Raw genomic sequence first — 55,639 nt, forward strand, 5'->3', positions numbered from 1 at the left:
CGTTTTCCATGCCCGCGCCATATACTCCGGGATACGGGCGGCATCATCGATCTGCGCCACCCATTTCGCCATCTGGCCGAACATGCGGCGATAGTCGATCTCCTGAAAGGCCTCCCGGTCGACCATCTCGCGCCCCACCTGCCCGATCAGCAGGATCATCGGGGTGGAATCCTGAAATGCGGTGTGCACGCCGTTCGACGCGTTGGTCGCCCCCGGCCCTCGTGTCACGGCGCAGATGCCCGGCTTGCCTGTCAGCTTGCCATAGGCGTCGGCCATATTAGAGGCACCGGATTCGTGCCGGCAGGTGACGACGTTGATCGCCTCCTGATGGGCGTGAAGCCCGTCCAGCAACTCCAGGTAACTTTCCCCGGGTACACAATAAATCGTGTCTGCCCCTAGAATGCGCAACTGATCCGCAAGAATTCTGCCCCCGCTGCGACGCGGCGGTGTGGTGGATGGTGCTGATACGCTGGACATCTGTTGGTCTTCCTCTCCTGATCGCCGAGATCATATCCATTGCAAAGGCTGCGCCTAGACCCGGTGAGGGGGAATTCGGCAGATTTACGAGCAAGCTGTCAAATTGACGCCAGCCGGGTGGCCGCGCCGACAAAGCCACCGTCAAAGGCTGTGGAAAACGCCAGCCAAAACTGTGGATAAATTCGGGATTTCCACGTGGGTTCAAGCGGTTTCTCCCAGGTCATCATGTGGGTATCGCCCCCTCTCGGCATGCGCTGCGATCCCCATGACCCGCCTCAATCACCGATCTTCAATGGACCCCGTCGTTTTGCGCAGGCGAGCACGCAGCTCCGCCAAATCTCATCTTTAGTCGCCGGATAGGCGTTTGAACCAGAAACAGCAGAAATGTACGCTAAAGACAATTTTAGGGAAATTTTCCGGAGTATGTGGCAGAGAATATCAGATAAGGACAACGCATTTTGGGGCCACCCCACGTCGAAAACTCCGCCATTGCACTCGAACGCCGCCACGGTCAAGACAGATCGCGCGGGCTGCGCGCGATCCGCACTGTCATGCCCCCGGACAATTGAGCGGCTAAAGTCCTCGAAGATATTGCATCACTGCCGGGCGCACAGTCTGATCGCCCCGATGGCGCGCATCAGAGATGATCTTGCGCAACTCGCCCAGATCCACCCGCATCAGCAGCGATTTGACCGGACCGATGGAGGCCGGGCGCATCGACAGGGTACGGATGCCCATGGCCGCAAGACAGACCGCCTCGATCGGGCGCCCCGCATCCTCGCCACAGAAACTCAGCGGCGTGCCGGAAATGTCGCAGCGCTCCACGATGCGCTCGATAAAGCTCAGGAAGCTCACATTTAGCGTATCGTAGCGTTTGCGCACCCGTTCATTTTCACGATCCGCCGCAAAGAAGAACTGCTTCAGATCGTTGCCGCCAATCGACAGGAAATCCACTTCTTCAAAGAACTTGAGCGGCGCAAAACCAAGCGATGGCGTCTCCAGCATCGCCCCGACCTCCAGACTGGAGGGCAGGATATGACCCAGACGTTTTTCGCGTTCGATGGTCTTGTTCACCTCTTCTCGTGCCAGCCGGTACTCCTCGAACTGGGCGACGAAGGGGAACATGACCGTCAGCGGGCCGCCATTGGCCGCGCGGATCAACGCCTGCAGCTGCATCCGCATCACGCCGGGTTTATCAAGCCCCACGCGGATCGCTCGCCAGCCAAGCGCCGGATTGGGTTCATCCTGCGGCTTCATATAGGGCAGCACCTTGTCGGAGCCGATATCGAGCGTGCGAAACACCACGCGTTTGCCATGCGCGGCTTCCAGAACCCGCTGGTAGAGCGCCACCAGCTCGGACCGCTTGGGCATCTTGTTGCGGACCAGAAACTGCAATTCGGTCCGGAACAGGCCAACGCCTTCTGCACCGGAGTTGTCCAGCGACGGAAGATCCGCCATCAGACCGGCATTCATCACCAGATTTATTCTTTGACCATCGGTCGTTATGGCAGGTTTGTCACGTATCGACGCGTAGCGCTCCTGCGCCTGTGCCTGCATCGCGATCTTGTCGCGAAAGGCGCTGACGACGGGATCGTCGGGGCGCAGATGCACCACGCCCTGATCGCCATCGACCAGCACATGATCACCGTTCAGCCCCTCCGTCGTGATGCGCGCCGCGCGCACCACCAGCGGAATCGCCAACGCCCGCGCCACAATCGCCGCATGAGAGCCAACGGAGCCTTCCTCAAGGACGATCCCCTTCAGCTTGCGGCCATACTCCAGCAATTCCGCCGGGCCGATATTGCGGGCCACCAGAATGGGGTTGTCCGGCAACTCGGCGCCAGTGTCCTTGCCCTGCCCAGTCAGAATGCGCAGCAAGCGGTTCGAGAGATCATCCAGATCGCTCAGACGTTCGCGCAAATAGGCATCCTGCACCTGCGCCATACGGCCACGGGCGAGGGATTGCTCTTTTTCCACCGCGGCTTCGGCGCTGAGGCCACGCGCGATGTCTTCTTCCATGCGCCGCATCCAGCCCTTGGAATTGGCAAACATCCGATAGGTTTCCAGAACCTGCGCCTGTTCCTTGTCCGCGCCGGAGACCTGAAGCATCTTGTCGACGCCCACGCGCAGCTCGTCCACCGCCTCTTGCAGGCGCTCCAGTTCGCGGTGGGGATCATCGGCGATGGGGTTGGTGACCACCACGCGGGGTTCGTGCAGCCAGATGTTGCCCTCGGCGGCCCCCTCCTGGGCGGTGATCCCCTTCAGGATCACGGACTGCTGGTGCAGCGGCGACATCGCCGAGCCCTCACCCACAAAGGCACCCAGCTCGGTCATCTCGGCAATGACCATGGCCACCACCTCAAGCGCATAAACCGCGTCGGAGGAATATTCACGGGTCTCCTTGGACTGCACCACCAGGACGCCCATCATCTCGCCCAGACGTTGGATCGGAATCCCGAGGAAAGAGGAAAACCGCTCTTCTCCCGTCTCGGGCATGTAGCGGAAGCCGCGCGCGCTGGGGGCATCGGGGGTGTTGATGACCTTGCCGGTGCGGGCCACGCGCCCCACCAGCCCCTCGCCCACGCGCATGCGGGTTTGGTGCACGGATTCGCGGTTCAGACCTTCGGTGGCGCAGAGCTCCAGCGTTTCTTCGTCGCGAAACAGATAGATGGAGCACACTTCGGTGCCCATGCTGTCGGCAATCAGCTGAGTGATCTTATCAAGGCGGGCCTGCCCGGCATCATCTCCTGCCATGGCCTCGCGCAGACGACCCAGAAGCTTTCTGCTCTCGGATTCCGTGTTCTCAACCATGTTCGCCCTTTCCCGGGTTTTTCATTTGACGCCACGGATGCCCTGTCACCCACCCGTTCACGATCCGGCGTTCCGAATATCAGATGACGCTCATGCGCATCAACTCTCTTCGCACCGGACGCGAGGTCACAGGCAATGTGTCGACTGGCCGGGGCGCTGGCAAGAGGTTTTGCAGCAAATACCCGTCTGCGCCGCCCCTCTGCTGGCAGCATGTGTGCTGCCCCGACCGGCTTGCCTGCCGCACGCTCGAAAAAAGCGAATGCGCAAAAACAAACGCGCCGGAGGAAACCTCCGGCGCGCATTCAATCAACGGCAACGCGTATCAGCTTGCCTTGTCGAGCTCGAACGCATCATGCAAGGCCTGCACCGCGAGCTCCATGTATTTGCGATCCACCAGCACGGAGATCTTGATCTCGGAGGTGGTGATGACCTTGATGTTGATGCCCTCATCCGACAGCACCTTGAACATCTTGGCGGCAACGCCGGACTGCGACCGCATGCCGATCCCGACGACGGAAATCTTTGCCACACCGGTATCCGCCACCAGTTCGGCATAGTTCAGCTCGCCCTTGTCCTTGTAGGCGTTGAGCGCAACCTCGGCGCGCTGCACCTGATCGGTGGGGCAGGAAAAGGTCATATCGGTGCGCCCATCTTCAGAGATGTTCTGCACGATCATATCGACGTTCACACCCGCATCAGAGAGGCAGCCAAAGATGGTCGCCGCAATGCCGGGACGGTCCGCGACCGAAAGACAGGTCAGCTTGGCCTCGTCGCGAGAGTAGGCAACGCCGTTAACAACATTGGATTCCATGATTTCCTCCTCGTCGCAGACCAGCGTGCCGGCCTCGTCGGATTGTTCTTCAAAGCTGGAGAGCACGCGCAGTTTGACCTTGTAGCGCATGGCCAGTTCCACAGAGCGGGTTTGCAGCACTTTTGCGCCCAAGGATGCCAGTTCCAGCATTTCCTCAAAGGCGATCTTGTCGAGCTTGCGCGCCTTTTCACAGATGCGCGGATCGGTGGTGTAGACGCCGTCCACATCGGTATAGATGTCACAACGCTCGGCCCCAAAGGCCGCCGCAAAGGCCACCGCCGTGGTATCGGATCCACCGCGCCCCAGCGTGGTGATACGGCCCTCGGGCGAAATCCCCTGAAAACCCGCAACCACGGCCACTTTCATGCCCTCGCCGAACTTGGCGTTGATATTGTCGGTGCCGATGTCCTCGATCCGGGCCTGACTATGGGCGGAGTTGGTCTTGAGTGGCACTTGCCAGCCCTGCCAGCTGCGCGCGGGCACGTCCATTTCCTGAAGCGTCAGCGCCATCAGCCCGGCGGTCACGTTCTCGCCAGAGGACACGACCGCATCATATTCCCGCGCATCATACAGCGGCGAGGTCTCGCCCACCCAGCCGACCAGCTCGTTGGTCTTGCCGGACATGGCGGAGACGATGACGATCACGTCATAGCCCTTGGCGACTTCAACGCCAACACGTTTGGCAGCGCGGCGAATGCGATCCAGATTGGCGACAGATGTGCCGCCGAATTTCATCACAAGTAGGGGCATGAGGTGTGGTTTCCCTCCGCTTGCGGGGTTAAGGGTTCGCGCGTTCTTAGGCGAGCGACCGGCCAAGGGCAAGACGGACCTGCCCTTTATTTCAAGGCCAAGGGCGTTTTGCGCAAGCATCAGCCCCAAGCGGAACTAGCTGCGCCAGAAACGAACCGTCAGGATCGCATAGACCGCCATCAACTCCAGCCGCCCGATCAGCATGGCAATGGCCAGGATCCACTTGGCGGTGTCGTTGAGGGGCGCAAAGTTGCCTGCAGGCCCAATGATATCGCCCAGACCCGGGCCGATATTGGCCACTGCGGTTGCGGCACCCGAAATCGCGGTGATGAAATCCAGCCCCGTCAGCGCCAGCGCCCAGGCCACAATACCCAGCGTGATGACAAAGAACATGAAGAAGGAGATCACCGAGCTCAGCACATCCGGCGTCACCGGCCGCCCCTCGTAGCGGGGCACAAACACCCCGTTGGGCGAGCGGATCCGCTGCACCTGCACCCGGATCGAGGCAAAGAGCAGCTGGTAGCGGAAGATCTTCACCGAACAGGCCGTCGAGCCCGCACAGCCCCCGATCAGGCCGATGAAGAAGAAGATCATGATCAGAAACGCACCCCATTGCATGTAGTCCACGCTGGCATAGCCGGTGCCCGACATGATGGAGATGATGTTGAACAAGGCCTCGCGCACGGCTTGTTCGGGATGATGCGGGAAGATGGACACAAGGACCGCTGCCGAAACAAGAACCAATACGGCAATGGTGGCCAGGAAGGTCTGGATCTGACTGTCCCGGAACAAGGGCGTCATCTGGCCATTCACCATCTGCACATAGCGCACGAAGGGCAGCGCCGCCGCCACCATGAAGAACGAGGCCGCATATTCCGCCGGGCCGGAGAAGGTCCCGAAGGATGCATCGTAGTTGGAAAACCCGCCGGTGGACATGGTGGTCATCGCATGCACCAACGCATCAAACGGCCCCATGCCCAAGACGGTGTAAACCAGTGCACAGACCATGGTCAGCACCAGATAGATGACCGAGATCTGCTTGGCGATCTCCTGCGCGCGCGGCAGGATTTTCCCCATGGTGTCAAAGGCTTCGGACTTGAAGATCTGCATGCCGCCGACCCGCAGCTCGGGCAGGAACACCATGGCCACCACAATGATGCCGATGCCTCCCAGCCATTGCAGGATTCCGCGCCACAGCAACAGCCCGCGCGGCAGATCGTCCAGACCGGAGATCACGGTGGAGCCGGTGGTGGTCAGCCCCGACATCGCCTCAAAGAACGCATCGGTGAAACTCAGCTCCGTCGCGCCCAGCATCAACGGGATCGCTCCAAAGAACGGCAACGCCACCCACACCAGCGTGGTCAGCAGGAAGGTCTGGCGGATCGACAGTCCCCGCCCGATGCCATTGGCGCAGGTCAGGGCCAGGCACCCCCCTGCCAGCAGGCAGATCACGGCGCTTTCCAAAAACACCGGCCACTCCCCCTTGCCATCATAGAGGTCAAGGAGAAGTGGAAAGACCATCATCCCGCCCAGAATAGTGACGAGCAGGCCGATGACATATCCGACGGGGCGCAGATCCAACATGAGGCGCAGCGTTGGCAACCCCTGCTCAGACTGTCAAGACAAAGCGATCACGACTCGCGCTTTGTCCCATCTTTGCCGGTTTTCGGCCCGGGCATCTCCGGCGGTGTCGAGGGTGTGCGCGGACGCCGGCGCGGCGCAGCTTTGCTTTGCTCCGGGGTCGCGGGGCGTGCCTCCTGAACCGGCTGAGCGGTCTTTGTTTTTGCCGGCGCAGTGGCCTGCGGGCCTGTCGATTTGGTCGCGGGCTTTGCCGCCTCCGGTGCGCCAGCGCTGACACGTGCCGCTTGCGCGGGACGTGCAGGTTGCGAGGTTTTGGCGGGTGACGCGGCCTTGCGCGCCGGTGTTGCTTGTGTCGCCGGTGTCGCCTGTGCCGTCGGGGTCTTGGCGGGTGCTTTCTGAACCACTGCCTTGGCGGGGGAGGGTTTTGGCGCCGCCTTTCGCGTGGCGGGTTTGCGGGCCGCCGGCTTGCGCGGGGTGGTGGCCGTCTTGGCCGCGGCGGTGGCATGCGCGCCCGCGGCCCCGTCAGCCGCAGCAGCAGGGCCATGCATCCCGCTGATCCACTCCTGTTGCGCCTTCAGCATTGCCTGCGCCATATGCAACTGGTGCTGCGGCGCCTCGGCCGCCCATGTCGCCATGGCGCGCATCATCTTTACCTGCCGCCCCAAGGCATAGCCTGCCCAAGCCTGCGGCGTTGTGGGAATGTCTTTGAAACCTTCAAACCGGATCATGTGAGCTCCTCAAGGTCGGTCATTGTCGCATTCAAACAGGCCAGGCGCCCGCTTGACTGACGCAAGCGCCCCCTCACGACTCACGCTAACATGATTTTCCTTCGCAACAGCAGAAAAATGCCGCAACGCGGCAAAAACCGGCACCCGACCTCCGATAAAGGGGCCTTGTCTTCATCTTTTCATAAATATCTCGGGGAGCGCGAGGGGCAGCGCCCCTCGCATTGATCGCGTCAACCGCGATGGATCAGGGTCGAAAACAGCTGCGGGTCAAGGCTCGGTGCGGCGAACATCGTCCCCTGTGTCAGCACCGAGACCGCATCATGGCTGTGCAGGCTTTCCTGATGGCTCGCCACCACCCGGAAATCGCCCACGCGCGCGTCGCCTTGCAGCGCCTCACAGAACAGCCGTGCCGCATCTTCAACAAAGATCGGATTGGCCGCATTCAGCTCCGCAAAGGCCTGCTCGTCCTCGCGTTTGACCATCACCTGCGTCTCTGTCGGCACTGCACGACGACAATGGTCGATCAGGTCCTCGAACCACAGACAGCCGCCATCCTGTTCCATTTGCACGGAAATCCGCGCAACCGAGCGCTGCGAGTGCGGTGTCGCCAACTGTCCGCGTGCCTGGCGTGCATGCTCTGAGAGTTCGAGCGAACAGGGACAGGTGGAGGAATACACGTAATCCAGATGCACGATGCGATGGCGTTGCCCGGCGATCTGCACCAGCTCCAGCGCCACGTCATAATACTGATAGCCCGACAGACCCGAACGCAGGCTCTCCACTTTCACCGGGAAGGAAAACCGCATCTGAAGCCGCGCATCGCCGCTGTCAAGATCGCTGAGGTAATCCTCAAGTGCCGCCTCCATCACATCGAAGGAGAACACTTTCTCCGCATGTTTGTAGAAGCTGCGCATGATGCGGGACATGTTGATGCCCTTTTTCTCGGCATCAAGGCTCACGGTGCCGGTCACGCTGGTTTCCAGCGTCAGATCGCCGTTGTCGCGGGTATGAAAGCGGATCGGCAGGCGGAAATTGGAAATGCCGACATGCTGGATCTGCTCTTTGGCGCCCCGGATCAGGCTGGACGGGCCGTTCTGCAGATCCGGCAGCGTGGCGCGATAGGTCTCGGATGCGTCGAATTCTTCCGGGTATTGGCGCTTCAGATCCGGGTAGTTTTGTACTTCCCGGTTCGGCAGCAACCGCGCGATCGCCGGGTCGAGCTGCGCCACTTCGGTCTCGCTGGCACCACCGGCCCAGCGCCGCAGCACCGCCAATGCCTCCTCGGCCTCCGACCGATCCGGCGTATCGTTCACATCACGAGAATGGATATTCATAAACCCGTACTCCTGTCCCAGCAGCAAAGCGCCTGCCCGCAATTATCTAGGGTAGTACGGCAGGAAACACAAAACAGATCACCTAAAAACGCCACTAAAGGTCTCTGATCTGACCTTTTGCACCGTGCTTTCCCGCCCCGCGATGGGTCCGCAGCAGAGCGCTCAGGTTCTGCTGCGGCGGATGCAAGGCAAGTCAGCTGATCGCCGCAAGCGCCTGATTTACATCCGCGATCAGGTCGTCCGCATCCTCAAGACCCACCGAGAAGCGTACCAGCCCGTCGGTGATCCCAAGTTCGGCGCGCTGATCTTCGGACAGGCGCTGGTGGGTGGTGGTCGCCGGATGGGTGGCAATGGATTTCGCATCGCCCAGATTGTTGGAAATCACCGGGATCGTCAGCGCATTGAGAAAGGCAAAGGCCGCGTCCTTGCCGCCCTTGATATCCAGCGACAGCACCGTGCCGCCCTTGCCGCCCAATTGCCGCTGCACCAGGTCGTTCTGCGCATGGGTCTTCAGACCCGGATAGATGGTGCGCGCCAGGGCCGGATGACCGTCCAGCGCCTCGGCAATCTGCAGCGCGCTCGCGGCCTGTGCATTGACCCGCAGATCAATGGTTTCCAGTCCTTTGACGAACATCCAGGCATGAAACGGGCTGAGCGAGCCACCGGTGTGTTTCATGTAAGGCTCCAGCGTGCCGCGGATGTAATCCTTGCTGCCCAGCACCACGCCCCCCAGCGCGCGCCCCTGCCCGTCGATATGTTTGGTGGCCGAATAAACCACCACATCCGCGCCCTGTTTGATGGCGTTGGAAAACACCGGCGTGGAGAACACATTGTCGACCACAACAGTCGCGCCGACCGCATGGGCGATCTCGGCGACGCCTTTGATGTCGATCACCTCAAGCGTCGGGTTCGACATGCTCTCAAAGAACACCGCCTTGGTATCCGCGCGCACGGCCGCACGCCATGCCTCCAGATCGGTGCCATCAACAAATGTCACCTCAACCCCATAGCGGGTCAGGATGCTCTCGAGAATATAGAGACAGGACCCAAACAGCGCCTTGGCAGACACCACATGATCGCCCGCCTTCAGGATCGAGGTCAGCGCGCCATTAACTGCGGCCATGCCGGATGCGGTGGCAAAAGCGTCCTCGGCCCCTTCGAGCAGCGCGATACGTTCTTCAAACATCGCAACGGTGGGGTTGCCATAGCGGGCATAGATAAACTCATCCGGGCCGGTTTCGATAAACCGCGCCTCTGCCTGCTCTGCACTGTCGTAGACAAACCCCTGGGTCAGGAAAATCGCCTCGCTGACCTCGTTGTACTGGCTGCGCCGGGTGCCGCCGTGAACCAGTTTGGTGCGTTTGTTCCAGGTCTCAGTCATCGTATCGCCTCCGCCGGTCACCGCCGCTCTCTTGCGGGCCGCGCATAAAAAAAACTCCCGTTCGGCCAAGCGAAAGGGAGTCCCGTCGTCCTGACCTCTTTAGCGGCTTTTTAACGTGGCCCGCAATCCGGTAAACAAATCGCCACGATGCAACGGCGCGCAGATCCCGCGCAACGTTGCGGCATGTGGTACTCCCGAGCGTCCCTGACGTCAAGTCCAGCCTTTTTGCAAACGGTCACGGCAATCCTCTTTGCACCGTCGGCCTATTCCAAGACAAGACGCACTGCCTGCATGGGCTGAATGTTTCAACCAGCTGCCCCAAAGCGTCCGCCCAACGCCAAGCTCCCCGGCAGGCGCTCGCCCAGATCGACCGGGTCCGCCGCGACGTGGTATGTGACCTCTGGGCCGCAGCTCATAGCCGTCACCTCATCGTTACCCAGCCGTCACCTTCCCGTCACCGCAAGCCGCTACCGGATAGGAAAAATCATGGCTTTGGGGGCCTGTGATGGCAGTGATCCGTATTAATGCAGTGGGTGAGACGCCGGTGCTTCATGCCCGGCTCAGGTCGTTTGACGATGGTATCGCGCGATTGGCAGATGTGCCGGGGCCGGTGGTGATCATGGTGCATGGTTATAAATACCAGCCAGGCAATCCGAACCACTGCCCGCATCGCCACATCCTGTCGCTTGATCCACAGCATATGCCCTGGCGTGCGCCCTCCTGGCCACGTCAGCTCGGCTTTGGCCTTGGCCGCAGGGACGAGGGGCTCGCGGTGGCGTTCGGCTGGGACGCCCGGGGCACGCTGGCCTCGGCGCAGGCACGCGCCTTGTCGGCAGGACGGGCCTTGGCACAGGTGGTGCGCAACCTGCACGCGCAAGCCCCGGCCCGAGACATCCATATCATCGGGCATTCTCTGGGGTCCGAGGTGGCACTGGAAGCCCTTCATTGGCTGCCCGCCGGTGCCGTGGGACGGGTGATCTCCTTGACCGGCGCCAGCTATCAGAGCCGAGCGGCCACGGCGCTGGCGACACCGGCCGGTCGCCGGGCAGAGTTTTTCAACGTCACCAGCCGCGAAAACGATGCGTTTGATTTTATGTTCGAGACCCTGACCCGGTCGCCCGAACGCGGCGATCGCGCCATTGGTCAGGGGTTTGAGGCGACAAATGCGGTGACCCTGCAGCTTGATTGCCTCGACACGCTGGAGCATCTGGCACAGATGGGCCATTCCATCGGCCTGCCGGAGCGGCGAGTGTGCCACTGGTCGTCCTACATGCGTCCCGGCGCGCTGCGTCTGTACAAGCGCCTCTTGCGCCAGCCGGAGCGCACGCCCCTGCCCTTGATGCAGCAAGTGCTGCCAGAGGTGCCCGCACGGCGGTGGTCACGTCTGCTGACCCTGCGACCGCAGCCAAGCCCGATGCCGATCTGGCAGCGGATCTGATCCTTCCCGGGATGGCTCCTGTTCCTGCAAAGCGGGTGTCCTCCCGCCCCTTTTCGCGACAGCCAAAGGCTGCACCAAAAGCGTTGGGCCGGGCGTGAGCCGCGCCTGAAAGGCGCGGCTCACGCCCCCCCGGCGATGCGCAAAGCGCAGCGCAAACCCTCAAACCGGGTCGCGTTTCTGCTGAAATCAAGCCCGGCGTCCGCGCTTACTCAGCCTCACTTTCCTCTTCGATACCGTAAGTCTGAAACAGCTTCGCCTGCGTCATGAAGAACAGGAACATGGCCGCCGTGAGGCCAAAGGTCTTGAAATAAACCCAGGTCTCGGTGCTCATCATCCGCCAGATGACCTCGTTGGCCACCGCGAGCCCAAAGAAGAACGCACACAGGCGGCGGGTGAGGATCATCCATCCTTCGTCCTGAAGCGGCATCATTTCCTCCATGACCACCCGCAGGTAGCTCTGCCCCCGCAACAGCCCCACGCCCAGCATGCCGCCAAACAGCAGGTAGATCATCGTCGGCTTCATCTTGAAGAACCGCTCGTCGTTGAACCAGACCGACAGCCCGCCAAACACCACGATCAGCACCAACGTCATCACCTGCATCTTCGACAGCTTGCCGGTCAGCTTCCACAGGATCAGTGTCGACAGCACCATCAGCGGCACAAAACCGGCGGTGACGACGATGAACCCCTCATAAGAGGTGCCGCCAATCTCAAACACCTGATCCTTGAGCCGCAGATAGGCGACAAAGAACAGCACCACCGGGCCGAACTCCAGCAGGTTCTTCACCAAGGGGCTGATCTTGCGCGCCTCACCGGTGGATGCATCGCTTGTCTGTTCGCTCATAGATGGCCTCTCATGTCCCAGTTCATTCCTGTCAGATGGCACCCTCAGCCCCCCATTTCAACAATCACCGCACCGGCCGCAATCAGCGCCATCAGCGCGATGCGGCGGGGGCCGACGGTTTCCTTCAGCACCAGCCAGCCGATGATTGCGGCAAAGACCGTCGATGTCTCGCGCAGGACCGCTGCCTCGCCCACCTTGTCAAGCCGTGTGGCCAGCATCACCGACCCGAAGGAGGCAAAGGCCACCAGCCCGCCGAAGAACCCGCGCACCATCAAAGGGCCCACCGTGGGCCGCTCCGCGCCCATCCGATGCCAGCGCCAATAGGCATAGATCGGCATGGTGATCCCATCGATCATGAAGAACCACGCCAGAAAGGTGAAGGGATCGGCGGTCGCCCGAATACCATAGGCGTCGTAGGTCGTGTAAAGCGCCACAAACAGCCCTGTCGCCACCGCAAGCAGCAGCGCAATCCCAAGGGTTTCGCGCGCCGTCACAAGAAAGATGAAGTTATAAACCGCAAGGCCAAAGATCCCCGCGAGCAGCACGCCCACACCAAGCCACTGCACCAGCGTGAAGGTCTCGCCAAACAGCCAATAGGCCCCAATCACCGCAAACAGCGGCCCGGTGCCACGGACCACCGGGTAGACCACCGTGTAGGCGCCTTTGGTATAGGCCATCGCCTGCAACACTTTATAGATCACGTGGATCACCCAAACGCCGAGGAAAATCAGCCACATATGCGGCTCCGGCCAGGGCACCACAAACAATGCAAACGGTGCGGCCATCACCGCATAAGAGGCATCAATCGCCCCGCGCGACAGCCATGGATCATGCCGCCCCTTTTGCAGCGCGCCAAAGACCGCATGCAAAAAGGCCGCCGACACCGCCAGGATCAGTGCCGCCTGATGGCCTGCCTCGGTGCCTTCCAGGGAAATCAGCCAGTCGCTCAGCATATGCGGTCCTTTTCAATACAAGGTCTCAAATGAGGGAATGAAGAAAATCGGGAACCCTGCCGCACGGCGCACGTTGACTGCCCATCACAGACAATCGGGGCAGCATGTTCGACACCGCCATCCAGCAGATCACCAGTGAATTCACCAGCACCTTTTCCGTGGTGCCCGCGCCGGTGGCGCTGGCCCGGCTGCTCGCGGCCAGTGCATTGGCGGCGCTGGTGGGGTTGGAGCGAGAGATGCTCGACAAACCCGCAGGGCTCAGAACCCATATTCTGGTCGCCGTCGCGGCCTGCCTCTTTGTGGTGCTCGGGCGCGAGATTGCCGCGCTGGATTTTGGCGCGGAGGCCCAGCGCAACGATCCCCTGCGCATGATCGAGGCGGTGACTGCCGGGGTGGCCTTTCTTGCAGCGGGTCTGATCTTCACCGCCGGGGACCGGGTGCGCAATGTCACAACCGGGGCCTCGCTCTGGCTTGCAGGCGCGATTGGCTTGGGCTGCGGCGCGGGTCAGATGCCGCTGGCGGCGATGGCCACCGCAATTGTCCTGACGGTGCTGTTTGCGCTGCGCCATGTGGAGAGATGGATGACCCGGCATTGAGCTCCGATCCTCAGGTCCCGTTTTCAAGCCCCGTCTTCAAACCCGTCTTCAAACCCCGTCTTCGAGCCCGGTGAGCGCGGCGGCGAACTCCTCGGGATCAAAGGGCGAAAGATCGTCAATTTGCTCGCCCACGCCAATGGCATGGATTGGCAGACCGAATTTATCCGCAAGCGCCACCAGAACGCCGCCCTTGGCGGTGCCGTCGAGCTTGGTCATCACCAGCCCCGACACATCCGCAAGCTGGCGGAAGGTCTCCACCTGCGACAGCGCGTTTTGCCCGGTGGTGGCATCCAGCACCAAGAGGGTGTTGTGCGGGGCTTCGGGATCTTTTTTGCGAATGACACGCACGATCTTTGCCAGCTCTTCCATCAGGTCAGCGCGGTTTTGCAGACGTCCAGCGGTGTCGATCATCAAGAGATCCGCACCATCGGCCTCGGCCTTGGTCATCGCGTCAAAGGCAAGGCTCGCCGGATCTGACCCTTCGGGCGCGGTCAGCACCGGCACACCGGCGCGGTCGCCCCAGACTTGCAGCTGCTCGACGGCGGCAGCGCGGAAGGTATCGCCTGCCGCAATCACCACGGATTTCCCTGCCGCGCGGAACTGGCTGGCGAGCTTGCCGATGGTGGTGGTCTTACCAGAACCATTGACGCCGACCACCAGCACCACCTGCGGTTTGGACGGATATAGCGGCATCGGACGTGCCACAGGCTCCATCACGCGGGCGATTTCCTGCGCCAGAAGCTCTCGGATCTCACGACCCGACACCCGGCGGCCCATGCGGCCTTCGGCTATATTGGCGGTCACCCGCAGCGCTGTATCGACCCCCATATCGGAGGCAATCAGCATCTCCTCAAGGCTTTCCAGCATATCGTCATCCAGCACCCGACGCGGCTCGGACGCTTTGCCGCGCCCCATGAGCCGCCCCAATAGGCCGGGTCTGGATGCCTCCGCTTGCGGTGCAGGGGCGGGCGGAACGATGGGGGCAGGTGCAGCGGTGGACGCCCCTGCCGCCGGTGTGTCGGCGGGGGCTGCATCGGCCGGAGCTGGCGTCGTCTCTGCCGGAGGCTGCGTCTTTTCAACAGGCGCGGGGTCCGGTGTGGTCTCCGCTGCGGGGTCCGGGGTCACGGCCCCCTCTTCCACAATCGCATCCACCTCCTTGCCGAGGCGGGATGAGGATTTCAGCAACCGTTCCTTGAGCTTTGAAAAAAGCGCCATCTGGGTCTCCGCAGGGTCGTTTGACCTTCACCTAATGCGCTTTGACGCGGGATGCAAAGCGCAATGAGATGTTTCACAAGAGAAGTACCGCGAAAAACAGCGCCTGCGCTCCCCAGTAGAGCACCCAGACCGTTGGTGCGGTCAGGCGGCGTGCGCGGTGCGCGGGTGGCAGCACAAAGGTCTCCACCGCCAGAACCATATCGGACAGCATGAACATCACCGCCGCGCTCCAGATCAGCGGCTGGGGTAAGGTGAACCCCGCCAGCGCCATCGCAACGATCACTGGCACATACAGAAGCACCGCCACACGCATCTCGCCCGCATGACGCGCCAGCAGCCGCGCCATCCCGAGGGCGATCAGAAACAGCAACAACACGGCCCAGAGCATGGGCGCGGTTGTCAGCCGCTCAGGGTCTGACCCCGGCAGCGACAAAAACAGCCAGACATAGGCCAGATGTCCCGCGGCGAAACTGGCAACACCTGCCAGAAACGCGCGCTCTCCCGGGCGCGACAGGGCCAGATCGCCCAAGGCACAGAGCCCCAGCGCCACGGCCAGCAGTGGCATCTTGAGGGCAGCCATCAGCGCCAAAATCAAAACCGCACCGGTTTTTAACACAGACCGCCCCCAGCTTTCTCGGGCATGTACCAGGCGGAGATACCCCAGAGCAAAGCCCCCTGCCCCGAAAAGCCCAAACATGTCTGCGGTCATATGTTGCCTCCCCTGCAATCTGACGGCAGGTTGCGCCGGGCGTTGTGGAAGGTCAAAACTGACCTTGCGCCACCTTGCCACGCAGTGCCCTCTTGGCCGGGCGCTGAAACTGCGCCATGGTGAGGACATGTTTGTTTCACCCTCACGGATCGCAGTTGCCCTCGCATTGGGCATGTCCCTCAGCTCTGGCACTCCGCTGAGCGCGGCCGATACCGCGCGTTTTGACAGCTACACACAGGGCCGCACCATTCATTTTGACTGGCAAGGTCAACCCTATGGGGCGGAGCGCTACCTGCCGGGGCAGCGCGTGATCTGGTCCTTTCTCGATGGGCGCTGCATCGAGGGCGAATGGTATATGCAGGCGGGCGATATCTGCTTTATCTATGAGGATCGCCCCGATGCGCAGTGCTGGAGCTATCAGATCGACGACACCGGCCTGAGCGTCACCATTGAACGCGACGCTGGTCCGGCGCTGACGCTCACCGAACAGAAACGCCCCCGTGACGAGATGGTCTGCCTCGGCCCGGAGGTCGGGGTTTGAGGCCCTGAGGGATGCGAGGCTCTGCCTCGCGCTCCGGGATATTTTGAGTAAGAAGAGATGGGACGTCAGAACAGCGAGCCCTGCTCTCCCGGTGTTTTGGGCGGCTTGGGCGCGGCTGGTTTGGGTGCGGTTTTCTTTGGTGCAGCTGCGCTGGCGCCGATCTCCACCGTGCCATCCGCAAATTCGATCGAGAGCGCAGCTGCTGTGCGCGCGTCGGCCGTATTGGTGACCAGCGCATCCCCATCCCGCACCACCGCATAGCCACGGCTGAGGGTGGCCTTGTAGCTCAGGATCTCCAATTGGCGTGCGGTGGCCGACAGGCGATCCGCGTGACGCTCGATCCGGCTGGTTTGCGCGGCGTTGAGGCGCTTGCTGATCCGGTCGAGCGCGTCGCGTTTACGCGCTGTGTCCTGCTGGATCGGGCGAAGCGTGAGGCGTGACGACAGGTTCTTCAGACGGTCCTTGCGTGCCTCAACAAGGCTGCGCAGAGTGGCAGGCCGCAGAGAGGCTGCGCGCTCGCTGAGCGTAAGTTTGCGCCGCTGCACGCCCGAAATCAGCGCATTGGGCAGACGGTCAGACACCCGGTCCAGCCGCTGGCGCGGGGTTTCCAGCAGCGTATCCGGGCGCGGCAATGCGCGGGCCACGTCGCCCAGCCGTTGGCGGCGCAGCTGCACCGCGCGGCTGGTGGCATTGGCCATACGCGCGCCCTGGTTTTCGACCCACCCCAAGAGCTCAAGCCGCACCGGAACCGCATGCTCCGCCGCCGCCGTCGGCGTCGGCGCACGCAGGTCAGAGACATAGTCAATCAGCGTCGTGTCTGTCTCGTGCCCGACGGCAGAGATCAGCGGGATCTGACTGGCGGCAACCGCACGGGCGACGATTTCCTCGTTAAAGCCCCACAGATCCTCGATCGAGCCACCCCCACGGGCCACAATAATCAGATCGGGCCGGGGCAAGGCACCGCCGGGGCTAAGGCTGTTGAAGCCGTCGATAGCGCGGGCCACCTCGGGCGCGCAATTGCTGCCCTGAACCGCCACGGGCCAGACCAGAACCTTGCGCGGAAACCGGTCCCGCAGCCGATGCAGAATATCGCGGATCACCGCCCCCGAAGGCGAGGTCACCACCCCGATGATCTGCGGCAGATACGGCAGCGGTTTTTTGCGCTCCGGTGCAAACAGCCCCTCGGCTGCCAGCTGCGCCTTGCGTTTTTCCAGGAGCGCCATCAGCGCGCCCTGCCCCGCGACTGCGACCTCGTCGACGTTCATATTGTATTTGGATTGCCCGCCAAAGGCCGTCAGACGCCCGGTGACAACCACCTCCAGCCCCTCTTCGGGCACCACGGAAAGGCCCGAAATCTGACCTTTCCACGTGGTGCAGGCCAGCACCGAGCGGTCATCCTTGATGTCGTAGTAAAGATGCCCGGAGCGTGCCTTGAACACCCGCCCAACCTCGCCGCGCACCCGGATGCGGCCAAAGCTGCCTTCCAGCGTGCGTTTGATCTCGCCGGAGATCTCGGAGACAGAAAACTCTGGCGCGTTCTGGCCCGGAGAGGGATCATCAAGGAGGTCGGACATAGGAATTTCAGGCTCCGGTTTGATCTGTGATTGGATCTGGCTGCTCTGACACCTGCCACCGGAGGGAAACCCCGGCAAGGGCGTTCTTGTTTATACGTCGCACACAGCATAGAACGCGCATCAACCAAGGCCAAGCAGATCGGAGAATGGCTCATGAATATCCTCATCCTCGGCAGCGGCGGGCGGGAACATGCACTTGCCTGGGCGGTGATGCAGAACCCGAAATGCGACCGGCTTATCGTGGCGCCGGGCAATGCGGGCATCGCCAAGATCGCGGACTGCGCCAGCCTCAACGCCGAGGATGGCGGCGCGGTTGTGACCTTTGCCGAGGAAAACGCCATTGATTTCGTGATCGTAGGACCAGAGGCCCCGCTGGCTGCTGGTGTGGCGGACCGCCTGCGCGATGCAGGTATTCTGGTCTTTGGCCCCTCTGAGGCCGCCGCCCGGCTGGAGGCCTCCAAGAGCTTTACCAAGGAGATCTGCGACGCAGCCAATGCCCCCACTGCGGGGTATGGCCATTTCACCGATGCCGAGGCCGCCAAGGCGCATGTCCGTGCAAATGGCGCGCCCATTGTGGTCAAGGCCGATGGTCTGGCCGCTGGCAAGGGCGTGATCGTGGCGATGGACGAGCAGACCGCGCTCGATGCCATCGACGATATGTTCGGCGGTGCCTTTGGTGGGGCGGGCGCAGAGGTCGTCATCGAGGAATTCATGGAAGGCGAAGAGGCATCGCTCTTTGTGCTCTGTGATGGCGAGGAGATCCTGTCCATCGGCACCGCACAGGACCACAAGCGCGTGGGCGAAGGCGACACTGGCCTCAATACCGGCGGCATGGGGGCCTATTCACCCGCCCCAATCCTGAGCGCCGAGGTTGAGGCGCGCGCGATGGAAGAGATCGTCAAACCCACCATGCGGGTGATGGCCGAGCGCGGCATGCCCTATCAGGGCGTGCTTTATGCCGGTCTGATGATCAAGGACGGTCAGCCGCGTCTGGTGGAGTATAACGTCCGCTTTGGTGATCCCGAATGCCAGGTGCTGATGATGCGCCTTGGCGCGCAGGCGCTGGACCTGATGCAGGCCGCCGCCGAGGGCCGCCTTGCGGACGCTCGCGTCAACTGGGCGGATGACCACGCGATCACCGTGGTGATGGCCGCCAATGGCTACCCCGGCGACTACCAGAAGGGCAGCGAGATCAAAGGCCTCGCCGCTCTGCCCGAGGACAGCATAAACATGGTGTTTCACGCAGGCACCAAGGCCGAGGGCGACAAGATCCTCGCCAATGGTGGTCGGGTACTCAATGTGACGGCACGCGGCGACAGCCTCACGGAGGCCCGCGACCGCGCCTATGCGATGGTGGATCAGATCGACTGGCCCGAAGGCTTTGTGCGGCGCGACATCGGCTGGCGCGCGCTCTGATCCGGCCATGACTGTCACGCCGGTTCAGATCCCCCCGGACAGCCCGCACATGCAGGAGGTTCTGGACCTGATCCGGCGCAGCTTTGCCTATATGGACGGGCGGATCGATCCGCCCTCCTCCATGCACCACCTCACGTTGGAAGCGCTTGCCGCACAAGCCAAGGCAGGCGAGGTCTGGGCAATTGGCACGCCCGTGATTGCCTCGGTGGTGCTGACACCGCGCGCCGATGTGCTGTATCTCGGCAAGCTCGCGGTATCCGAGGATCTGCGCGGTCAGGGGCTTGCACGCCATCTGATCGAACATGCCGTGAGGCGCGCGCGGGCCTTGGGCCTCAGTGCGGTGGACTTGCAGACGCGGGTCGAACTGGTCGAGAACCACGCAGCCTTTGCCCGACTGGGGTTCAGGCAGGTGGCGACCACTGCGCATGCCGGGTTTGATCGCCCCACCTCCCTGACGATGCGCCGCACGGTCTGAGCCACGCCGGGTCGCAGTCCGGACCTGATCCGGCGCGCGGCGACGCGTCCATCGGTGCGGGATCTGCTTTGCTGTCGACATCCCAAGGAGACCTGCCATGATCGTTCGTCACAAACCCGGCTTTCTGGAACTGCTGGTGGCCACACACGGGTCGGTGCTGCCGCGTATCCTGCCCCGCATCGCGGCGCTGACGGCCATGGCCGCGCTGCTGGTCTGGCTTGACGGCAGCCTGCTGGCCCTGCCCCACACCAATGCCGCGGTCTTTGGCGTGGCGCTGTCGCTGTTCCTCGGCTTTCGCAACAACGCCGCATAAGATCTCTGGCGGGAGTGGCGCTGGCTTTGGGGGCAACTTACGGCCAAGATGCGGGCGCACGGACGCGAGTTGGTGAAATTCCAACCCGACGGCTAACAGCGCCAGCCCCTGCGGCTGGCGTCTGACGGCGCTATGATCTTGCGGGCCGGTGATGCAGAAATCATCCTGCGACCAAACGGTGACATTGATTTGAACGGCGCCAAAATCACTCTAAACTGGGATACGATATGGTTGAATTGATAGCATTTTCTGTTGGAGTGTTGATGCTAGTTTCGTCTGCGCATGCAGATGAAAAGCAATCTGGATTTGATGGTGAGGCCTACCTGTGTGATAGCAGACAAACACATCTAGCGAGTTATCTCGATGTGATCGCATTCAATGAATTTATGAAGGATGTGCGCTTTAGCACTGTTGCCCCTGACGTGCGCAACTGTGCAAGCGGTCGCTGGCAGGCTCTGAACTTGATTTCCGAAGCCAGCGAACCCGAAGTTGGCTCCATGAGGACTGCATTTGTGTTTTCTTGGGTTAGTAGATCTCGTGAGATGCAAAGCTTTGAGGCACGATACGCCAACGATGCCGAGATGTTGCTGCAACTGGCTTTGGCCTGCGAAACTGCAGCTTCAGGGCGTGGCGTCTGCATGAGTGAAACTCTCGAAACTATGCCAGAAGCGTTTTTTGCGGATAGTCCGGTATTTTGCTCGCTTGTCGAAGAATCCGAACGAGTACCGGAAGCATTTGGTCCCGCCCCTGCAGTCGCTATAAGGCGTGAACTACCGTTTTTGTGCAGTTCGCTTTTAGGAGCGGAGGGTCAAAACCAAGACGCTTGGTGGCAGAGCGTAGACAGTTCCTTGTTCCCAGCAACGCTACAGGAGTGAGGGGAAGGCATGGGCATTGAAGATGGTCTAGCAGGCTGCTGATGAAGCTGCTGCACGGAACGGTTTCCCTCTATACGGGTGCTAGGTGGGTCCGGATCGTGCTGAGGCAACCCTGGCGGCGGCTTCGCTGATCAGGCAGCAATCAGTTTCGGCAGCCTCGCCAGATTGCAGACGGCCATTGTCAGCGTGAAGCGGGCGCGCACCCGCTCGATCTCGCGGTAGAGGGTCTGTGCCATGCCACCGACTGTGTTGGCCCAACCGAAAGGCTATTCGATCCTTTTCCTGCGGCGCTGTGAACGTATCGCCGCGACGCCCCTGCCGTTTGTCTACACGCTGCTGGTGTTCCGCACGACCTACCTCTATTGCCTGCTGTTCCCCTTTGCCCTGCTGGAGGGCGCGGGCTGGATGACGTCACTGTTCGTGGCCATCGTCGCCTATGTCTTCTTTGGCCTGGCCGAGGTAACGGAGGAATTTTCCAACCCCTTTGGCGAGACCGTGAACGGCCTGCCGCTGGATGGCATGTGCCGCACCATCGAGATCTCGCTGCTGACACAGTTGGGTGAGGAGGCTCCGGCGCCGCTGAAACCGGTCGGCTACTACCTGAGCTAGGGCAGCTGGCAGTCCAGCGCGGGACCAAGCCGGCTCCGCGCATCAAAGGGGCCGAGATCACGGCGGCTGATGCTGCCATCCGAGCTAAGGCGCGAGGCGATAATGCGCGACCAATCGGCATCGACGGTCACGATCTCCGCCCCCTGCCCGCAGTCGCGCAGGCCGGAGGTGATGACACCCTCACCGATCAGATGGTTCGTCAGGTCGGGCGCGGCGGCGACCTCCACCAGCTTGCCATAGTGAAAGCGCCAGATGCGCAGGGTCTTGGCCAGATGGGGCCGGTCGATATAGGCCACCTCGATATGGCCGTCGCCATCCAGATCCGCTGCACCGACAGGCGCCAGCCAGCGGTTTGTCTGGCCGATATGGGGCGTGGCGGCGATCTTGTCGCCCGTGCTGTTGTAGACCGCCAACTGCGCGCCCTGCGCCACATCCGTCTCGACCACCACAACCTCGGGCAACCCGTCGCCGGTGATGTCCCAGAGGCGCGGTGCAAGATCCTCAAAGACATGATCCACCGGCAGGTCGACCTCAAAGACATTTCGCCGCAGCACAGCCGAGGTTCGCAATGAGCTGCCACCCGCATTCTGTTCCACATGAATGCGCAGCTGGCTGTATTCGACGTCATCTCCCAGAACCGCGTGGCCATAGCGGGTCGTGGGCGCATCAAACTCCGCCCCCGTGGCCCGCCAGGCTTCCTGCGCGTTCAGCAGGGTCGCCGTCCCCGCCACCCCCAGGCACAACGCCTGCGCGGCGCGGCGGATGACCGGGGGCCTGATGCGTGTCAGAAGACGCCGCGCCCGGCCCGCCGCGCGCATCAGATCTGCTTTTCGGGCATATGCACAACCAGACCATCCAGCGCGTCCGACACCTTGAGCTGGCACGTCAGGCGCGAGCGGGCCGGATCTGGCTCAAAGGCGAAATCCAGCATGTCCTCTTCCATGTCGTCCTTCGCGGGCAGTTTCTCCACCCAATCCGGTGCGATATAGACGTGACAGGTGGAACAGGCACAGGCACCACCGCAATCCGCCTCGATCCCCGGAATGTTGTTGTCCCGCGCACCTTCCATCACGGTCAGCCCGTTGGCGACGTCGACCACATGTTCGGTCCCGTTGTGCTCGATGTAGGTGATTTTTGCCATGATCCGTCTTCCCTTTTTCGGTACTCGCCCCCGTGTGTAGCGAGCGCGCCTGCACCGTTCCAGCCCCATTTGCGACATCCCTCGCGTCGCTTGCCTTTTCACGACACATGTTCCCGATTTACCCCGCACAGCGCCGGAAGAGCGGGACCGGCATCGACCGAGGCCGGCCTCACGATCCGCTTTTGGCACGCGCGGCGGGCCCGAACAGTCCCGCCCCGGGTCCGCAAACTCCGATCTTCCTTCGGCAGAACAGTGCTATAGCCGGGATACGGCCTTTTCCCGCGCCCGGGTTTTAGGCTAGCATCTGGGATGCCACCGGGGGCAACCGCGGATCCCGGCTGCTGCCCACTTCAAGGACCCCGTCAAAGCGTATGCCCGCCCCTTTGCCTCCGCCCGCTGCCCACAGCATCACGCTGCAAGCGCCCCCTTGCAGGGCAACCATACCGGACCGGTCTCGCCCGGCCTGCGGCGCGCGTGGCATGGCGGTGCTCCTCCTTCTGACATTGAACGCCTGTGTCGCCGCTGCCCCCTTCGAAGGTGTCGGTCGCTCCGCGCCCCCGGGCGCCCCCGCTGGCACCTGCTGGGACAGCGTGATCATTCCGGCGCGAATCGAAACCGTGACCGAGCAGGTCCTGGTCTCGCCCGAAGTGACATCCCCTGACGGCACCGTACTTGCCCCGGCCACCTTCTCCAGTCACAGCCGCCAGCAGATCACCCGGCCGCGCGAGGAAACCTATTTCGAGACCCCCTGCCCCGAGGTGATGACCCCGGAATATATTGCATCGCTGCAACGGGCACTGGCCGCGCGCGACCTCTACAGCGGCCTGATCACCGCCACGCTCAACGCCGACACCCGCGCCGCCATCCGCAGTTATCAGGCGGGGTTTGGCATCGACAGCGCCACCTTGTCGCTGCGGGCGGCCCGTAGCCTTGGCCTCAGCGCCGTCGATCTGCCCGGGTGATCATAGGACCAGCGCCACGGCCCAGGTGCGACCGCAAACATTCCACATCCCACGTGCAAGCTTGCACCAGAGCCTTCGGCCCCCTAGAACACAAAAACGGAGAGATCCTCCCCCTGCACTGACAGCCCGCCCGGAGAGCGCCCCATGGCCATTGCCCCCCTGCCCGCATCCAGCTTCCTGTTCGGAGCCTCGGATCGGCTGCGGGCCATGCTCGACAGCCAGGCCACCGATGTGCACCTCAAAACCGGCGACGTGCTGTTCGAACGGGGCGATGAGGGCGATGCGCTCTATGCGATCATTTCTGGCGCGTTGGAGATCTCGACCCTCTCCGCGTCCGGACGCAAACTCTCGCTCGATATGATGCGCCCCGGTGCGATCTTTGGCGAGATTGCCATGTTCGACCCCGGCGAGCGCACAGCCACTGCCACCGCTGCCGAACCCAGCCACCTGCGCCGCCTGCGGCACCGCGATGTGCTTGCACAGCTGACAAAGCACCCGGAGCTTGCAGGCGATATGCTGAAACTGGCCGGGCAACGCATGCGCTGGATGAACACGCAGCTCAACGAACAAGTGTTCCTGCCGATGCCGGTGCGGCTGGCGCGCAAGCTCCTCTATCTCACGCCCGCAGATGGCAACGGCCACCTGAGCCTGTCGCAGTCGGAACTGGCGGAATTTGTTGGCGCCACCCGCGAAGCGGTGTCCAAGACCCTGTCAAACTGGCGCAAGGCGGGACTGATCGAAATCAGCCGCGGCGGGTTGCAACTGAAAGACCGCGGCGGCCTCGCGGTTCTTGCCGATCCCGAGGGGATCTGAGGGCGCCTCACCCCGCTTACCAGATCGCCGGATCATCGAGCGCCGCGACACAGGTGCACCGCCCCTTGAGTGGCAGCAACGCAGGCTCTTGGAGCGGCTGACCGATCCATCCGATCGGTTGGCTCAGCGGCAAGGGGGCGGCGGCGGTGTCCTCGTCCAGGGGCTCAAACCCAACCTTGCCGTAAAAGGCTGGATCACCATAGGTGATGGCGACATCAACACCTTCCTTGGAAAGTGCGCTCAAGGCCTCTTTCAACAAGGCCTGCCCCACCCCTTGTTTCTGTCGCTCGGTCGCGACAGCCATAGGGGACAGAATGAACACCGATCGCGCATCTTCTGAATACGTCAGCCGAGAAAAGACCGCTGCCGCGATGAGAGCCTCCCCTTCGGCCTGCGTAAAAACAAAAAGATCCTCACGCGGAGTGGTCTTTAGCAACCGCTCCACCAGCGCAGCAATCAAGCGCCCCTCGTCGGCGCCTTCCGAAGCTGCAAATGTCTGCGCAAAGAGCGTTTTAATCTGCTCTTCTCGACCGTCGATCTGTGCTGAGAACTCCACTCCATCCTCCAAACCTTTGCTTGCGCATACCGTGAACCGTTCGTCCGTCCCCGCTCATCTGTCAAGCCTCTCGCCCCCTTTCCGAAGCGCAGCTGACCACAGAAGACTTGGCGCACCGACGGTTCAGACGCCAGGCGTCATGTGAGGCAGCCTTGCGAAAGTATGCAGAAAAAAACTGAGCGTTCAGCCACAAAGATCCCCCGAATGTGACCTGTTTCACAGTCCGCCCACGCCGCCTCTGTCATAAGGGCCTCAAGGCGGTCATTCTCCTATCCATCCCAATGATCGTCCGTCCCATCTTGAGCCATGTGTCCGCCCGACACATGGCTCTTTTGGTTTCAATAACGCCCACCTACCAAACAAAACGGCCGACCCGATGGGGCCGGCCGCTGAGGAAGTACCTGCCTGCCCCGCCAGGGGGCTGTGGCCTGTTACTCGTCGAGGTTCAGTGCCACGAAACGTGGCTCTCCGGCGCGACGCACCATTAGGAAGATGGACTTGCGCCCCGCATCCTCGGCCGCCTCGATTTGCGCTTCAAGATCCGAGATGGAGGCCACCTTGTTCTGACCTGCTTCGGTGATCACATCACCGGCGCGCAGGCCTTTTTCCCATGCGCCCGAGGTCTCATCCACCGACAGGATCACCAGACCGGTGGTGCCGGCATCCAGGTTCAGCTCCTCGCGCATGTCGTCGCGCACGACGCCGACCGTCAGACCGAGCAGCTCTTTTTCACCCTCATCCGGGACAGCTTCGCCAGAGCCGGTGGTGGCATTGTTGCCCACCGCATCTTCGCGCCGGCCAAGAGTCACGCGCAGGGTCTCGGTCTTGCCGTCGCGGAACACCACGACGCGCACGGTCTTGCCGACCTCGGTATCGCCCACACGGCGCACCAGGTCGCGGGTGTCTTCCACCTCGAAACCGTCGAAGCTGGTGATGACATCCCGCGCCAGAAGACCTGCGTCCTTGGCGGGGCCGTCGGGCACATCGGTGATCAGAACGCCGTTGTCGTTTTCAAGGCCGATCGCCTCGGCGAGGTCATCGGTCACGTCCTGAATGCGCACACCAAGCCAGCCACGACGGGTTTCGCCGAATTCCTTCAACTGGCTGACCACTTTGGTCACCACATTGGACGCCATGGAGAACCCGATCCCGATCGAGCCCCCGTTCGGCGACAGGATCGCGGTGTTCACGCCGACCACTTCGCCATCCATATTGAACAGCGGACCACCGGAGTTGCCGCGGTTGATGGCGGCGTCGGTCTGGATGTAGTCGTCATAGGACCCGGACAGCGCCCGGTTGCGCGCCGAGACGATCCCGGCCGAGAGCGAGAAGCCCTGCCCCAGCGGGTTGCCCATCGCAACCACCCAGTCGCCGACGCGGGCGGTGTCGCTGTTGCCGAATTTGACAAACTTCAGCGGCATCGGTGCATCCACTTTCAACAGCGCGATGTCGGTGTTGGGGTCGGTGCCAACAACGGTCGCCGGCAGCAGGTCTGCGGGCTGTCCGTCACCGGGGAAGAACTCGATCTCGATCTCGTCGGCACCTTCGATCACGTGGTTGTTGGTGACGATATAGCCATCCTCGGAGATCACAAAACCGGACCCCAGCGCCGAAGAGCGGCGCGGACGGTTGCCGCCACCATTGCGGTCCTGGAATTCGCGGAAGAAATCCTCAAACGGGGAGCCCTCGGGCACGATGCCCTGCGGGCCGGTGCGCCCTTCGACCACGGTCGAGGTGGTGATGTTCACGACAGCCGGGCTGACTTTCTCTGCCAGCGGTGCGAGGCTCTCGGGACGGGCAGCTGCCGAGAGCGACTGCATGACCAGAAGCGCGGTCCCGAGGACCGCGATCCAGAACAGGCGCCAGCCGCTCTGCATCCCGTCATGGGCGCGCGCGCGGCTCAGGGCCTTGGGTGAGGTGATTGGATGCACGGACATACTCCTTCGAATTGGCCTGTCAACTCTGTCTCCGCCCGCCCCCGCACATAAGGGGAAAGGGCGCACCCGTGCCTCAGGCGCAGCACCAGGCAAGGGCAAAGTGCTGCGCGTTGGGGTGGGAAATTCATGCTCCCAATGTAGCCACTCCGCGCGCAGTCGCAATGGGGCGCACAGTCACCTCAATTCGACGTGAAGGGTGGTGAAGGTTTCGCGACCGCGGCCAGAGCGCAACAGGTGGACGGAGGGTGATCCGGTCCTGCCGCCGGGCACTGATTATTCCGGGGGAGACCCGCAACAGAAGTCCCGCATCAGCAAGGTGAAGAACAAGGGAACCTTTTTGCCTTGCCTTTCTTGGGCGTCGGAGGTGCGGATTTTTCGAGACATTCGCGCACTTATCGTCGGGCTTTTGTCTGAGATGTAGCATCGGCTCGACCGTTCAGCCGGGAAGCCCGTCGACACTGTCTATGGAGGCCAGGTCGTTGTCCCAGCTCGCGCGACTGGAACAACAGATATGCGCGTTCGGTCGCATGTCGTACTGGCTGTCAAGTGATCCAGCCGGCACCACAAGCAAACCAATCTCCGGCTGGGGAACTGGCAGCGCGGAACCGCAATGGGAGCAAAAGCTCTTCACATGGCGTGACCCGGACAGCTGGAACGTCTTGACGTGTTCTTCGCCTGAAACCCAGGTGATTTTGGCAGTGGACGAAAACAGATTTGCCGAATGGGCTGAACCGCTGTCCTTACGGCAGCGGGCGCAGTGACACAGGAAAAAGCTCTCGAACTCTCCCGATATGCGAAATTTTACTGCGCCACAGAGGCATTGTCCGGTGGTCAGGTTATTGTCCATTCGCACTCCTTTCGACAAGCAAACCTCGTGCAGCCAGTCGAACGCATTTCTATTTCCGCTTGTATCCACGTGTTGGATCAAGGTCAAAATGGGCTCAAAGCCGACTATGACGGCAAAACGTCGTTTCTCTGATCGTGATCACATGGGGAAATGGGCCACGACCCTGATCGCAGCCACGGTGGCCTGCGCAAATAGCCGCGACACAATGAAAAAGGCCACCGCAAAGGGTGGCCTTTTCGGGTCTATTCGTTGCCGGAATTACTCTGCTGCGCTCGCGCCTTCGGAGGACTTCAGGTAGTTGAAGAACTCGTTGTCGGGCGACAGCACCAGCGAGGAGTTCCCGCCCTGCAGCGAGCGCGCATAGGCGGTCAGGCTGCGGTAGAACTCAAAGAACTCCGGGTCCGCACCGTAAGCTTCGGCAAAGATGTTGTTGCGCTCGGCATCCGCTTCACCGCGGATAACCTCGGCTTCGCGCTCGGCCTCGGAGACCAGCTCGACCTCGGTCCGGTCCGCCTGCGCACGCACACGCTGCGCGGCTTCTTCACCGCGGGCGATCTCGTCTGCGGCTTCGCGTTCGCGCTCTGCCCGCATCCGGGCAAAGGTCGCCTCGAGGTTGGCCTGCGGCAGGTCGGTGCGCTTCAGACGCACGTCGATCACCTCAAGACCCAGCGCCTGCGCCTGCGCGATCGCCCCGTTGCGGATCCGCAGCATCAATGCAGCCCGGTCCGACGACAGGATGTCGTTGGAGCTGACGGTACCCAGAACCTCGCGGGTCTGGTCGCGCATGATGTTGTCGAGACGGCTTTCGGCAGCGCCGATATTGCCAATACCCACCGCCTCGCGGAAGCGACGCACATCGGTGATACGGTAGCGGGCAAAGGCGTCGACCACCAGACGGCGGTCATCCAACGGCGTGACTTCGAGCGGCCCGACCTCAAGGCTGAGGATACGGTCATCGTATTTCACCACATCGTCGACAAAGGGCAGTTTGAACGCCAGGCCCGGGTCTTCCTGCACGTTGACGACACGGCCAAACCGCATCACCAGCGCCTTTTCACGTTCGTCCACGATGAAGAAGGCCGACAGTGCACTCACGCCGAGAATGCCGAGAACAACCAGAAGAATGATAGAGCGGTTCATCAGTTATTCCCTCCCGAGCGACGGATTTCATTGAGCGGCAGATAGGGCACGACACCCTGTGCATTCTGGCCACCGGCGTTGTCGTCGAGGATGATCTTGTCGACGCGGCTCAGCACGTCTTCCATGGTCTCCAGATAGAGACGCTTGCGCGTGACCTCCGGCGCCTTCTCGTATTCTGCAAGTACGGCGCTGAAGCGCGACGCCTCACCCTGCGCCTGGTTCACGACCTGCGCGCGATAGGCTTCGGCTTCTTCCAGCGTCTGGGCCGCCTGCCCCCGGGCGGAGGCCAGCTTGCGGTTGGCATAGGCGTCAGCCTGCTTTTCCAGACGGTCACGTTCCTGACCGGCGGACTGAACCTCGCGGAAGGCGTCCTTGACCGGCTCCGGCGGGTCGGCCCCGTCAAAGTTGATCCGGACGATGTTCACGCCCGCGTCGTAGCTGTCCAGGGTCGCCTGGATCAGTTCTTCGAGGCGCTGCGAAATGATACCACGGTCGCGGTTCAGGATCGGCGCCAGTTGCGACTGGGCGATGATCTCGCGCATCGCAGATTCCGACACCGCCTGGATGGTCGCCTTGGGATCACGCAGGTTGAACAGATACTTGTCGGGTTCGTTGATGTTCCAGACCACCTGGAAATCAACGTCGATGATGTTCTCATCCCCCGTCAGCATCAGCCCGGCATCAGAACCGCGGGCGCCTGCACCGATGCTCTCGGTCTGTTCGACACTGACCGGGACCACCTCATAGGTGACCACGGGCCAGGGCGCGAAGTTCAGGCCCGGATTGCCGACAGAGGAGAATTCGCCGAGAAACAGCTCGACGGATTTTTCCTCGGTCTTCACGGTGTAGAAGCTGTTGTAGCCCCACAGGAAAACCGCGGCGACCGCGCCGATCATGATGCCGGCCTTGGAAAACAGCGGGCTGCCGCCAGAGCCGCCACCGCGTGGCCCCTGACCGCCGCCTGAACCGCCGCGCCCGCCCATGAGCACGCGCAACTGTTCCTGACCCTTCTTTACCAGCTCGTCGATCTCGGGGATCTGGTTATCCTCGGGACGGCGACCACCGCCGCCTCCGCCACCACCATTGTTTCCCCGGTTGCCTCCGCCGCCGGAGGAACCGCCGCCCCCCCAGGGGCCACCACTGTTCCCAGCCATAAGTCTCCTATCCATCTCTCCCCGCCGAACTGGCGGATATTGCCCTCTAACCTGTGCGCGCGGCGCGGAAATTCAAGCTCCCGCCCGCCACTCAGGCGTACCGGTCGCCTCAGACCGTCCGTACCGGGGTTTTCAGCGTTACCAATTCTTCCGACATGGTCGGGTGAACTGCAACAGTACGATCAAAATCTTCTTTGGTTGCCCCCATTTTTACGGCAATCCCGGCCAGCTGGATCATCTCGCCCGCACCGGGTGCGACAATATGACAACCCAGTACCTTGCGGCTGGACTGGCTGACCACAAGCTTCATCAGCACCTTTTGCGCCCGCCCGGCAAAGCTCTGCTGCATCGGCTTGAAGGAGGTCGAATAGATCTCGACCGTTTCCTGTTTGGCGGCGTCTTCCTCGCTGAGGCCAACTGTGCCCATTTCCGGCTGCGTAAAGATCGCGGTCGGAATCAGGTCGTGATCGGGGCTCGTGGGATTGCCGTTGAACACGGTTTCCACAAAGGCCATGCCCTCACGGATCGCCACCGGCGTCAGGTTCACCCGGTCGGTGACATCGCCGATCGCATAGACCGAGGGCACGCCGGTCTGGCTGTAGTGATCCACCTTGATCTCGCCGCCCTTGCCGCGCGCGATACCCAGTTCTTCCAGTCCAAGGTTGTCGGCATTGGGTTTGCGACCAGTGGCAAACATCACCTGGTCAAACAGGGTCTCATCGCCATTGGTGGCGGTCACGCGGATCTTGTCGCCCTCGCGGCGCATCTCGGCCACGTTGTTGCCAAGCTGCAAGTCGATGCCCGACTGGATCATCTCCTCAGCCACCAAGCTGCGCGCCTCATTGTCAAAGCCGCGCAGGATCTGCTCGCCGCGATAGTATTGCGTGGTCTTCACGCCAATCCCGTTCATGATGCCCGCAAATTCGGAGGCAATATAACCGCCGCCCACGATCAGGATGCTCTCGGGGAGCTTGTCCAGATGGAACATCTCGTTTGAGGTGATCGCAAGTTCCGAGCCCGGAAACTCCGGCACCCACGGGCGGCCACCGGTGGCGATCAGGATGTGCTTTGCGGTTTTTGTGGTGCCATCCGAGAGCTCAACCGTGTGGGCATCCGCCAGTTTCGCCCGCGCATCAAAGCTCTCCACGCCGGAGTTCTTCAACAAGTTGCGATAGATCCCTTCCAGCCGGTCCAGCTCCGCATTGAGCTTGCCCTTGAAGTGGTCCCAGCTGAAGCCTTTGTTGTCCAGATCCCAGCCGTAAGCACGGCCATCCTCGACCATGCCGGAATACTCGGAGGCAAAGACCATCAGCTTTTTGGGCACGCAGCCCCGGATGACGCAGGTGCCGCCATAGCGGTCCTCTTCGGCGAGCGCCACCGATGCCCCGCCTGCCGCTGCAACACGCGCCGCGCGAACCCCGCCGGAGCCACCTCCGATGACAAATAGATCGTAGTCAAAGCTCATATTCGTCGCCCTTCTTATGACTTGCGCGAGGTATCCCACAGCGCGCGGTGAATTGCCAGACTCGCAAGTGGGGGTGCAAGGCGGCATTTCAAACACATACGGGCGTTCTTGTCGCGAAACCGTGAAAGAGGCGTGAACGCGCGCCGGCCCGCTATGTCCCCCTGCGCCACTCTGGCCAATAGCGATCCAGAGCCGCCTGCGCCCGTGCGACCTCAGGGTCGGCAGGGTTTGAACACTTCGGCTCAAGGGACGGAATTTTGAACGTCAGATCGTAGCGCGCCCCCAGCGGCACCTGTGCCCGGACACGCAGCCGCGCATAGCCGGTGAGCACACGCTTTGGGATATACGCGACAGACACAACATCCGCCCAGCGCAGCGCGTTGATGGTCCCTTTCTTCCTCCCGTAATGTATGCCCCAGGCGTTCACCCGCAAAAAACGATCATTCCGCGGGGTTGGAAAACTCAGTGCCAAGATCGCCGCACCGCTGCAGACTTTCCAGATATCACGCAGGTATTCAGGTCCGGAGAACCGCGCCAGGATACTCTCGGGCAGAAGGAAGCTCACAACCGGCGGAGATGTGAGCACCAAAAGCAGCGTGGCCCAATAGGGGAGCCGATCCCTCACCGGGACATCTGCGCTGGGTGATCCATCGTACCGATCAGGCTTCGCAGAAAACATCGGCGTCAAATCCACATTGCAAACAGCATCAATTCAATAAGCACCCACCTGCGAGTTTTCCCATCACCCTGTCAAGGCGCATAGTTGACATGCAACGCAACAGCGGGGCTTGAAAACTACCCGCCGCTCTCCCAGATTGCGGCTCGTTGGGGACGACCCCGCCAATGGCGCAGCCACGCAGGCCACGCCGTTGCCTTTCCCTCGGGACGACCCGACTGCAAAGTATGAGGTTACCCATGCGCTCCCCCCTTGATCGTATCCGTCACGCCCTGAGTTTCGAGATCATCGCGCTGTTGCTGGCCATCCCGCTGGGCGCTTTGGTGTTTCACTTTCCGATGCACGATATCGGTGCCGTGGGCATCGTCAGTGCCACCCTCGCCACCCTGTGGAACCTGATCTACAACTACGGCTTTGACGCGCTCTTGCAGCACTGGCGCGGCAGCACGCTAAAGACACCAAAACTCCGCGTTCTGCATGCGGTTCTCTTTGAGGGCGGACTGCTCATCGTGCTGATGCCCTTCATCGCGTGGTATCTGCAGATCTCGCTCTGGCATGCCTTTGTGATGGATGTGTCTTTTGCGCTGTTTTACATGGTCTACGCCTATGGCTTTAACTGGGCCTATGATCGGCTGTTCCCACTGCCGGAATGGCAAAAGGCGGCGCAAAGCCACTGACCCGCTGACGCCTCGCCTCATGCCTCCCTGTATCTGGGCCGGATAGGCTCAGAACATCTAAAACAATAGCCGCCCCAAACAGGGCGGCTGTCGCAACACTGCTTTCAGCGGGGGGTTACTCCCCCAAATCCGCAAACAGATTGTCCGTCTCGACAAAATCAATCCGGTCGGTCTCGACGGTTCCTTCATTGATGTCGCGCACCTCGACCTTACCGTCACCATAGCCGATCACCACCGTGTCGCAGATGTCGATGAACAGCCCGTTCTCAACAACTCCCGGTATCTGATTGAGAACCAACGCCAATTGCCGCGGATTCCCAATGCGGTTGAGGTGCAGGTCAAGGATATGGTTGCCTTCATCGGTCACATAGGGGCTGGCCCCATTCATCCGAAGCGTCGAGCTGCGCCCCATCACATCCATCGAGATCAGCGTCTCCTCGACCAGCGCTTGCGAGGTCTGCCAGCCAAACGGGATCACCTCGATCGGCAGCGGAAACGCCCCGAGCATTTCGACCTCCTTGGCCTTATCGGCAATCACCACCATCTGATCGGACGCGGTGGCAACGATCTTTTCCTGCAACAGCGCGCCGCCGCCGCCTTTGATGAGGTTCAGATCACGATCGAACTCATCCGCACCGTCGATGGTCAGATCCAGCCAACGCGCCTCGTCGAGGGTAATCACCTCGATCCCCACGTCGCGCGCCAGTTCCGCCGTGCGGGCAGAGGTGGGCACGCCGGTGATCTTCAACCCGTCCTCGCGCACCATCTCACCCAGACAGCGCACCAGCCATGCGGCGGTGGACCCGGTACCAAGGCCGACCCGCATCCCGTCCTCGACCATTTCGGCCGCTCGTTTGGCGGCGACAAACTTGGCCTTGTCTATGGGGGATAGCTCTCCGGTCATAAGGGATGGACCTCCGCATCTGTAGTGGTGTTGCGGGCCATGGATCACCCACCCCGGCCCGCCCGCTTCTTATAGGCGGTTTATGCCGCCCGCGCGAGGGGCGATCTGTGCGCGCCCTGTGCGCGCCGCGCCTGCCGACAGGCAGGCGCGGCGCTGGTCGCTTCGGAATATCCGAAGCGAAACACCTCGCGCCCCACATAGCCCTGCAAAATCGGTGACGTCCCCCATCACAACTCATCAATTGCATCCGGTCGCCAAATTCATAGCTTGCACAAGCGCGTTTCCTATCGGAAACGTCGGTTTCAATCGCTCCAACCCTCCGAAGCAGACCTAGGATCGCCTCATGACCACACCGCTTCGCCTTCACTATGCGCCCGACAATGCCTCGCTCATCGTGCGACTGGCGCTGGAAGAGCTTGGCCTGCCCTATGAGACACTCCTGGTGGACCGCAGCCAACAGGCCCAGCGCACGCCGGAGTATCTGCGCCTCAACCCCAATGGCACCATCCCGGTTCTGGAAACACCGGATGGAGCGCTGTTTGAAACCGCGGCCATCCTGCTGTGGCTCTCGGATCAGGCCGCGCGTCTCGCCCCCGCGCCCGGATCTGCCGAACGCGGGCGCTTTTTGACTTGGCTGTTTTGGTGCTCGAACACCTTGCACGTCGACTTGCGCCAGTATTTCTACCCGGAGAAATATATCGGCCCCGATCCGTCGCATCACGCGCAACTGCGTCAGATGCTCCGTCAGCGCTTGCAGGATCACCTGCGCATGGTTGACGCCGCGCTGGCAGTTACCCCGGTCCTCACCGGCAAAGACCAGCCGACGCTCCTTGACCTTTACCTGCCCTGTCTGTTGCGGTGGACCAAGCTCTACGCAGAGACCGCGCACACCCCATGGTTTGACCTCTCCGCCTACTCCGCGCTTTCTGAGATGTGTCGCCGGGCCGAGGCGCGCAACAGCACAAAGGCCGCACAAATCGCCGAAGGGCTCGGACCGACGCCCTTCACCGCCCCAACATTCGCCATCCCTCCAGAAGGATCAGCCACCTAAATGTTCCTCTCCGTTTTTGACATGTTCAAGGTCGGCATCGGCCCGTCCTCCTCGCACACCATGGGCCCGATGGTGGCCGCCGCGCGCTTTCTTGACATGATGCGCGCCTCCCCGTTTGAGTTTCACGGCCTGCGCGCCTCGCTGCATGGCTCGCTCGCCTTCACCGGGGTGGGGCATGCCACGGACCGCGCCACCATTCTCGGGCTCGCGGGCTTTCTGCCGGATACCTATGATAACGACAAAGCCGAAGACACGCTTGCGGCCATCAATGCCACCAAGACCATTGTGCTTGATGATCTTGGCACCCTGCAGTTTGATCCCAAGGCAGATATGATCTTTGATTATGATCACGCGCTGCCCGGCCACGCCAACGGCATGGTGCTGATGGCGACCGACGCACAGGGTGATGTCACGCTGCGGCAGGTGTTCTACTCTGTCGGTGGTGGCTTTGTGCTGACCGAAGAGGAGCTGGCGCAGGGCAAGGCGACCGATGAGGGCGACCCGATCCCCTACCCGTTCAAATCCGCCGTCGAGATGCTGGAGATGGCGAAAACCTCCCGCCTTACGATCGCCCAGATGAAACGCGCCAACGAGGTCTCGCGCGGCTGCGAGGAAAGCCTCGCCAAGGGCACCCAGCGCCTATGGCAGGTGATGAACGATTGCATCAACCGCGGGCTGGAACGCGACGGCATCCTGCCCGGTGGCCTGAGCGTGCGTCGCCGCGCCAAGGGCATCTATGATTCACTGATGGCCGAGCGTGGCATGAACCTGACCGCGCCGCACACCATCAACGACTGGATGAGCGTCTACGCCATGGCCGTGAACGAGGAAAACGCCGCCGGGGGTCAGGTGGTGACCGCCCCCACCAATGGCGCGGCAGGCGTTCTGCCCGCAGTGCTGCGCTACTACCTCGATCATGTCCCCGGCGCGTCGGAAAAACACATCGAGGATTTCCTGCTGACCGCCGCCGCCATCGGCGGGCTGGTCAAATACAACGCCTCGATTTCCGGGGCTGAGGCAGGCTGTCAGGCCGAGGTCGGATCGGCCTCCGCCATGGCGGCGGCGGGGCTCTGTGCGGTGATGGGCGGCACGCCGGAACAGGTGGAAAACGCGGCTGAAATTGCGCTGGAACACCACCTCGGCATGACCTGTGATCCGGTCAAAGGTCTGGTGCAGGTGCCCTGCATCGAGCGCAACGGTCTTGGCGCGATCAAGGCGGTTTCGGCGGCGTCCTTGGCGCTGCGCGGCGACGGGCAGCATTTTGTGCCGCTGGATGCGGTGATTGAGACCATGCGCCAGACCGGGGCCGACATGCATGAAAAGTACAAGGAAACCTCGCTCGGTGGCCTTGCGGTGAACGTGCCCAACTGCTGACCCCGCAAACAGGCGCGCCATCCGTCCGGCGGGTGGCGCAGCCCCTTTGGTGGCTTTCACTCAGCCAATTCCCGCGCCGATCTCATCCGCCAGTCGCAACAGTGGCTGCTGAGATTGCTGCGCATAGGCCATCACCCAGGCCCCTTGCAGGCGGATATGCAGCGCATAGGCCGCCGCATCCGGCTCTGCCCGATTGAGCCTTCGCGCCTCGCGCGCCAGACCCTCCGTCCAGCTGGCATAGACCTCCTGCACCGCTTCCTGCAGCAAAGGCGTGTCCGAGGCTGCCTGCAACACGCTCAGCACCGGGCAGGCCTCGATGTGGTCGACCTGCGCCAATGTGGCCGCCAGATCCCGGCAGGCCGCCTGCGCGCCCTCTTCGAACGTCTCTGCCCCTTCAAAGGACCGCTGCACCAGCGCCTCGATCCAGGCCCCCGCCCAGCGCGTGGCCGCTGCCGCCAATTCGGGTTTACCGCCGGGAAAGTGATAATACAGCGACCCTTTGGGCAAACCCGCCTCGGTCAGAATCTCGGTCAGCCCCACCCCGGAATAGCCCTTCCTGCGAAAGAGCCGTGAGGCGGTCTTGATCAGTGTGATGCGGGTGTCTGGCGCGGTCATAAAAAAGCAATAGCCTCATTGGACCGATTGGTCTACACATGTGACTAGACCGACTGGTCTACACAGTCAGACTACATACAGTCAGAGGTGATCTCCCATGTCCCCCACGCCCGAAACCATCCCCTTTGGCCCCAGCAGCAGCCCGCTTGTGGGCCAGTGGTATCCGGCGAAGGGGCAAATGCAGGCGGCCATGGTTCTGCATGGGGCAACCGGTGTGCCGCAGCGGTTTTACCGTCATTTTGCGGCATGGGCCGCAGAGCGGGGCATTGGCACCCTGACCTATGACTACCGGGATTTTGGCGACTCGTTGCGTGGCCCGATCCGCAACAGCCCCGCCTCCATGGCGGATTGGGCGGTTGCCGATCAGGACGCAGCACAACGCAAATTGGCCGAGCTTGCCCCCACCGGGCCGCTTTGGGTGCTTGGGCATTCGTTGGGCGGGTTGGGCGTTGCGTTTCACGCTTATCCCGCGCGGGTCTCACGCATCATCACGCTGGGGTCCGGGATGACACATCACTGGGATCACCCCTGGAGCTACCTGCCCAAGGTTCTGGCCTTCTGGTTCCTGCTTGGCCCGATTGCAACGGCGGTGACAGGCTATCTGCCGGGACGGCGGCTCGGGCTTGGCGCGGATCTGCCTGCCGGGGTCTACTGGCAATGGCGCCGCTGGTGCACACGGCGGGATTTCTTTGCCAGCGACATTGGCCGGTCTCTGCCACAGCCCGATTTCGACGCGCCCGATCCGCCACTGGAGCTGTGCGTGGCGACGGATGATGTCGTCGTGCCCCCCGTCGCGGTTCAGCGGTATGCGGCGCATTTTGCGCCCAGCCGAACCCAATTGCGCATGTTTGATCCCGGCACCTATGGGCTGAAGCACCTGGGCCATGTGAGCTTTCTCGGTTCAGGTCTCGGTGCGGGCAACGAGGCCGCCTGGGAGGACCTCCTGCTACACCAGACCGCGCAGGTCGACGCAGCCCCTCTTCGGCAGGCGTTATAGCGTCTGTGGCCCGCAACTCCTGAACATATTCACCACTTGCCAAGCTCCGCCGCCGCCCCTAGCGTCGCTGGATGAGCCAAACAACATCTGCCACGCCTGACACAATGGACCGCCCGCTACTGGGCATTGCCTTAATGCTGGGCTTTTGCGCCGTCATTCCATTGGGCGATGCGGTGGCAAAGATTCTGTCAACGCGCATTCCGGTGGGGCAGATCGTCTTTGTCCGCTTTGCGGCACAGGGGATCATCCTCGCACCGGTGGCGCTGATGCTGGGGATCTCTCTGCGCCTGCCTGCGCGCATCATGCCCATCGTGCTGCTGCGCACAGTGCTGCAGATGGCGGGCATCACGGCCATGTTCATGGCGCTGCGGTTCCTGCCACTTGCGGATGCGGTGGCGATCGCCTTTGTGATGCCCTTCATCATGTTGCTCTTGGGCAAATATGTCCTCAAGGAAGAGGTCGGCCTGCGCCGGCTCGCCGCCTGCGTCGTCGGCTTCTGCGGCACGCTTCTGGTGATCCAGCCCAGCTTTGCCGAAGTCGGCCTCAATGCCTGCTGGCCACTTGCCGTTGCGCTGATCTTCTCTCTCTTCATGATGGTCACGCGCCGCATCGCGCGGGAAACCGATCCGATCGCCATTCAGGCGGTCTCTGGCGGCATTGCCTGCGGGCTGATGGCTGTGCTGTTTCTGCTTGGTCGCGTATTCGATGTGGCGGAGCTGGACATCACCCTGCCCGCCCGGCCTGAGATCAATCTGCTGCTGCTCGCAGGCGTGCTTGGTACCATCGCGCACCTCATGATGACCTGGTCGCTGCGCTATGCGCCAACCAGCACGCTGGCCTCCATGCAATATCTCGAAATCCCGATGGCGGTCCTGGTGGGATGGCTGTTCTTTGCCGAGTTGCCAAACGCCATGGCCGCCTGCGGCATCCTCCTGACGATGGCGGCGGGGCTTTATGCGGTGATGCGGGAAAGAAAGGTCAGCCGAGCGGCGCGTCTCAGTGCCGCGCAGCAGGCGCAATCGCCGCCAGCCGCTACCGGGTTGCCGGCATCGCCGGAATAACCGCCCCGAGAGAGCCCCGCGGCAGGATCGCAAGCAAGCCCGGCCCATCCGCCTCGATCCGTACAGGTCCGGTGGCACGGTTCGACGTGCCGATCCGTGTCATCGGCGACAGCTGCAATCCGTCCAGCGACCATTCCAGCCCGACAGACCGTGCCGTGACCGGTGCCAGCGGGAACAGCGACACCACATCCCCCGCCCTCAGCGCCATATCCAGAGGCGCCGTGATATGCAGGACGATCTCATGGGCCCCGATCAGAATGCATCGTGCCGCATGCGGTTGCGTCAGAACATGCAGCGCTGCCAGTTGATGATCGACGCGCGCCCCCAGGAACCCGACCGCCAGCACCAGCGGTGCGCTGACCGCGCGCAGGGCCTTGTCGAAATCCGTGGTCTCCTGCTCCGCGATAAGATGCAGTAGACTGTCGGAGAGGGCCGCCCGCGTGGCCTCGGAGACCGAGTCGAAATCTCCGATCACCGCGCTAGGCTTATACCCAAGAGCAAGTGCGGTGTCCGCGCCCCCATCCGCGGCGACGAGCACCGGCGCCAGCGCAAGGGCCGCCTCCAGGTCAGCCGCCGTGACCTCCCCGCCGCCGATCAGGGTCACCGGGGCAGCCTGATGAACAATCACCTCTGTCATGCGGGTATCTCTCGCAGAAATGGAAACAAGCCACAATCTAAACACAAAATTATACGAACAATTGCTAGGATTCGGGCCGAATTTGACCCGAGCATGAATAGGGTGGACGATGCGACTTTGCTGAGGACGAACCGACCGATGGTACAGAATAACAAAGTATTGACCGTTTCCTACGGAACGTTTTCATGCACGCTCGAAGGGTTCGAGGACTCATTCGACACCATGAAGGCGATTGCCGAGTATTTTCGCGACCTCGCCGCAGACGACCGCTATTTCGGGGCGGAACCACCGCAGCCGGACGCAGATATGCTGGCCCGGATTGCCCAACGGGAAATTGCCCGCCAGGTCGAAGCCCGCAGCAGCGAAGGCGGCATCCACCTGCGTGCCGCAACGGCCGAAACCACCGCGTCCGCGCTGTCGCCTGCGGTGGACACGCCTGCGCCTGCTACTCCCAGTGCGCCAGAGGAAACCGCCGCTGATCCGGAAACCCCGTCGCGTCCGCTCATTGCAACGTCCGGATCGGTCGAGGAGACCGCACCCGCACAGGATCATACCTCTGCGGAAGACGATACAGCTGATCTGTCCGCCGACACCGCCGACGCGGTTGCGGAGACGACAGCAGCGGAGGATCAACCCGATGCGACCTCGGATTCTGACGCAGTTCTGTGGGGCGTGAAAACCTCGCTCACAGCCACCGACGATGACGACGAAGATCAGGACGCGGAGATGAGCGCCCCGCAGCGTCGTGACGAGGACACCGTCCCCGCCCATGACAGCATCGCCGCCAAATTGCAGCGCATTCGTGCCGTGGTGGCCAAGGCGCCGGCAGAAGAAGAAGATTTCACCGAAGACGAGCACGCAGAGAGCCTTCAGGCGGATCAGCACAACGATCTGGAGCATGTGCTCTCTCATGTGGAACCCTCTGACGAGACGTCCGAGGGGCAGGCACGGGACGTTGCAGCGGCCCCCGACCTGGACCTGGACGCCTTCACCGAGGAGGAGGAATCCGTCAGCGATGTCCTCGACCGTCTGAATCTGACCGGTTCGGATCAGGATGAGGATGCCGATGAGGAACCGGCTAAACCGGCTGCCGCGCCCTCTGTACAATCGGATGCAGCGGAGCAAGCGGCACCGCCCGAGGTGGCCGACGCCCCTGCGGCCGACACTCCGTCCGCGCAGCCCGCGCCCGGCCCGGTCACGCCACGCCGCCCGGCGCGCGGACGTGTGATCCGCGTGAAACGCGCGCAGGTGGATGCAAACCTGATCGATTCCACCGCAGAGGACCTCTCGGACGCGCCGGCGCCCGCCGCAGCTGCCGCGGCTGCCGCGGCTGAAACACCGCAGCGACCTGCCGCCCCCGCCGCAAGCAGCCTTTCGGATGACGAAGAAGCGGAGCTGATGGCGGAACTCGCCGCCGTCGAAGCGGAACTGGTCGCCTCCTCCGGCGACGAGACCGACGCAAATGCGGCGCACGAGGATGACGACGCAGAAGATCCGCAGTCTGTCGATGCGCAGGCAGCGGCGGAGGTCGCAGCCTCCCCCACACGCCCCGCGCGCGACATTCTCACCGCGAGCGACCGGTCGCCGGACGGTGATGTGTCACGGCTGATGGCAGCGGCCGATGATCGCCTGAGCCATGAGGACGCCACGACATCGCGGGAAACCTACAATCAGCTGCGTGCGGCGGTTGCGGCCGCGCAAGCCGACAGTGACGGATCGGACGACGCCCGCCGCGAGGCGCGCACGCAAGCGTTCCGCGCCGATCTGGCCAGTGTCGTGCGCCCGTCCCGCGGTGGCACCGGCTCCGACGGCCGCCCTCAGGAGAGCGCGCGCCCTGCGCCGCTGAAACTGGTGGCGGAACAACGCATCGATGCCGCCTCCGCCCCGGAGCAGCCCGCCACCGACGCCACCCGCCCCGCAGAGCGCAAACCGACGGCCGCAGCCGCCCCTGTCCGCCCGCGTCGCGTCTCCAGCGCGCTGCTGCAGGCCGATGACGAGGACACACCGCCCCGTTCCGAAGACAGCGCCTTTGCCACCTTCGCGGCAGAGAAGGGCGCGGTGGAACTGCATGAACTGCTGGAAGCCGCAGCCTCCTACATGAGCTTTGTCGAAGGCCGCGAGAGCTTCTCGCGCCCGCAGCTGATCAACAAGGTGCGCATGCTCGATGGTCAGGACGACTTCAACCGCGAGGACAGCCTGCGCTCCTTCGGTCAGCTTTTGCGCGAGGGCAAGCTGAAGAAGGCCTCGAACGGGCGGTTCTCCGTGTCGTCGCAAATCGGCTTTCGTCCCGGAGATCGCGCTGCCGGTTGAGCAAGCCTAATCCAGATGCAAGACTCCCCGAACACCGCCCACCCCGGGCGGTGTTTTTATATCTGCTGAACGGTCTTGTGTGCCGCGCTTTCTTCTCGATCAAACGGCGCGACCTGCAGGTGGAGTCATTAGCCCCGGACGGAAGACAGCTGTTTCGCTTCGGGCAAAGCCCGAAGCGACCGGCGCCGCGCTCCCCTGCGGGGAGCGCGGCGCTGGGCCCAACTGGGCGATGGGTCCCGCAAGGGGCACGGAGCACGGGCGGGAGCCTCCCCGCCCTCACATCATGTGCGCCGATACGGAGCGGTGTTACTTTGGATGTTCGTCGTGGAGCGCGTCGGGGTCTTCCTTGCCCACACCTTTGAAGACGAACTTGAACGGCAGAACCCAGGCCACGCCCAGCGCGACATAAACCAGCAGTTCCAGCCAGAGCGGCGGGCGATCCAGCAGATTGAGGATCGTCACCGCCAGTACGATATAGACCGGCATCCCCACCAGCAGGATCACCAGCGCCCAGATCCTCCGGGCGCGATAGCTGAGACCATCCTTCGCCATCAGTCAGCGAAGGGATCGGTCACCAGAATGGTGTCGTCCCGCTCCGGGCTGGTGGACAGCAACGCGACGGGGCATTGGATCAGCTCCTCAACCCGGCGCACATATTTGATCGCGTTGGCAGGCAGATCTGCCCAGCTGCGCGCGCCCTCGGTGGATTCGCTCCAGCCTTCCATCTCTTCGTAGATGGGCGTGCAGCGCGCCTGCTGATCGGCGGCGGTCGGCAGGTAATCCAGACGGGTGCCGTCCAGATCATAGCCCACACAGATCTTCAGCGTCTCAAACCCGTCCAGAACATCAAGCTTGGTGAGGGAAATCCCGTTGATGCCGGAGGTTGCGCAGGTCTGGCGCACCAGACAGGCGTCAAACCAGCCACAGCGGCGCTGGCGGCCGGTGGTGGTGCCAAACTCATGCCCCCGGGTGCCGAGACGCTCGCCATCCGCATCCGGTTTGCCGTCCGCGCCCAGCAGTTCGGTCGGGAACGGGCCTTCGCCGACGCGGGTGGTATAGGCTTTGACGATACCGAGCACGTAATCGATGGAGTTGGGGCCAATTCCAACACCGGTCGCCGCCTGACCGGCGATCACATTCGACGAGGTCACAAAGGGATAGGTGCCAAAATCAATGTCCAGAAGCGCGCCCTGGGCACCCTCAAACAGGATGCGTTTGCCGGCTTTGCGCTTCTCGTTCATCACCTTCCAGACCGGCGCGGCGAAGGGCAGAATCTCGCCCGCGATCTCTTTCAGCAAGTCGACCAGCGCGTCACGGTCGATCGGCTCCACGCCGAGGCCCTTGCGCAATGGGTCATGGTGCTGCAGCGCCCGGTCCACGCGCGCCTCAAGCGTCGCATGATCGGCCAGATCGGCCACGCGAATGGCGCGGCGGCCCACCTTGTCCTCATAGGCCGGGCCGATGCCGCGACCGGTGGTGCCGATCTTGGTGCCCTTGGAGGCCGCCTCTTCGCGGGCGCGGTCCAATTCACCGTGGAAGGGCATGATCAGCGGCGTGTTTTCCGCGATCATCAGCGTCTCCGGCGTGATGTCCACACCCTGGGCGCGCACGGTCTCGATCTCTTTGATCAGGTGCCACGGGTCGAGCACGACGCCATTGCCGATGACAGAGAGCTTGCCACCGCGCACCACGCCCGAAGGCAGCGCGTGCAGCTTGTAGACCTTCTTGTCGATGACCAGCGTGTGACCGGCATTGTGACCGCCCTGAAAACGCGCGATCACATCGGCGCGTTCGCTGAGCCAGTCAACGATCTTGCCCTTCCCTTCATCGCCCCACTGGGCGCCGACTACCACGACATTGGCCATCTCAGGTCCTTTGCATGCTGGTTGAAACCGACGCCCCGTATAGCGAGGCAGCGCGGGCGAGGAAACCGGAATCTCGTCGCAGCGCCGTTACAAAGCCCCGTCCGCATCCCCATCCGTCCCCGAAACGCCTTCAAGGACCTCAGGACGGGTCCTCAAGATGCACGGGTTCGCCATGCGGCGTCTGCACATAGGCGCGCTCCCAGGCGCGTTTCATGTCGGTGAGGTCCTCAACCCCGGCGAGACCCTGCTCAAGCATCACCTGCTCCAGCGTATCGAGCCAGACGGCAAAGTAATCGTCGCCGCCATTCAGGGCCTGTGACAATCCCGCCTGCCGCAGCGCCGAAGAAAACCGCGCCACCCAGTCCGGCCAGGTGAACAGACCGCGCTCGTTGAGGTGGACGACAAGGGCAAAGACCTGCGCGTGCCAGGGGCTGTCAAACACGGGGTCCGGACGGTGCGAGGGGTCTACCATGGTCAGGCGGGCTCCAAATAGCTTTGCCAGAGATCAAGGACCACCTCGTCGCGCGGATGTTCGGCATGCGGCCAGAGGCTCTGCGCGGCAAAAGACACGGCATAGAGCGGCTCCGGGGCCTCGCCGCGGTCGTGGGCGTTGCTGTCGGGAAAGACATGGCTGCCATGCAGGCGCAGAACCTGCCCCTCGGCGCAGCCGGCATAGGCCGGAAGACGGGTATGCCCGCCGTTGACAAGGGTATTGGCCGGGCGCCGGGTGCGCACCCTGTCGCCCGGTCTGAACTGCGCGGCAACCTGGCTGTCGCGCACAGCGGGTCCCCCCGCGGCCAGAACCTGCGCGACCGCCTCCGGGTGCAGGCAGCGCGCGGCCAGCGGATGCTGGGGCAGCGTCGGGGTTTCCTCAGCGGCGAAAGCCTGGGCGAGATCTTCTTCGCGCAGCACACCCTGTTCCACGAGGAGATTGGCCAGCGCCGCCATCCATTTCTCGTAGTAGGAAAACCGGGTGTAATCCGCCGCACTCAGCCGCTCACGCGCGTGGCGCGACCCGTCGATGTTCCATTGCCCCAGCGCACCGCAGGCCAATGTGACCGCCAGCGCCCTGGCATGCCAGTCCGTGGAAAACACCGGTGCGCCCTCGGCCTCAGGCGTGATCCGGCCCTCGCCGAAACGTCCGCCCATGTCATGCACTCGAGTCATTCAGCCCCCTCCTGCCCCGCCACGCCCCCTGTATCCGGCCGACGCGCCAGGGCTGTTCCGATCATCGAATCGCGGCTGACCAATCGCATCAGCTGATCCTCGCTCCAGTGGTCGGTGCCCGCAGGGCGCATGGGCAAGACCAGATAGCGGACCTCGGCCGTGGAATCCCACACCCGGACAGCGGTGCCCTCTGGCAGCGTCACGCCGAACTCAGACAGAACTTTGCGCGGCTCTCGCACCGCGCGGGCCCGGTAGGCATCGGATTTGTACCACCCCGGCGGGATCCCCAGCAGCGGCCACGGGTAGCAACTGCACAGGGTGCACACGACCATATTGTGCCGCTCGGGGGTGTTTTCGACCACAACCACATGTTCGCCCTGACGTCCGTTGAACCCCATCTGCGCCAGGACGGGATCGGCGTCTTCCAGCAAGGCGGTCCGGAACGCCGCATCGGCCCAGGCGCGGGCCACCACGCGCGCGCCGTTCTGCGGACCGATCCTGTTTTCATAGGTATCGATGATTTCATCCAGCGCCGCCGGGTCGATCAGCCCCTTGCGAGTCAGAATCGTTTCCAGCGCCTTGACCCGCAGGGACGGATCGGAGGGCAAATGCGAATGCGGCGGCTGTTGCGGGTCGGAGGTATCATGCGGCATGCCCCGAGAGTGCCTGCCCCACCCGCCCCTGTCCAGCCTGAGCGAGGGCTGCAGCGCCGTAATCCGGCCCAACGGCGGAACCGGCTGGAACTCGCCCCTTGCCCCGACCGGCAATCTTCCCTATGAACCGCCCGATACTCAGCCAACAGCCGCAGGGTCCTATGGAAAACGTCGTTCTCATCATCCATCTTCTTCTGGCGCTCGGCCTCATTGCCGTTGTTCTTCTGCAACGGTCGGAGGGCGGTGGCCTTGGCATGGGTGGCGGTGGTGGCGGTGGCGCCATGACCGGCCGCGCGGCAGCAACCGCGCTGAGCAAGATCACCTGGGTGCTCGCGATCGCGTTTATCGCCACGTCGATCACCCTGACCGTGCTCGCAGCACAGAAATCCGCAGGCAGCTCGATCACCGACAGCCTGAGCGCTCCGGCCGATGGTGAGGCACCTACCGCACCGGCGACGCCGCTGGGTAACGACCTGTTGCCACCCAGCCAGGGTGAAAACGCGCCGCTGGTGCCCAGCGCCGACTGACATACAAAACCTAGACAGACTTGAGGGAACCGTAACAGCATCTTGCGGTTCCCTTGCGCATGCTTTGCGAATCTGATAACTGTTAAGTCCCGTGATGCTGCGGTTTTTGAGGCGTGAACTTCGCGCTTGAATCACCGCCGGGCAGCAAGAGATGCGGGGTCTTCCCCGGATCACGACTGAACCGATTTGGACCTGACACGATCTCACGGGGGCAGCCGAAAACATGGCGCGTTTCATCTTTATTACTGGCGGTGTCGTCTCTTCTCTGGGCAAGGGACTGGCCTCTGCTGCGCTGGGTGCGCTGCTGCAAGCGCGGGGCTATTCCGTCCGCCTGCGCAAACTCGACCCCTATCTGAACGTCGATCCGGGCACCATGAGCCCGTTTGAACACGGCGAGGTCTTTGTGACCGACGACGGCGCAGAAACCGACCTCGATCTGGGCCATTACGAGCGGTTCACGGGTGTACCCGCCCGCAAGACCGACTCGATCTCCTCCGGGCGGATCTACACCAACGTGCTGGAGAAGGAGCGCCGCGGCGACTATCTCGGCAAGACCATTCAGGTGATTCCGCATGTCACCAACGAGATCAAAGACTTCATCTCCATCGGAGAGGATGAGGTCGATTTCATGCTCTGCGAGATCGGCGGCACCGTAGGTGACATCGAAGGGCTGCCCTTCTTTGAGGCCATCCGCCAGTTCAGCCAGGACAAGCCGCGCGGTCAGTGTATCTTTATGCACCTGACGCTGCTGCCCTACATCAAGGCCTCTGGCGAGTTGAAAACCAAACCGACCCAGCACTCGGTGAAGGAGTTGCGCTCCATCGGTCTGGCCCCCGATATTCTGGTCTGCCGTTCCGAGGGTCCGATCCCGGTGAAGGAACGCGAAAAGCTGGCGTTGTTCTGCAATGTGCGCGCCGACAGCGTCATCGCAGCGCAGGATCTGAAATCCATCTACGAGGCGCCGCTGGCTTATCACCGCGAAGGTCTCGATCAGGCGGTTCTGGACGCCTTTGGCATCGCCCCTGCCCCGCGCCCAACGCTGGACACATGGGAAGACGTGGCCGACCGCATCTACAACCCCGAAGGTGAGGTCAAAGTCGCCATCGTCGGCAAATACACCCAGCTTGAGGACGCCTATAAATCCATCGCCGAGGCGCTCACCCATGGGGGCATGGCGAACCGGGTGAAGGTGCGTATCGAGTGGGTCGACGCAGAGCTTTTCGACAAGGAAGACGCAACGCCCTACCTTCAGGGCTTTCATGCGATCCTCGTGCCCGGCGGCTTTGGCGAGCGCGGCACCGAAGGCAAGATCAAGGCGGCGCAATATGCCCGCGAGCACAAGGTGCCCTACCTCGGCATCTGTCTCGGCATGCAGATGGCCGTGATCGAGGCCGCCCGCAACGTGGCGGGTATCGAGGAAGCCGGCTCCGAGGAATTTGACCATGAAGCGGGTAAAAAGCGTTTTGAACCCGTGGTTTACCACCTCAAGGAATGGGTGCAGGGCAACCACAAGGTGAGCCGCAGCGCCGATGACGACAAAGGGGGCACCATGCGTCTGGGTGCCTATGACGCGTCCCTCGCCGATGGGTCCAAAGTGGCCGAGGTCTATGGCTCCACCTCCATCGAGGAACGCCACCGTCACCGCTATGAGGTCGACATCAAATACCGCGAGAAACTCGAGGCCTGCGGTATGAAGTTCACCGGCATGAGCCCCGATGGCCGCCTGCCCGAGATCGTCGAATGGAGCGACCATCCGTGGTTCATCGGCGTGCAGTTCCACCCGGAACTCAAATCGAAACCCTTCGATCCGCACCCGCTGTTCAAGGATTTTGTCCGCGCAGCCAAGGAAACCTCGCGTCTGGTCTGATACCTGCGCAGCGTCACGATAACTCAACAAAGGGCATCTCTATCCGGGGTGCCCTTTTTGCATGCGCTCCTTGTTCATGCGCTCCTTTTTCATGTGCACTTGGCAGCGCGATGAGCTGCTGCCACACTCCGAAAGTACCGGAAGGGGAAGACATGCAGACATGTTTGGGGCGCATCCTCATCTATACAAAACGCATCAATGACATGGTGGCGTTTTACACCGCCCTTTTTGGCTACACCCGCCACGACCTCCCCGGCGATCGGATCGTCGAATTGCGCCCCCCAGGAGCCGGTGCAGCCCTTCTCTTGCATCCCGCCGCCCGCAGTCAGAAGATCGGTCAATCCAGCGTAAAACTGGTCTTTGACGTCGAGGATGTGGCCGGTTTTTGCGCCGCTGCCTCAAAGGCCGGCTTTGCCTTTGGCAGCCTCCACGAGGCGGACGGCTACCAATTTGCCAATCGCAAGGACCCGGACGGCAATTCGGTCTCTGTCTCAAGCCGTATTTTTGCGCCCGACAGGTGAGCCCCGTTAGCAATTTGGAAGCCCCCATCTCGTATGGTCCTGAGTCGAAGTGACGACCCAAGCGCGGCCGAGAATGGCCGCTGGAGACAGCGATGCCAGAAACAGGCACCATAACGAGCAAGGAACCCCGAGAGGAGTTCCCGGTGATCGGAACCGACGAGGTTCCCGCGGTCTTTTTCGACGGCGACAAGCTGCTCTTATGTTACGAGGTGGCGCCCATTGCAGGCGGCGGGCTCGCCATTCTGGAGTTTGACGATGTGCTGGATTTCCGCGTTGATCCGATGAATGTGGATGAACTCTCGGACTCGCCCTACCCGGTCTCGGCGTGGAATATCACCGAAATCTGCGGCAGCGAAAAAGCCGCCCGCTGGGCCGCGATGGATGCCCGCTACTGGAGCCTGTCTTTCACCGACATGACCCTCACGGTGCTGTTTGACACCGTGCGTCTGGCCGGACGCAGCCGCGAAAAATGCCTGCCGCACACGGCGCTGAAACACTTCATCGGGTCCTCGCTTGCGGCGTGATGCTGCGAGGTCCGCGCCTGCACATCCGCCAGCTGCACCCCATGATGCGCGCGCTGCTACGCGCCAAGTGTTTTTTCGCTGAAACGGCAGGGCGTTAGCGCAACCAGCACAAAGCATTTGTTGTCTCCGTCTCGGGCCCCGGTATAGAAGTGGCAGCAACAGTATCCGTGCATTTCCCAAGGAGGCCGCGCGTCATGGCGACAGACCCCGCAACCCATCAGCAACAGTTTGACCGCATTGCAACTGGCAAGGGCTTCATCGCCGCGCTGGACCAGTCCGGCGGCTCCACCCCCAAGGCGCTGGCGCTTTATGGCGTGATGGAAGACGCCTATTCCAATGACGAGGAAATGTTTGCGGAGATCCAGAAGATGCGCGCCCGCATCATCACCGCACCGGATTTCAACAGCGACAAAATCCTGGGCGCGATCCTGTTTGAAAAGACCATGGACAATGCCATCGACGGCACGCCCGTGCCCACCTACCTCTGGCAAAAATGCGGCGTTGTGCCCTTCCTGAAGGTCGACAAGGGCCTCGCGGATGAGGCCGACGGCGTCCAGCTGATGAAGCCGATGCCCGATCTCGATGCGCTGTTGGAACGCGCGGTTGCGGCTGGCATTTTTGGCACCAAGATGCGCTCCGTCGTCAAGGAGGCCAACGAGGTCGGCATCAAATCCGTGGTGGCGCAGCAGTTCGAGGTCGGCCTGCAGATCGCCCGCGCCGGTCTGGTTCCGATCATCGAACCCGAGGTGGACATCAACTCCGCCACCAAATCCGAGGCCGAAGCCCTGCTGAAGGCCGAGATCGCGGCCCAGCTTGACGCCCTGCCCGAGGGCACCAAGGTCGCGCTCAAACTGACGATCCCCAATGAGGCAGGCCTCTATGACAGCCTCGCGGATCACTCCGCCGTGGTGCGTGTGGTGGCGCTGTCTGGTGGCTACACCACCGATGATGCCTGCGCGCGCCTGTCGCAAAACAGCAAGATGATCGCCTCGTTCTCGCGCGCCCTGACCGAGGGGTTGAACGTGGCGATGTCGGATGCGGACTACAACGCCGCCCTTGGCTCCAACATCGACAAGATCTACAAAGCCTCGCTCTGAAGCACGACGTATTCAGACCGTTGCCTTAAACAGAAACGGCCGCAGCACCTGCTGCGGCCGTTTTTTGCTTTTTACATCACAGGTTAGCCCGCGCGGCGGAAGGCTGCGTCCTGCCCGTCCTCAGCACCGACGCTCTGCGTGCCTGCGTCCAGTTGGAACACAGACACCAGCCCCGAGAGGGTCGATGCCTCGTTGCGCATCTCCATCAGGGCGGCCGTGCTTTGTTCGACCATGGCCGCATTCTGCTGGGTCACGCTATCAAGCTGCGACACGCCGATGTTGATCTCGCCAAAGGCCGTGGATTGCTGATCCGCCGAGCTTGCCACCTGCTCGGTCAGCTCCGCCGCTTCGTTGATCTGGCTCACGATGCTCTCCAGCACGTCCCCCGCGTTGCCCACGAGTTCGACGCCGCTTTCCACATGCTTGCTGCTGATGGCGATCAGCTCTTTGATTTCGCCAGCAGAATCCGCCGTGCGTTGAGCAAGATTGCGCACCTCGGAGGCCACCACGGCAAATCCGCGCCCGCTCTCGCCGGCGCGGGCGGCCTCCACGCCCGCGTTCAGCGCCAACAGGTTGGTCTGAAAGGAGATGTCGTCGATCACCGAGATGATTTTGGAAATCTGCGCCGAGGAGTCGGCAATCTCGTTCATTTTCTCAACTGCATTGCGCACCACCACGCTGCCCTCTTCGGCGCGCTGGCGGGTGGTGCCGACGGTGAGGCTTGTTTTCTGCGTGGCCTCCGCCGACGAGCGCATGCTGGCGCTGATCTCTTCTACCGCGGCCGCTGTTTCCTCCAGCGTGGCTGCCTGGGATTCGGTACGTTGTGACAGATCCTGGGAGGCTTGCGAGACCTCCAGCGCACCGCTGTCCAATTGTTGTGCCGAGCTGCGAATGCCCGCGATCACCTGCCGCAGGGACCCGAGCGCCGCATTGAAGCTCTCTCTGATCCCATTGAACTGCTCCGGAAAATCGCTGTCCTGCGGAGACGGGATGTCATGGCTCAGATCCTGAGCCGCCAACGCCTCGATCGCCTCGGTCATATAGCGGAACCCCCGGTTCTGCTCTTCCTGAACGGCCTCGGCATGGGCATCAAAAATCAACTGGATATCCAGCGCCATCGCGCGGGACAGGATACCCAGCAACTGATGCGTTTCCTTGGCGGGGCGCAGGAACCGCCGCGCCCCCTGTTTCAGGACCAACGCCTGAATATGGGCGGTCGCATGGGCATAGCCCGCATTGAAGAAGGAGAACGGCAGCCCGATCCTGGTATGAACTCGGCCGATGTTCTGTGCCGAGGCCAGATACTCCGCACTGAAATCACCGGAAAACAGGCGCGACCAGTGTTTCAGCTGTTCCGCCTTTGCGCGCTCCATCATGGCATCACTTTTGAAGAAGGCGGCCATTTCCGGTTCGCGCCCAACCCGGTCGTAAAAATGAGCCAGGACCTCAGGCAACAGCGCCATCACCATCGGCGCCGCGCGTTGCAGACGGGTCCCGTTCTCCCCGTCAAGATCGTAAGTCGCCAACAGCGCGTTTATGTCAATCGTCACAGGACTACTCCTCCGCATTCCCTAAAAAGCAGCGAGCGCCGTGAGTGTATCGTAAAAATGAGCGCCGCAAGACCCGGAGAGGATTATGGAGGATTTGCGAACGAATGCTGAATGTTTAAAAATTTATGGTTTACGCGTGTAAAACACTGAACTTTCATTGCTTCAGCTGTCGCACCGCACGGATACGGCGCCATCTCGTGGCCACAGAAACACATACATCTGACAGTCACGTTTTTGCGTGATTCGGGTGGTGATATCGCCGATGCGACCTCAGGCCCCCGATGCCAAATCCAGCGCGGGCCCCAATATTGGCATATTCCACACGCAATTCAGACAGTCACCGTTGCGAGAAGGCGGGGGCGAAACACGCCGCGCCGCTGTGTGATCAGCGCAGTGGCGATATGGGCGTGTTTACGCGCGACAAGCGCGGGCGATCTCTTCGGCACTCAGCTGGTAACGATTTGCAAACCGTTTCCGCGCCGCCACCAGCCTCGGGTCGTCCGGTGTCATGCCAAGGGTGCGGATGAACTCGACCCGCTGCTGGCTCTTCAGCGCCTCGCGGTCGATGGCCGTGCCCATCGCGCGGTCGATCACCTCACCGCCGGGCGAGACATGGAACCATTTGGAGAAATCGCGAAAATGGTGCTGGTTGTGAAGCTGGGTCACGTGCCGCTCCACCCGTGTTTTGGACACTGTCAGATGCGCGGTCATGTGAAACCATTCATACCCCAGAAAGGTCGCAACCCCGCCCACCAGCACGATCGCCGCCGCAAGCGTCAGCGCATGCAGCGGCAGGACCAGCCATAGCAGCCCGTAAATGACCGCAAAATTCACCGCCAACATCGGCAGCGCCACCCAGATCGGCGCAAAGAACAGCCGGTGATTGGTCGGAAAGTCATGGTGGCCGTAATGGGCCTGATAGAGCAGATCAAAGGCCCACTGTCGGCGCGGCGGCTTCAGGTGAAAGATATAACGGTGCAGCCCGTATTCATTGAGCATCTGCAGGCCGACCCCCAGCACCACAAAGCCCCATTGCCATGTCGCCCCCTGCATCAGCAGGATCGCCACACCCAGCGCCACCGCCGCCAGCATCACCGGCACCGACGGGTGCGACAGCAAGAGTTTCAACCGCATCATGTCCGCTCCTCCCCGAATGGACCTGCCCAGCCTGCGCGCCCCGGCGGCGCTACTTAAAGACCGGCGGGCGTTTTTGCATGTTCGCCATCACCACTTCCATCTGTTCGGGCTTGCCGATCAGTGCCGCCTGCTCTTCGCTTTCGCGCAACAGCACCTCTGCGGCATTGGCACCGCTTTCGGCGTAGGCGATCAGGCGCTTGGCGGCACGGATGGCATTGGGGCTCTTGCCTGCGATCTCTGCCGCAAGCGCCTGCGCGCGGGCCAACGGATCCTCCGCGACCTCGGTGACCAGCCCCCAGCGCTCGGCCTGCGCGGCCTCCACCGGCGTCGCCGTATAGGTCAGCATGCGCAGCACGTCCGAACGCACCAGCTGCGGCAGAAGCGCCATGCCTCCCATATCCGGGATCAGGCCCCATTTCATTTCCATCACCGCGAGCTTTGCATCCGGGGCCGCAATGCGCATATCCGCCCCCAGCGCGATCTGAAGCCCTGCGCCAAAGGTTACCCCCTGCAAGGCCGCGATCACCGGGATATCCAAGGCGCGCCACATCATGGCGACGGCCTGAAAATCATTGGCGTCCGCCTCGGTGCGATCCATGATCCAGCCGGTGTCCTGCATCTGCCCCATCGCGGCAAAGCTCATCACATCAAGGCCCGCGCAGAAACTCTTGCCCTCGCCCGACAGAACCACCGCCCGCGCGTCCGAGGCCGCAACCTCCTTGGCCGCTTGGATCACCGCCGCCAGCATGTGTTTGTCGACCGCGTTCATCTTGTCGGCGCGGGTCAGGGTGACATGGCCCACGTGGTCGCGGATCTCGACGGATACACGCGCGTTTTCCTCAGCCATCACAGGCTCCTCCTCTGGTCCTCTCGCGTGCCGTCACTGTGGCACCCTCGTTGGTTGCACCCAGCTTGCCGCGCTTCGCCCGCGCTTTCCAGCCTGACGCCGGGGCACCGGATCACGCCTGGCCCCTTGCCCGGCTGCGTCCGCCCGGCTAGGTCTTGGCGCATGACAGACAGCCGCCAAACCCCGCTCGCCCAATCCCTGCCCGCTTCGGTCCCTTTTGTGGGTCCCGAAACCCATGAACGCCAGCGCGGCGCGCCTTTTGTGGCGCGGCTCGGCGCGAATGAGAATCTCTTTGGCCCCTCGCCCAAGGCCGTCGCCGCCATGCAGGCCTCAGCGGCAGAGATCTGGAAATACGGCGACGCCGAAAGCTATGAGCTGCGTCAGGCGCTTTCTGATCTGCACGGCGTTGCCCCCGATCACATCATGGTTGGTGAGGGGATCGACGGGCTCTTGGGCAATCTGGTGCGGCTTTATGTGGGCGCTGGGGATGCGGTGGTCACGTCGCTTGGGGCTTATCCCACGTTCAACTACCATGTGGCAGGGTTTGGCGGCGTCCTGCACACCGTCCCCTACAAGGACGACCACGAGGACATCGCCGCATTGATGGCCAAGGCCCATGAGGTCAACGCCAAGATCGTCTACCTCGCCAACCCCGACAACCCGATGGGCAGCTGGCATCGCGGCGCGGATATCGTCGCCGCTTTGGATGATCTGCCCGAGGGCAGCCTCTTGCTGCTGGATGAGGCTTACGTGGAATGCGCCCCCGCAGGCACTGCCGCACCGGTGGATGTGACCGACCCGCGGGTGATCCGCATGCGCACCCTCTCAAAGGCCTATGGCATGGCAGGCGCGCGCGTCGGCTATGCGATGGGCGCGGTTGAGGTGATTTCCGCCTTTCACAAGGTGCGCAATCATTTTGGCATGAACCGCTGTGCCCAGATTGGCGCAACCGAGGCAATCAAGGATCAGGACTGGCTGGCCCATGTGCAGGCAGAGATTGCCACCGCCCGTGATGAGATTTGCCGCATTGCGCGCGAAAATGGCCTGACGCCGCTGCCCTCTGCCACCAATTTCGTCGCCATCGACTGTGGCCACGACGGGGACTTTGCCAAGGCGGTCCTGGAGGCGCTGGTGGCGCGCGACATCTTTGTGCGCATGCCCTTTGCAGCACCGCAAAACCGCTGCATCCGCGTCAGCTGCGGCCCCGAGGCCGAGCGCGCCGCCTTTGCCGCCGCGCTGCCTCTCGCGCTGGAAGAGGCGCGCGGCAAACGCGGCTGACCCAGCGGCGCGGTCGCGCATAGCGCAAGCGAACCGGTAAAACCTCCCGTCGGTGCGGGCGCTTTACCCGGGGTTTACCCCTTTAGGGCTAGGCTGATCGGACAGTGCCTGCCTGGAGGGGTAACCATGAAACGCCAAGATATGCACCATGACAGCACGGATCTTCTGTCCACCACGCTCAGTTTTCTGGCCGTGAACCTGCTGTGGATCTTCTTTGCGCTCTGGCTTCTCTATGGAATGGTGCCGGTGCTGTTGCTGGCGGTTGCGATGAACCACATGATCAACCGGCTTGAGGTGCGCATGATCCGCGCCGAGCAACGCGCAGACACCCGCAGCACGCATCCCCTCAACCGGCGCATCTGACCCCGCGAGAGGCGGACCAAAGCGGCCCGCCCCATCATCTGATCTCAGCTCGCCTGTGATCCGGCGAGCACCTGAGCCGCCGCCTCCAGTGCGCCAGAGCCATGCGGGATATCCAGCGCGCTCAGACCCGTTTCAATTCCGCCCAACAGCCCCATAATCATATGGCCGTTGACGTGCCCCATATGGCCGAGACGGAAAAACCCGTGCCACTCCGCGCTATCGGGCGGCGCCATCCCAAGCCCGATGCCCAGCGTCAGGCCAAGGTTCTCCTCCAGCCACATCCGCAGATCCGTGGCCCGTGGTGAGGGCAGCCGGAGCGCCGTCACCGCATGCGAGCGCAACGCAGGATCTGCCACATTCATCGCCAGCGCTCCGCCTTCGCTCCAGCGATCACAGGCCGCCCAGATCGCCCGCGCCAAGGTCTCATGACGATCCCAGATCTGTTCAATCCCCTCTGCGTGGATCAGATCCAATGCCGCGCGCAGACCATAAAGA

Annotated in this window: 56 protein-coding genes, 1 pseudogene and 1 riboswitch (2 of these 58 cut by a window edge); of the genes and pseudogenes, 23 read left to right on the forward strand and 34 right to left on the reverse strand. The window is 62.5% G+C overall.

The window, feature by feature from the left end:
- From ACXAF5_RS13315 to metZ, 7 genes are all read right to left on the reverse strand, one after another.
- Positions 1-477 carry the 5' portion of a thiamine pyrophosphate-binding protein gene (locus tag ACXAF5_RS13315; RefSeq protein ID WP_474946945.1) on the reverse strand. Its footprint begins 1,236 nt before the window's first position, so only the first 477 of its 1,713 coding nucleotides appear in the window; its start codon is at positions 475-477; the stop codon falls past the left edge of the window.
- Positions 478-1,050: 573 nt separating this feature from the next.
- On the reverse strand, positions 1,051-3,288 hold the full coding sequence (ptsP, locus tag ACXAF5_RS13320; protein WP_474946946.1) for a phosphoenolpyruvate--protein phosphotransferase: 2,238 nt from the start codon (positions 3,286-3,288) through the stop codon (positions 1,051-1,053).
- Between the two features lie 322 nt (positions 3,289-3,610).
- The gene (locus ACXAF5_RS13325) at positions 3,611-4,849 is read right to left on the reverse strand and encodes an aspartate kinase (protein ID WP_474946947.1); all 1,239 of its coding nucleotides are present in this window, start codon (positions 4,847-4,849) and stop codon (positions 3,611-3,613) included.
- A gap of 135 nt (positions 4,850-4,984) precedes the next feature.
- Positions 4,985-6,433: a TrkH family potassium uptake protein gene (locus ACXAF5_RS13330; protein WP_474946948.1), complete on the reverse strand. Its 1,449-nt coding sequence runs from the start codon at positions 6,431-6,433 to the stop codon at positions 4,985-4,987.
- Positions 6,434-6,480: 47 nt separating this feature from the next.
- Positions 6,481-7,158, reverse strand: coding sequence for a hypothetical protein (locus ACXAF5_RS13335; protein ID WP_474946949.1), 678 nt, complete (start codon positions 7,156-7,158; stop codon positions 6,481-6,483).
- 230 nt (positions 7,159-7,388) lie between these two features.
- Complete coding sequence (gene folE2, locus ACXAF5_RS13340) at positions 7,389-8,492, reverse strand: GTP cyclohydrolase FolE2 (RefSeq protein ID WP_474946950.1); 1,104 nt, start codon at positions 8,490-8,492, stop codon at positions 7,389-7,391.
- A gap of 193 nt (positions 8,493-8,685) precedes the next feature.
- Positions 8,686-9,873, reverse strand: a complete 1,188-nt coding sequence (metZ, locus tag ACXAF5_RS13345) for an O-succinylhomoserine sulfhydrylase (protein WP_474946951.1) — start codon at positions 9,871-9,873, stop codon at positions 8,686-8,688.
- A gap of 78 nt (positions 9,874-9,951) precedes the next feature.
- Positions 9,952-10,029: riboswitch (SAM riboswitch) on the reverse strand.
- A 349-nt stretch (positions 10,030-10,378) separates the two neighbouring features.
- Here metZ and ACXAF5_RS13350 point away from each other — a divergent pair.
- Positions 10,379-11,311: an alpha/beta hydrolase gene (locus ACXAF5_RS13350; RefSeq protein ID WP_474946952.1), complete on the forward strand. Its 933-nt coding sequence runs from the start codon at positions 10,379-10,381 to the stop codon at positions 11,309-11,311.
- Positions 11,312-11,516: 205 nt separating this feature from the next.
- On the opposite strand, the gene ACXAF5_RS13355 is transcribed toward ACXAF5_RS13350, so the two are convergent.
- Together ACXAF5_RS13355 and ACXAF5_RS13360 are read right to left on the reverse strand one after the other, a co-directional pair.
- On the reverse strand, positions 11,517-12,155 hold the full coding sequence (locus tag ACXAF5_RS13355) for an inner membrane-spanning protein YciB (RefSeq protein ID WP_239361637.1): 639 nt from the start codon (positions 12,153-12,155) through the stop codon (positions 11,517-11,519).
- Between the two features lie 44 nt (positions 12,156-12,199).
- On the reverse strand, positions 12,200-13,105 hold the full coding sequence (locus ACXAF5_RS13360) for a DMT family transporter (protein ID WP_239362528.1): 906 nt from the start codon (positions 13,103-13,105) through the stop codon (positions 12,200-12,202).
- A 107-nt stretch (positions 13,106-13,212) separates the two neighbouring features.
- On the opposite strand from ACXAF5_RS13360, the gene ACXAF5_RS13365 reads away from it, so the two are divergent.
- A complete protein-coding gene (locus ACXAF5_RS13365; protein ID WP_239361638.1) occupies positions 13,213-13,704 on the forward strand; it encodes an MgtC/SapB family protein in 492 nt (163 codons plus the stop codon).
- A gap of 48 nt (positions 13,705-13,752) precedes the next feature.
- Here the strand turns inward: ACXAF5_RS13365 and ftsY are convergent, their stop codons facing one another.
- A complete protein-coding gene (gene ftsY / locus ACXAF5_RS13370) occupies positions 13,753-14,919 on the reverse strand; it encodes a signal recognition particle-docking protein FtsY (protein ID WP_474946953.1) in 1,167 nt (388 codons plus the stop codon).
- Between the two features lie 73 nt (positions 14,920-14,992).
- On the reverse strand, positions 14,993-15,628 hold the full coding sequence (locus ACXAF5_RS13375) for a lysoplasmalogenase family protein (protein WP_474946954.1): 636 nt from the start codon (positions 15,626-15,628) through the stop codon (positions 14,993-14,995).
- A 127-nt stretch (positions 15,629-15,755) separates the two neighbouring features.
- Between ACXAF5_RS13375 and ACXAF5_RS13380 the strand changes: the two genes are divergently transcribed.
- Entirely contained in the window at positions 15,756-16,169 is a 414-nt protein-coding gene (locus ACXAF5_RS13380; protein ID WP_474946955.1) for a hypothetical protein, read from the forward strand.
- Positions 16,170-16,234: 65 nt separating this feature from the next.
- Here the strand turns inward: ACXAF5_RS13380 and xseA are convergent, their stop codons facing one another.
- On the reverse strand, positions 16,235-17,743 hold the full coding sequence (xseA, locus tag ACXAF5_RS13385; protein WP_474946956.1) for an exodeoxyribonuclease VII large subunit: 1,509 nt from the start codon (positions 17,741-17,743) through the stop codon (positions 16,235-16,237).
- Between the two features lie 153 nt (positions 17,744-17,896).
- On the opposite strand from xseA, the gene purD reads away from it, so the two are divergent.
- From purD to ACXAF5_RS13405, 4 genes are all read left to right on the forward strand, one after another.
- Positions 17,897-19,159: a phosphoribosylamine--glycine ligase gene (gene purD / locus ACXAF5_RS13390; protein WP_474946957.1), complete on the forward strand. Its 1,263-nt coding sequence runs from the start codon at positions 17,897-17,899 to the stop codon at positions 19,157-19,159.
- A gap of 7 nt (positions 19,160-19,166) precedes the next feature.
- Entirely contained in the window at positions 19,167-19,634 is a 468-nt protein-coding gene (locus tag ACXAF5_RS13395) for a GNAT family N-acetyltransferase (RefSeq protein WP_474946958.1), read from the forward strand.
- Positions 19,635-19,731: 97 nt separating this feature from the next.
- Positions 19,732-19,947 (forward strand): hypothetical protein, encoded by a 216-nt coding sequence (locus ACXAF5_RS13400; protein ID WP_474946959.1) that lies wholly within the window; start codon positions 19,732-19,734, stop codon positions 19,945-19,947.
- Between the two features lie 227 nt (positions 19,948-20,174).
- A complete protein-coding gene (locus tag ACXAF5_RS13405; protein WP_474946960.1) occupies positions 20,175-20,822 on the forward strand; it encodes a hypothetical protein in 648 nt (215 codons plus the stop codon).
- Between the two features lie 131 nt (positions 20,823-20,953).
- On the opposite strand, the pseudogene ACXAF5_RS13410 reads toward ACXAF5_RS13405, so the two are convergent.
- Positions 20,954-21,121: pseudogene (locus ACXAF5_RS13410) on the reverse strand (transposase); the annotation flags it as partial.
- Between the two features lie 40 nt (positions 21,122-21,161).
- Here ACXAF5_RS13410 and ACXAF5_RS13415 point away from each other — a divergent pair.
- On the forward strand, positions 21,162-21,431 hold the full coding sequence (locus ACXAF5_RS13415; RefSeq protein WP_474947836.1) for a hypothetical protein: 270 nt from the start codon (positions 21,162-21,164) through the stop codon (positions 21,429-21,431).
- On the opposite strand, the gene ACXAF5_RS13420 is transcribed toward ACXAF5_RS13415, so the two are convergent.
- Together ACXAF5_RS13420 and ACXAF5_RS13425 are read right to left on the reverse strand one after the other, a co-directional pair.
- On the reverse strand, positions 21,428-22,249 hold the full coding sequence (locus tag ACXAF5_RS13420) for an FG-GAP repeat domain-containing protein (protein ID WP_474946961.1): 822 nt from the start codon (positions 22,247-22,249) through the stop codon (positions 21,428-21,430). The genes ACXAF5_RS13415 and ACXAF5_RS13420 overlap by 4 nt on opposite strands.
- The gene (locus ACXAF5_RS13425; protein WP_239320859.1) at positions 22,249-22,572 is read right to left on the reverse strand and encodes a 2Fe-2S iron-sulfur cluster-binding protein; all 324 of its coding nucleotides are present in this window, start codon (positions 22,570-22,572) and stop codon (positions 22,249-22,251) included. The genes ACXAF5_RS13420 and ACXAF5_RS13425 overlap by 1 nt, the downstream gene beginning before the upstream one ends.
- Before the next feature lie 479 nt (positions 22,573-23,051).
- Between ACXAF5_RS13425 and ACXAF5_RS13430 the strand changes: the two genes are divergently transcribed.
- Complete coding sequence (locus ACXAF5_RS13430) at positions 23,052-23,534, forward strand: peptidoglycan-binding domain-containing protein (RefSeq protein ID WP_474946962.1); 483 nt, start codon at positions 23,052-23,054, stop codon at positions 23,532-23,534.
- Between the two features lie 144 nt (positions 23,535-23,678).
- Positions 23,679-24,347 carry a Crp/Fnr family transcriptional regulator gene (locus tag ACXAF5_RS13435; protein ID WP_239361655.1) on the forward strand — a complete coding sequence of 223 codons (669 nt, stop codon included), beginning with the start codon at positions 23,679-23,681 and terminating at the stop codon, positions 24,345-24,347.
- Positions 24,348-24,363: 16 nt separating this feature from the next.
- Here the strand turns inward: ACXAF5_RS13435 and ACXAF5_RS13440 are convergent, their stop codons facing one another.
- The 7 genes from ACXAF5_RS13440 to ACXAF5_RS13470 all read right to left on the reverse strand — a co-directional run bounded on the left by ACXAF5_RS13440 (position 24,364) and on the right by ACXAF5_RS13470 (position 32,140).
- Positions 24,364-24,903, reverse strand: coding sequence for a GNAT family N-acetyltransferase (locus tag ACXAF5_RS13440; RefSeq protein ID WP_474946963.1), 540 nt, complete (start codon positions 24,901-24,903; stop codon positions 24,364-24,366).
- Between the two features lie 431 nt (positions 24,904-25,334).
- Entirely contained in the window at positions 25,335-26,840 is a 1,506-nt protein-coding gene (locus tag ACXAF5_RS13445) for a Do family serine endopeptidase (RefSeq protein WP_474946964.1), read from the reverse strand.
- Positions 26,841-27,276: 436 nt separating this feature from the next.
- Positions 27,277-27,687, reverse strand: a complete 411-nt coding sequence (locus ACXAF5_RS13450) for a GFA family protein (protein ID WP_474946965.1) — start codon at positions 27,685-27,687, stop codon at positions 27,277-27,279.
- Between the two features lie 258 nt (positions 27,688-27,945).
- Positions 27,946-28,827: a protease modulator HflC gene (hflC, locus tag ACXAF5_RS13455; protein ID WP_474946966.1), complete on the reverse strand. Its 882-nt coding sequence runs from the start codon at positions 28,825-28,827 to the stop codon at positions 27,946-27,948.
- Positions 28,827-29,981, reverse strand: a complete 1,155-nt coding sequence (gene hflK / locus ACXAF5_RS13460; protein ID WP_239320843.1) for an FtsH protease activity modulator HflK — start codon at positions 29,979-29,981, stop codon at positions 28,827-28,829. The genes hflC and hflK overlap by 1 nt, the downstream gene beginning before the upstream one ends.
- Positions 29,982-30,090: 109 nt before the next feature.
- Positions 30,091-31,446 (reverse strand): glutathione-disulfide reductase, encoded by a 1,356-nt coding sequence (gene gor, locus ACXAF5_RS13465; protein ID WP_474946967.1) that lies wholly within the window; start codon positions 31,444-31,446, stop codon positions 30,091-30,093.
- Positions 31,447-31,597: 151 nt separating this feature from the next.
- On the reverse strand, positions 31,598-32,140 hold the full coding sequence (locus ACXAF5_RS13470) for a hypothetical protein (RefSeq protein WP_474946968.1): 543 nt from the start codon (positions 32,138-32,140) through the stop codon (positions 31,598-31,600).
- A 221-nt stretch (positions 32,141-32,361) separates the two neighbouring features.
- Between ACXAF5_RS13470 and ACXAF5_RS13475 the strand changes: the two genes are divergently transcribed.
- Positions 32,362-32,799 carry a PACE efflux transporter gene (locus ACXAF5_RS13475; protein WP_474946969.1) on the forward strand — a complete coding sequence of 146 codons (438 nt, stop codon included), beginning with the start codon at positions 32,362-32,364 and terminating at the stop codon, positions 32,797-32,799.
- 115 nt (positions 32,800-32,914) lie between these two features.
- On the opposite strand, the gene rpiA is transcribed toward ACXAF5_RS13475, so the two are convergent.
- Positions 32,915-33,703, reverse strand: coding sequence for a ribose-5-phosphate isomerase RpiA (gene rpiA / locus ACXAF5_RS13480; RefSeq protein ID WP_474946970.1), 789 nt, complete (start codon positions 33,701-33,703; stop codon positions 32,915-32,917).
- A gap of 343 nt (positions 33,704-34,046) precedes the next feature.
- Between rpiA and ACXAF5_RS13485 the strand changes: the two genes are divergently transcribed.
- The gene (locus ACXAF5_RS13485; RefSeq protein ID WP_474946971.1) at positions 34,047-34,754 is read left to right on the forward strand and encodes a glutathione S-transferase family protein; all 708 of its coding nucleotides are present in this window, start codon (positions 34,047-34,049) and stop codon (positions 34,752-34,754) included.
- On the forward strand, positions 34,755-36,128 hold the full coding sequence (locus tag ACXAF5_RS13490; protein ID WP_474946972.1) for an L-serine ammonia-lyase: 1,374 nt from the start codon (positions 34,755-34,757) through the stop codon (positions 36,126-36,128).
- Between the two features lie 60 nt (positions 36,129-36,188).
- Here the strand turns inward: ACXAF5_RS13490 and ACXAF5_RS13495 are convergent, their stop codons facing one another.
- Positions 36,189-36,743 (reverse strand): TetR/AcrR family transcriptional regulator, encoded by a 555-nt coding sequence (locus ACXAF5_RS13495; protein ID WP_168594109.1) that lies wholly within the window; start codon positions 36,741-36,743, stop codon positions 36,189-36,191.
- Between the two features lie 97 nt (positions 36,744-36,840).
- Between ACXAF5_RS13495 and ACXAF5_RS13500 the strand changes: the two genes are divergently transcribed.
- Both ACXAF5_RS13500 and ACXAF5_RS13505 read left to right on the forward strand, forming a co-directional pair.
- Positions 36,841-37,740: an alpha/beta hydrolase family protein gene (locus ACXAF5_RS13500; protein WP_474946973.1), complete on the forward strand. Its 900-nt coding sequence runs from the start codon at positions 36,841-36,843 to the stop codon at positions 37,738-37,740.
- Between the two features lie 71 nt (positions 37,741-37,811).
- Positions 37,812-38,801: a DMT family transporter gene (locus tag ACXAF5_RS13505; RefSeq protein ID WP_474946974.1), complete on the forward strand. Its 990-nt coding sequence runs from the start codon at positions 37,812-37,814 to the stop codon at positions 38,799-38,801.
- Here ACXAF5_RS13505 and ACXAF5_RS13510 read toward each other — a convergent pair.
- Positions 38,773-39,438 carry a thiamine diphosphokinase gene (locus ACXAF5_RS13510; protein ID WP_474946975.1) on the reverse strand — a complete coding sequence of 222 codons (666 nt, stop codon included), beginning with the start codon at positions 39,436-39,438 and terminating at the stop codon, positions 38,773-38,775. The genes ACXAF5_RS13505 and ACXAF5_RS13510 overlap by 29 nt on opposite strands.
- Positions 39,439-39,576: 138 nt before the next feature.
- Between ACXAF5_RS13510 and ACXAF5_RS13515 the strand changes: the two genes are divergently transcribed.
- Entirely contained in the window at positions 39,577-41,748 is a 2,172-nt protein-coding gene (locus tag ACXAF5_RS13515; RefSeq protein ID WP_474946976.1) for a chemotaxis protein CheA, read from the forward strand.
- A 306-nt stretch (positions 41,749-42,054) separates the two neighbouring features.
- On the opposite strand, the gene ACXAF5_RS13520 is transcribed toward ACXAF5_RS13515, so the two are convergent.
- The 5 genes from ACXAF5_RS13520 to nthA form a co-directional block, all read right to left on the reverse strand.
- The gene (locus tag ACXAF5_RS13520; RefSeq protein ID WP_239320815.1) at positions 42,055-42,300 is read right to left on the reverse strand and encodes a DUF2842 domain-containing protein; all 246 of its coding nucleotides are present in this window, start codon (positions 42,298-42,300) and stop codon (positions 42,055-42,057) included.
- Positions 42,300-43,613, reverse strand: a complete 1,314-nt coding sequence (locus tag ACXAF5_RS13525) for an adenylosuccinate synthase (protein WP_474946977.1) — start codon at positions 43,611-43,613, stop codon at positions 42,300-42,302. Before ACXAF5_RS13525 ends, ACXAF5_RS13520 begins: the two co-directional genes overlap by 1 nt.
- A gap of 139 nt (positions 43,614-43,752) precedes the next feature.
- Positions 43,753-44,085 (reverse strand): nitrile hydratase accessory protein, encoded by a 333-nt coding sequence (locus ACXAF5_RS13530; protein WP_474946978.1) that lies wholly within the window; start codon positions 44,083-44,085, stop codon positions 43,753-43,755.
- 2 nt (positions 44,086-44,087) lie between these two features.
- A complete protein-coding gene (nthB, locus tag ACXAF5_RS13535) occupies positions 44,088-44,780 on the reverse strand; it encodes a nitrile hydratase subunit beta (protein ID WP_474946979.1) in 693 nt (230 codons plus the stop codon).
- On the reverse strand, positions 44,777-45,433 hold the full coding sequence (gene nthA / locus ACXAF5_RS13540) for a nitrile hydratase subunit alpha (protein WP_474946980.1): 657 nt from the start codon (positions 45,431-45,433) through the stop codon (positions 44,777-44,779). Before nthA ends, nthB begins: the two co-directional genes overlap by 4 nt.
- A 161-nt stretch (positions 45,434-45,594) precedes the next feature.
- On the opposite strand from nthA, the gene secG reads away from it, so the two are divergent.
- From secG to ACXAF5_RS13565, 5 genes are all read left to right on the forward strand, one after another.
- Entirely contained in the window at positions 45,595-45,960 is a 366-nt protein-coding gene (gene secG, locus ACXAF5_RS13545) for a preprotein translocase subunit SecG (protein WP_239361699.1), read from the forward strand.
- A 223-nt stretch (positions 45,961-46,183) separates the two neighbouring features.
- A complete protein-coding gene (locus ACXAF5_RS13550) occupies positions 46,184-47,827 on the forward strand; it encodes a CTP synthase (RefSeq protein WP_474946981.1) in 1,644 nt (547 codons plus the stop codon).
- A 152-nt stretch (positions 47,828-47,979) separates the two neighbouring features.
- Positions 47,980-48,348, forward strand: a complete 369-nt coding sequence (locus tag ACXAF5_RS13555) for a VOC family protein (RefSeq protein ID WP_474946982.1) — start codon at positions 47,980-47,982, stop codon at positions 48,346-48,348.
- 92 nt (positions 48,349-48,440) lie between these two features.
- Complete coding sequence (locus ACXAF5_RS13560; protein ID WP_239320796.1) at positions 48,441-48,872, forward strand: hypothetical protein; 432 nt, start codon at positions 48,441-48,443, stop codon at positions 48,870-48,872.
- A gap of 194 nt (positions 48,873-49,066) precedes the next feature.
- Entirely contained in the window at positions 49,067-49,969 is a 903-nt protein-coding gene (locus tag ACXAF5_RS13565) for a fructose bisphosphate aldolase (protein ID WP_474946983.1), read from the forward strand.
- 83 nt (positions 49,970-50,052) lie between these two features.
- Here ACXAF5_RS13565 and ACXAF5_RS13570 read toward each other — a convergent pair whose 3' ends face one another.
- The 3 genes from ACXAF5_RS13570 to ACXAF5_RS13580 form a co-directional block, all read right to left on the reverse strand.
- Positions 50,053-51,519, reverse strand: coding sequence for a methyl-accepting chemotaxis protein (locus ACXAF5_RS13570; RefSeq protein WP_474946984.1), 1,467 nt, complete (start codon positions 51,517-51,519; stop codon positions 50,053-50,055).
- Between the two features lie 411 nt (positions 51,520-51,930).
- Positions 51,931-52,656 carry a sterol desaturase family protein gene (locus ACXAF5_RS13575; protein ID WP_474946985.1) on the reverse strand — a complete coding sequence of 242 codons (726 nt, stop codon included), beginning with the start codon at positions 52,654-52,656 and terminating at the stop codon, positions 51,931-51,933.
- Positions 52,657-52,705: 49 nt separating this feature from the next.
- Positions 52,706-53,503 carry a crotonase/enoyl-CoA hydratase family protein gene (locus tag ACXAF5_RS13580; protein ID WP_474946986.1) on the reverse strand — a complete coding sequence of 266 codons (798 nt, stop codon included), beginning with the start codon at positions 53,501-53,503 and terminating at the stop codon, positions 52,706-52,708.
- A 162-nt stretch (positions 53,504-53,665) separates the two neighbouring features.
- Here ACXAF5_RS13580 and ACXAF5_RS13585 point away from each other — a divergent pair, with 162 nt between their 5' ends.
- Together ACXAF5_RS13585 and ACXAF5_RS13590 are read left to right on the forward strand one after the other, a co-directional pair.
- Positions 53,666-54,781: a pyridoxal phosphate-dependent aminotransferase gene (locus tag ACXAF5_RS13585; RefSeq protein WP_474946987.1), complete on the forward strand. Its 1,116-nt coding sequence runs from the start codon at positions 53,666-53,668 to the stop codon at positions 54,779-54,781.
- Between the two features lie 126 nt (positions 54,782-54,907).
- Complete coding sequence (locus ACXAF5_RS13590) at positions 54,908-55,144, forward strand: hypothetical protein (protein WP_474946988.1); 237 nt, start codon at positions 54,908-54,910, stop codon at positions 55,142-55,144.
- 44 nt (positions 55,145-55,188) lie between these two features.
- On the opposite strand, the gene ACXAF5_RS13595 is transcribed toward ACXAF5_RS13590, so the two are convergent.
- Positions 55,189-55,639, reverse strand: partial view of a pyridoxal-phosphate-dependent aminotransferase family protein gene (locus ACXAF5_RS13595; RefSeq protein WP_474946989.1) — the end only. The gene runs 767 nt beyond the window's last position; the window shows 451 of its 1,218 coding nt (coding positions 768-1,218); its start codon lies off the right edge, out of view; its stop codon occupies positions 55,189-55,191.

It is taken from the genome of Epibacterium sp. ABV4_022 (genome assembly GCF_056159345.1).

Excerpts from the sequence above, each read along its gene's own strand:
- ACXAF5_RS13450 (WP_474946965.1), bottom strand. The coding sequence starts at position 27,687 with ATGGACAATAACCTGACCACCGGACAATGCCTCTGTGGCGCAGTAAAA.
- ACXAF5_RS13515 (WP_474946976.1), top strand. The coding sequence starts at position 39,577 with ATGGTACAGAATAACAAAGTATTGACCGTTTCCTACGGAACGTTTTCA.
- ACXAF5_RS13585 (WP_474946987.1), top strand. The coding sequence starts at position 53,666 with ATGACAGACAGCCGCCAAACCCCGCTCGCCCAATCCCTGCCCGCTTCG.
- folE2 (WP_474946950.1), bottom strand. The coding sequence starts at position 8,492 with ATGAATATCCATTCTCGTGATGTGAACGATACGCCGGATCGGTCGGAG.
- secG (WP_239361699.1), top strand. The coding sequence starts at position 45,595 with ATGGAAAACGTCGTTCTCATCATCCATCTTCTTCTGGCGCTCGGCCTC.
- ACXAF5_RS13525 (WP_474946977.1), bottom strand. The coding sequence starts at position 43,613 with ATGGCCAATGTCGTGGTAGTCGGCGCCCAGTGGGGCGATGAAGGGAAG.
- hflC (WP_474946966.1), bottom strand. The coding sequence starts at position 28,827 with ATGAACCGCTCTATCATTCTTCTGGTTGTTCTCGGCATTCTCGGCGTG.
- ACXAF5_RS13490 (WP_474946972.1), top strand. The coding sequence starts at position 34,755 with ATGTTCCTCTCCGTTTTTGACATGTTCAAGGTCGGCATCGGCCCGTCC.
- ACXAF5_RS13500 (WP_474946973.1), top strand. The coding sequence starts at position 36,841 with ATGTCCCCCACGCCCGAAACCATCCCCTTTGGCCCCAGCAGCAGCCCG.
- hflK (WP_239320843.1), bottom strand. The coding sequence starts at position 29,981 with ATGGCTGGGAACAGTGGTGGCCCCTGGGGGGGCGGCGGTTCCTCCGGC.
- ACXAF5_RS13395 (WP_474946958.1), top strand. The coding sequence starts at position 19,167 with ATGACTGTCACGCCGGTTCAGATCCCCCCGGACAGCCCGCACATGCAG.
- ACXAF5_RS13485 (WP_474946971.1), top strand. The coding sequence starts at position 34,047 with ATGACCACACCGCTTCGCCTTCACTATGCGCCCGACAATGCCTCGCTC.
- xseA (WP_474946956.1), bottom strand. The coding sequence starts at position 17,743 with ATGTCCGACCTCCTTGATGATCCCTCTCCGGGCCAGAACGCGCCAGAG.
- ACXAF5_RS13445 (WP_474946964.1), bottom strand. The coding sequence starts at position 26,840 with ATGTCCGTGCATCCAATCACCTCACCCAAGGCCCTGAGCCGCGCGCGC.
- ACXAF5_RS13575 (WP_474946985.1), bottom strand. The coding sequence starts at position 52,656 with ATGATGCGGTTGAAACTCTTGCTGTCGCACCCGTCGGTGCCGGTGATG.
- ACXAF5_RS13565 (WP_474946983.1), top strand. The coding sequence starts at position 49,067 with ATGGCGACAGACCCCGCAACCCATCAGCAACAGTTTGACCGCATTGCA.
- ACXAF5_RS13435 (WP_239361655.1), top strand. The coding sequence starts at position 23,679 with ATGGCCATTGCCCCCCTGCCCGCATCCAGCTTCCTGTTCGGAGCCTCG.
- ftsY (WP_474946953.1), bottom strand. The coding sequence starts at position 14,919 with ATGGCGCTTTTTTCAAAGCTCAAGGAACGGTTGCTGAAATCCTCATCC.
- ACXAF5_RS13325 (WP_474946947.1), bottom strand. The coding sequence starts at position 4,849 with ATGCCCCTACTTGTGATGAAATTCGGCGGCACATCTGTCGCCAATCTG.
- ACXAF5_RS13335 (WP_474946949.1), bottom strand. The coding sequence starts at position 7,158 with ATGATCCGGTTTGAAGGTTTCAAAGACATTCCCACAACGCCGCAGGCT.
- ACXAF5_RS13530 (WP_474946978.1), bottom strand. The coding sequence starts at position 44,085 with ATGGTAGACCCCTCGCACCGTCCGGACCCCGTGTTTGACAGCCCCTGG.
- ACXAF5_RS13475 (WP_474946969.1), top strand. The coding sequence starts at position 32,362 with ATGCGCTCCCCCCTTGATCGTATCCGTCACGCCCTGAGTTTCGAGATC.
- ACXAF5_RS13350 (WP_474946952.1), top strand. The coding sequence starts at position 10,379 with ATGGCAGTGATCCGTATTAATGCAGTGGGTGAGACGCCGGTGCTTCAT.
- ACXAF5_RS13580 (WP_474946986.1), bottom strand. The coding sequence starts at position 53,503 with ATGGCTGAGGAAAACGCGCGTGTATCCGTCGAGATCCGCGACCACGTG.
- ACXAF5_RS13425 (WP_239320859.1), bottom strand. The coding sequence starts at position 22,572 with ATGGCAAAAATCACCTACATCGAGCACAACGGGACCGAACATGTGGTC.
- ACXAF5_RS13555 (WP_474946982.1), top strand. The coding sequence starts at position 47,980 with ATGCAGACATGTTTGGGGCGCATCCTCATCTATACAAAACGCATCAAT.
- ACXAF5_RS13550 (WP_474946981.1), top strand. The coding sequence starts at position 46,184 with ATGGCGCGTTTCATCTTTATTACTGGCGGTGTCGTCTCTTCTCTGGGC.
- ACXAF5_RS13520 (WP_239320815.1), bottom strand. The coding sequence starts at position 42,300 with ATGGCGAAGGATGGTCTCAGCTATCGCGCCCGGAGGATCTGGGCGCTG.
- ACXAF5_RS13560 (WP_239320796.1), top strand. The coding sequence starts at position 48,441 with ATGCCAGAAACAGGCACCATAACGAGCAAGGAACCCCGAGAGGAGTTC.
- ptsP (WP_474946946.1), bottom strand. The coding sequence starts at position 3,288 with ATGGTTGAGAACACGGAATCCGAGAGCAGAAAGCTTCTGGGTCGTCTG.
- ACXAF5_RS13510 (WP_474946975.1), bottom strand. The coding sequence starts at position 39,438 with ATGACAGAGGTGATTGTTCATCAGGCTGCCCCGGTGACCCTGATCGGC.
- ACXAF5_RS13505 (WP_474946974.1), top strand. The coding sequence starts at position 37,812 with ATGAGCCAAACAACATCTGCCACGCCTGACACAATGGACCGCCCGCTA.
- ACXAF5_RS13375 (WP_474946954.1), bottom strand. The coding sequence starts at position 15,628 with ATGACCGCAGACATGTTTGGGCTTTTCGGGGCAGGGGGCTTTGCTCTG.
- ACXAF5_RS13405 (WP_474946960.1), top strand. The coding sequence starts at position 20,175 with ATGGTTGAATTGATAGCATTTTCTGTTGGAGTGTTGATGCTAGTTTCG.
- ACXAF5_RS13330 (WP_474946948.1), bottom strand. The coding sequence starts at position 6,433 with ATGTTGGATCTGCGCCCCGTCGGATATGTCATCGGCCTGCTCGTCACT.
- rpiA (WP_474946970.1), bottom strand. The coding sequence starts at position 33,703 with ATGACCGGAGAGCTATCCCCCATAGACAAGGCCAAGTTTGTCGCCGCC.
- nthA (WP_474946980.1), bottom strand. The coding sequence starts at position 45,433 with ATGCCGCATGATACCTCCGACCCGCAACAGCCGCCGCATTCGCATTTG.
- gor (WP_474946967.1), bottom strand. The coding sequence starts at position 31,446 with ATGAGCTTTGACTACGATCTATTTGTCATCGGAGGTGGCTCCGGCGGG.
- ACXAF5_RS13430 (WP_474946962.1), top strand. The coding sequence starts at position 23,052 with ATGGCGGTGCTCCTCCTTCTGACATTGAACGCCTGTGTCGCCGCTGCC.
- purD (WP_474946957.1), top strand. The coding sequence starts at position 17,897 with ATGAATATCCTCATCCTCGGCAGCGGCGGGCGGGAACATGCACTTGCC.
- ACXAF5_RS13380 (WP_474946955.1), top strand. The coding sequence starts at position 15,756 with ATGTTTGTTTCACCCTCACGGATCGCAGTTGCCCTCGCATTGGGCATG.
- nthB (WP_474946979.1), bottom strand. The coding sequence starts at position 44,780 with ATGACTCGAGTGCATGACATGGGCGGACGTTTCGGCGAGGGCCGGATC.
- metZ (WP_474946951.1), bottom strand. The coding sequence starts at position 9,873 with ATGACTGAGACCTGGAACAAACGCACCAAACTGGTTCACGGCGGCACC.
- ACXAF5_RS13420 (WP_474946961.1), bottom strand. The coding sequence starts at position 22,249 with ATGCGCGCGGCGGGCCGGGCGCGGCGTCTTCTGACACGCATCAGGCCC.
- ACXAF5_RS13590 (WP_474946988.1), top strand. The coding sequence starts at position 54,908 with ATGAAACGCCAAGATATGCACCATGACAGCACGGATCTTCTGTCCACC.
- ACXAF5_RS13495 (WP_168594109.1), bottom strand. The coding sequence starts at position 36,743 with ATGACCGCGCCAGACACCCGCATCACACTGATCAAGACCGCCTCACGG.
- ACXAF5_RS13355 (WP_239361637.1), bottom strand. The coding sequence starts at position 12,155 with ATGAGCGAACAGACAAGCGATGCATCCACCGGTGAGGCGCGCAAGATC.
- ACXAF5_RS13365 (WP_239361638.1), top strand. The coding sequence starts at position 13,213 with ATGTTCGACACCGCCATCCAGCAGATCACCAGTGAATTCACCAGCACC.
- ACXAF5_RS13400 (WP_474946959.1), top strand. The coding sequence starts at position 19,732 with ATGATCGTTCGTCACAAACCCGGCTTTCTGGAACTGCTGGTGGCCACA.